Annotated in this window: 54 protein-coding genes (2 of these 54 only partly in view); 24 read left to right on the forward strand and 30 right to left on the reverse strand. The window is 64.4% G+C overall.

Going from position 1 to position 55296, the window contains the following annotated elements; genetic code table 11:
- The 13 genes from AB1Z25_RS00280 to AB1Z25_RS00340 all read right to left on the reverse strand — a co-directional run.
- A protein-coding gene (locus AB1Z25_RS00280; RefSeq protein WP_486636365.1) for an acyltransferase family protein crosses the window boundary here: on the reverse strand, positions 1–1886 show its 5' portion. Its footprint begins 205 nt before the window's first position; 1886 of the gene's 2091 nt are visible here — the first part of the coding sequence; the start codon lies at positions 1884–1886; its stop codon lies off the left edge, out of view.
- Positions 1887–1956: 70 nt separating this feature from the next.
- The gene (locus tag AB1Z25_RS00285; protein ID WP_486636366.1) at positions 1957–2427 is read right to left on the reverse strand and encodes a DUF2269 family protein; all 471 of its coding nucleotides are present in this window, start codon (positions 2425–2427) and stop codon (positions 1957–1959) included.
- Complete coding sequence (locus AB1Z25_RS00290) at positions 2424–2792, reverse strand: DoxX-like family protein (RefSeq protein ID WP_474455394.1); 369 nt, start codon at positions 2790–2792, stop codon at positions 2424–2426. The genes AB1Z25_RS00285 and AB1Z25_RS00290 overlap by 4 nt, the downstream gene beginning before the upstream one ends.
- Positions 2789–3628, reverse strand: a complete 840-nt coding sequence (locus AB1Z25_RS00295; RefSeq protein ID WP_486636367.1) for an NAD-dependent epimerase/dehydratase family protein — start codon at positions 3626–3628, stop codon at positions 2789–2791. Before AB1Z25_RS00295 ends, AB1Z25_RS00290 begins: the two co-directional genes overlap by 4 nt.
- Positions 3625–3996, reverse strand: coding sequence for a hypothetical protein (locus AB1Z25_RS00300; RefSeq protein WP_486636368.1), 372 nt, complete (start codon positions 3994–3996; stop codon positions 3625–3627). Before AB1Z25_RS00300 ends, AB1Z25_RS00295 begins: the two co-directional genes overlap by 4 nt.
- Positions 3997–4110: 114 nt before the next feature.
- Positions 4111–4638, reverse strand: coding sequence for a GbsR/MarR family transcriptional regulator (locus AB1Z25_RS00305; RefSeq protein ID WP_107797769.1), 528 nt, complete (start codon positions 4636–4638; stop codon positions 4111–4113).
- Between the two features lie 118 nt (positions 4639–4756).
- Entirely contained in the window at positions 4757–4987 is a 231-nt protein-coding gene (locus tag AB1Z25_RS00310; RefSeq protein ID WP_019102374.1) for a DUF2061 domain-containing protein, read from the reverse strand.
- A 277-nt stretch (positions 4988–5264) separates the two neighbouring features.
- A complete protein-coding gene (locus tag AB1Z25_RS00315; protein ID WP_107797770.1) occupies positions 5265–6107 on the reverse strand; it encodes an isopenicillin N synthase family dioxygenase in 843 nt (280 codons plus the stop codon).
- 134 nt (positions 6108–6241) lie between these two features.
- Positions 6242–7045, reverse strand: coding sequence for a DUF3658 domain-containing protein (locus AB1Z25_RS00320; protein ID WP_486636369.1), 804 nt, complete (start codon positions 7043–7045; stop codon positions 6242–6244).
- A complete protein-coding gene (cysE, locus tag AB1Z25_RS00325) occupies positions 7042–7821 on the reverse strand; it encodes a serine O-acetyltransferase (RefSeq protein ID WP_107797772.1) in 780 nt (259 codons plus the stop codon). Before cysE ends, AB1Z25_RS00320 begins: the two co-directional genes overlap by 4 nt.
- A 34-nt stretch (positions 7822–7855) precedes the next feature.
- On the reverse strand, positions 7856–8566 hold the full coding sequence (locus AB1Z25_RS00330) for a TIGR02117 family protein (RefSeq protein WP_486636370.1): 711 nt from the start codon (positions 8564–8566) through the stop codon (positions 7856–7858).
- Between the two features lie 7 nt (positions 8567–8573).
- Complete coding sequence (gene rng / locus AB1Z25_RS00335) at positions 8574–10070, reverse strand: ribonuclease G (RefSeq protein ID WP_048413615.1); 1497 nt, start codon at positions 10068–10070, stop codon at positions 8574–8576.
- Between the two features lie 17 nt (positions 10071–10087).
- Entirely contained in the window at positions 10088–10684 is a 597-nt protein-coding gene (locus AB1Z25_RS00340; protein WP_107797774.1) for a Maf family protein, read from the reverse strand.
- Between the two features lie 248 nt (positions 10685–10932).
- Between AB1Z25_RS00340 and AB1Z25_RS00345 the strand changes: the two genes are divergently transcribed.
- The 6 genes from AB1Z25_RS00345 (at position 10933) to AB1Z25_RS00370 (ending at position 16431) form a co-directional block, all read left to right on the forward strand.
- The gene (locus AB1Z25_RS00345) at positions 10933–12111 is read left to right on the forward strand and encodes a multidrug effflux MFS transporter (RefSeq protein WP_253313540.1); all 1179 of its coding nucleotides are present in this window, start codon (positions 10933–10935) and stop codon (positions 12109–12111) included.
- A 176-nt stretch (positions 12112–12287) separates the two neighbouring features.
- Positions 12288–13085 (forward strand): 16S rRNA (adenine(1518)-N(6)/adenine(1519)-N(6))-dimethyltransferase RsmA, encoded by a 798-nt coding sequence (gene rsmA, locus AB1Z25_RS00350; protein ID WP_227106436.1) that lies wholly within the window; start codon positions 12288–12290, stop codon positions 13083–13085.
- 126 nt (positions 13086–13211) lie between these two features.
- Positions 13212–14117, forward strand: a complete 906-nt coding sequence (locus tag AB1Z25_RS00355) for a glutamate/aspartate ABC transporter substrate-binding protein (protein ID WP_019102383.1) — start codon at positions 13212–13214, stop codon at positions 14115–14117.
- A gap of 162 nt (positions 14118–14279) precedes the next feature.
- On the forward strand, positions 14280–15020 hold the full coding sequence (locus tag AB1Z25_RS00360) for an amino acid ABC transporter permease (protein WP_227106438.1): 741 nt from the start codon (positions 14280–14282) through the stop codon (positions 15018–15020).
- Positions 15017–15691, forward strand: coding sequence for an amino acid ABC transporter permease (locus AB1Z25_RS00365; protein WP_107797779.1), 675 nt, complete (start codon positions 15017–15019; stop codon positions 15689–15691). The genes AB1Z25_RS00360 and AB1Z25_RS00365 overlap by 4 nt, the downstream gene beginning before the upstream one ends.
- Positions 15692–15696: 5 nt before the next feature.
- The gene (locus tag AB1Z25_RS00370; protein ID WP_107797780.1) at positions 15697–16431 is read left to right on the forward strand and encodes an amino acid ABC transporter ATP-binding protein; all 735 of its coding nucleotides are present in this window, start codon (positions 15697–15699) and stop codon (positions 16429–16431) included.
- 202 nt (positions 16432–16633) lie between these two features.
- Here AB1Z25_RS00370 and AB1Z25_RS00375 read toward each other — a convergent pair whose 3' ends face one another.
- The 6 genes from AB1Z25_RS00375 to AB1Z25_RS00400 form a co-directional block, all read right to left on the reverse strand.
- Positions 16634–16975 carry a hypothetical protein gene (locus AB1Z25_RS00375; protein ID WP_199225780.1) on the reverse strand — a complete coding sequence of 114 codons (342 nt, stop codon included), beginning with the start codon at positions 16973–16975 and terminating at the stop codon, positions 16634–16636.
- Positions 16976–17050: 75 nt separating this feature from the next.
- A complete protein-coding gene (locus tag AB1Z25_RS00380; protein WP_227106440.1) occupies positions 17051–17410 on the reverse strand; it encodes a GIY-YIG nuclease family protein in 360 nt (119 codons plus the stop codon).
- Positions 17397–18977, reverse strand: coding sequence for a TerC family protein (locus AB1Z25_RS00385; RefSeq protein WP_227106442.1), 1581 nt, complete (start codon positions 18975–18977; stop codon positions 17397–17399). Before AB1Z25_RS00385 ends, AB1Z25_RS00380 begins: the two co-directional genes overlap by 14 nt.
- Before the next feature lie 136 nt (positions 18978–19113).
- Entirely contained in the window at positions 19114–20259 is a 1146-nt protein-coding gene (gene ccsB, locus AB1Z25_RS00390) for a c-type cytochrome biogenesis protein CcsB (RefSeq protein ID WP_486636371.1), read from the reverse strand.
- Complete coding sequence (locus tag AB1Z25_RS00395; RefSeq protein ID WP_107797783.1) at positions 20259–22277, reverse strand: cytochrome c biogenesis protein ResB; 2019 nt, start codon at positions 22275–22277, stop codon at positions 20259–20261. Before AB1Z25_RS00395 ends, ccsB begins: the two co-directional genes overlap by 1 nt.
- Before the next feature lie 167 nt (positions 22278–22444).
- Entirely contained in the window at positions 22445–23062 is a 618-nt protein-coding gene (locus AB1Z25_RS00400; protein WP_107797784.1) for a c-type cytochrome, read from the reverse strand.
- Between the two features lie 91 nt (positions 23063–23153).
- On the opposite strand from AB1Z25_RS00400, the gene yihA reads away from it, so the two are divergent.
- Positions 23154–23786: a ribosome biogenesis GTP-binding protein YihA/YsxC gene (gene yihA / locus AB1Z25_RS00405; protein ID WP_107797785.1), complete on the forward strand. Its 633-nt coding sequence runs from the start codon at positions 23154–23156 to the stop codon at positions 23784–23786.
- Positions 23787–23965: 179 nt separating this feature from the next.
- Here yihA and AB1Z25_RS00410 read toward each other — a convergent pair whose 3' ends face one another.
- The 3 genes from AB1Z25_RS00410 to AB1Z25_RS00420 form a co-directional block, all read right to left on the reverse strand.
- Entirely contained in the window at positions 23966–24772 is an 807-nt protein-coding gene (locus AB1Z25_RS00410) for a septal ring lytic transglycosylase RlpA family protein (RefSeq protein ID WP_486636372.1), read from the reverse strand.
- A gap of 198 nt (positions 24773–24970) precedes the next feature.
- The gene (locus AB1Z25_RS00415) at positions 24971–25435 is read right to left on the reverse strand and encodes a tRNA (cytidine(34)-2'-O)-methyltransferase (protein WP_081555202.1); all 465 of its coding nucleotides are present in this window, start codon (positions 25433–25435) and stop codon (positions 24971–24973) included.
- A gap of 40 nt (positions 25436–25475) precedes the next feature.
- Entirely contained in the window at positions 25476–26186 is a 711-nt protein-coding gene (locus AB1Z25_RS00420; protein WP_486636373.1) for a ComFC family protein, read from the reverse strand.
- Between the two features lie 144 nt (positions 26187–26330).
- Here AB1Z25_RS00420 and bioB point away from each other — a divergent pair, with 144 nt between their 5' ends.
- The 10 genes from bioB (at position 26331) to AB1Z25_RS00470 (ending at position 37003) form a co-directional block, all read left to right on the forward strand.
- Positions 26331–27314: a biotin synthase BioB gene (bioB, locus tag AB1Z25_RS00425; RefSeq protein WP_107797787.1), complete on the forward strand. Its 984-nt coding sequence runs from the start codon at positions 26331–26333 to the stop codon at positions 27312–27314.
- Between the two features lie 116 nt (positions 27315–27430).
- Positions 27431–28585, forward strand: coding sequence for an 8-amino-7-oxononanoate synthase (gene bioF / locus AB1Z25_RS00430; RefSeq protein ID WP_486636374.1), 1155 nt, complete (start codon positions 27431–27433; stop codon positions 28583–28585).
- A 72-nt stretch (positions 28586–28657) separates the two neighbouring features.
- On the forward strand, positions 28658–31507 hold the full coding sequence (locus AB1Z25_RS00435) for a bifunctional diguanylate cyclase/phosphodiesterase (protein ID WP_486636375.1): 2850 nt from the start codon (positions 28658–28660) through the stop codon (positions 31505–31507).
- Complete coding sequence (locus AB1Z25_RS00440) at positions 31497–32126, forward strand: class I SAM-dependent methyltransferase (protein WP_107797790.1); 630 nt, start codon at positions 31497–31499, stop codon at positions 32124–32126. Before AB1Z25_RS00435 ends, AB1Z25_RS00440 begins: the two co-directional genes overlap by 11 nt.
- 24 nt (positions 32127–32150) lie before the next feature.
- A complete protein-coding gene (gene bioH, locus AB1Z25_RS00445; RefSeq protein ID WP_227106447.1) occupies positions 32151–32915 on the forward strand; it encodes a pimeloyl-ACP methyl ester esterase BioH in 765 nt (254 codons plus the stop codon).
- Positions 32912–33814: a malonyl-ACP O-methyltransferase BioC gene (bioC, locus tag AB1Z25_RS00450; RefSeq protein WP_107797792.1), complete on the forward strand. Its 903-nt coding sequence runs from the start codon at positions 32912–32914 to the stop codon at positions 33812–33814. The genes bioH and bioC overlap by 4 nt, the downstream gene beginning before the upstream one ends.
- 4 nt (positions 33815–33818) lie before the next feature.
- A complete protein-coding gene (locus AB1Z25_RS00455; RefSeq protein ID WP_486636376.1) occupies positions 33819–34364 on the forward strand; it encodes a GNAT family N-acetyltransferase in 546 nt (181 codons plus the stop codon).
- 15 nt (positions 34365–34379) lie between these two features.
- Entirely contained in the window at positions 34380–35279 is a 900-nt protein-coding gene (locus tag AB1Z25_RS00460; protein WP_486636377.1) for a patatin-like phospholipase family protein, read from the forward strand.
- 90 nt (positions 35280–35369) lie between these two features.
- A complete protein-coding gene (locus AB1Z25_RS00465; protein ID WP_107797795.1) occupies positions 35370–36023 on the forward strand; it encodes a glutathione S-transferase family protein in 654 nt (217 codons plus the stop codon).
- Positions 36024–36145: 122 nt separating this feature from the next.
- Positions 36146–37003, forward strand: a complete 858-nt coding sequence (locus AB1Z25_RS00470) for a sterol desaturase family protein (RefSeq protein WP_235084995.1) — start codon at positions 36146–36148, stop codon at positions 37001–37003.
- Between the two features lie 119 nt (positions 37004–37122).
- Here the strand turns inward: AB1Z25_RS00470 and AB1Z25_RS00475 are convergent, their stop codons facing one another.
- A complete protein-coding gene (locus AB1Z25_RS00475) occupies positions 37123–37851 on the reverse strand; it encodes a glycine zipper 2TM domain-containing protein (RefSeq protein ID WP_227106455.1) in 729 nt (242 codons plus the stop codon).
- Between the two features lie 513 nt (positions 37852–38364).
- Here AB1Z25_RS00475 and AB1Z25_RS00480 point away from each other — a divergent pair.
- The 4 genes from AB1Z25_RS00480 (at position 38365) to map (ending at position 43978) form a co-directional block, all read left to right on the forward strand.
- On the forward strand, positions 38365–39747 hold the full coding sequence (locus tag AB1Z25_RS00480) for an amino acid permease (RefSeq protein ID WP_235084993.1): 1383 nt from the start codon (positions 38365–38367) through the stop codon (positions 39745–39747).
- Between the two features lie 493 nt (positions 39748–40240).
- Positions 40241–41617: an amino acid permease gene (locus AB1Z25_RS00485; protein ID WP_233246631.1), complete on the forward strand. Its 1377-nt coding sequence runs from the start codon at positions 40241–40243 to the stop codon at positions 41615–41617.
- 216 nt (positions 41618–41833) lie between these two features.
- On the forward strand, positions 41834–43147 hold the full coding sequence (locus AB1Z25_RS00490; RefSeq protein ID WP_486636378.1) for a sodium-dependent transporter: 1314 nt from the start codon (positions 41834–41836) through the stop codon (positions 43145–43147).
- Positions 43148–43186: 39 nt separating this feature from the next.
- Entirely contained in the window at positions 43187–43978 is a 792-nt protein-coding gene (gene map, locus AB1Z25_RS00495; RefSeq protein WP_107797799.1) for a type I methionyl aminopeptidase, read from the forward strand.
- Between the two features lie 162 nt (positions 43979–44140).
- Here map and AB1Z25_RS00500 read toward each other — a convergent pair whose 3' ends face one another.
- The 4 genes from AB1Z25_RS00500 to AB1Z25_RS00515 form a co-directional block, all read right to left on the reverse strand.
- On the reverse strand, positions 44141–44452 hold the full coding sequence (locus AB1Z25_RS00500) for an AzlD domain-containing protein (RefSeq protein WP_486636379.1): 312 nt from the start codon (positions 44450–44452) through the stop codon (positions 44141–44143).
- Entirely contained in the window at positions 44449–45153 is a 705-nt protein-coding gene (locus AB1Z25_RS00505) for an AzlC family ABC transporter permease (protein WP_486636380.1), read from the reverse strand. Before AB1Z25_RS00505 ends, AB1Z25_RS00500 begins: the two co-directional genes overlap by 4 nt.
- Before the next feature lie 248 nt (positions 45154–45401).
- Positions 45402–46235 (reverse strand): AraC family transcriptional regulator, encoded by an 834-nt coding sequence (locus AB1Z25_RS00510; protein ID WP_107797802.1) that lies wholly within the window; start codon positions 46233–46235, stop codon positions 45402–45404.
- 21 nt (positions 46236–46256) lie between these two features.
- The gene (locus AB1Z25_RS00515) at positions 46257–46901 is read right to left on the reverse strand and encodes a MarC family NAAT transporter (RefSeq protein WP_048408368.1); all 645 of its coding nucleotides are present in this window, start codon (positions 46899–46901) and stop codon (positions 46257–46259) included.
- A gap of 188 nt (positions 46902–47089) precedes the next feature.
- Here AB1Z25_RS00515 and AB1Z25_RS00520 point away from each other — a divergent pair, with 188 nt between their 5' ends.
- The 3 genes from AB1Z25_RS00520 to dinB all read left to right on the forward strand — a co-directional run bounded on the left by AB1Z25_RS00520 (position 47090) and on the right by dinB (position 49360).
- Complete coding sequence (locus AB1Z25_RS00520) at positions 47090–47563, forward strand: copper chaperone PCu(A)C (RefSeq protein WP_107797803.1); 474 nt, start codon at positions 47090–47092, stop codon at positions 47561–47563.
- Between the two features lie 320 nt (positions 47564–47883).
- Entirely contained in the window at positions 47884–48189 is a 306-nt protein-coding gene (locus AB1Z25_RS00525; protein WP_107801578.1) for an Rdx family protein, read from the forward strand.
- 13 nt (positions 48190–48202) lie between these two features.
- Positions 48203–49360, forward strand: a complete 1158-nt coding sequence (gene dinB, locus AB1Z25_RS00530) for a DNA polymerase IV (RefSeq protein WP_107797804.1) — start codon at positions 48203–48205, stop codon at positions 49358–49360.
- 22 nt (positions 49361–49382) lie between these two features.
- Here dinB and AB1Z25_RS00535 read toward each other — a convergent pair whose 3' ends face one another.
- From AB1Z25_RS00535 to mrdA, 3 genes are all read right to left on the reverse strand, one after another.
- Positions 49383–52118 (reverse strand): M16 family metallopeptidase, encoded by a 2736-nt coding sequence (locus tag AB1Z25_RS00535; protein ID WP_486636381.1) that lies wholly within the window; start codon positions 52116–52118, stop codon positions 49383–49385.
- Between the two features lie 318 nt (positions 52119–52436).
- On the reverse strand, positions 52437–53531 hold the full coding sequence (rodA, locus tag AB1Z25_RS00540) for a rod shape-determining protein RodA (RefSeq protein ID WP_107797806.1): 1095 nt from the start codon (positions 53529–53531) through the stop codon (positions 52437–52439).
- Positions 53512–55296, reverse strand: partial view of a penicillin-binding protein 2 gene (mrdA, locus tag AB1Z25_RS00545; RefSeq protein ID WP_107797807.1) — the 3' portion only. Its footprint extends 156 nt past the window's final position; the window shows 1785 of its 1941 coding nt (coding positions 157–1941); its start codon lies beyond the right edge, outside the window — the gene reads right to left on this strand; its stop codon occupies positions 53512–53514. Before mrdA ends, rodA begins: the two co-directional genes overlap by 20 nt.

Here is a 55296-nt window from a genome sequence, read left to right on the forward strand (position 1 = left end):
TGAACAATCTGCAGGCGATGTCGCTCAACGTCCGCGCGCGGCGCGTTGCAGGCCGCCGCGCCCAAGCGGGCCACGCATTCCGGCGGCGACTTGCTCATCTCCGCCTCCGGCAGCACCAGGACGATTTTCAGTCCCAGGCCGGCCATGTCTTGCGCGCTGCGGTCCAGCGATTGCTCCAGGACCTGCAGCGAGGAGGCGCGGTCCAGCGGAGGGACGCCGGCCTTCATGCCGCCGGATACGCTGGGGACGCCTTCGAGACCGGCGGCCACCAGACCGGTCATGGCCGGTCTGCCCGGCAGATCTTGGGCGGTATAGCTGTTCCAGCGTGCGTTGAGCAGCACGCCGGTGACGCCTTGGGCCGCCAGCTGCGGCAATTCCGCGCGCACGGCCCGCGCGAAGCTGGGGCACCAACTGCGTTTTTTGCCTTCGCCCACCGGCATGGCGTCGGCCAGCGGCGGGCAACCGTGGTAGACCCGGCGCAGGATGGCGATGCCGCGCTCCTTGGCCAGCGCGTCGTACAGCGGCATCAGATGGTCGGTGTGGGAGTCGCCCCAGGCCAGCAGTTTAAGCGGCGCGCTGGGCGCGCCGATCAGGCATTGGGCGCGCGGGGACAAGGGGACGCCGGCGGCCGGCATGCCGCAATCGCCGACAAAATGGAAAGCGTCGCGCTTGGCCTGCAGAATGCTTTGCTGTCCCGGCCAAGGAAAGTGCTTGGGCAAATACATGGCGACCGTGCCCAGCAGCCATAGGCCGAGGGTGATGCCCAGGCCGGTTCGCAGCGTGGACCGGGTGTCGCTCAGCTTCCGCCATTGTCCCCGGCGCAGCGGTTGTTCCACATAGCGGTAACTCAGCCAGGCCAGCGCCAGCGCCAAGACGCCGCCCAGAAGCGCGTCGCGGCCCAGATCGCGTTCGCCCAGGCCCCAATAGCGGCCCAGCGCCAGCAAGGGCCAGTGCCACAGATAAAAGCCGTAGGACAGAAGGCCGATGCTGGTCCAGGGACGGGAGCCGATACAGCGGCTTATCGGATTGGACGGGTCCAGCATGCCGGCCAGAATGAACAGCACGCTGCCGATGACCGGCAGCAACACGATGACGCCGGGAAAGACCATGCGTTCATTCAGCAGCGCGATGGACGCCAGCAGCAGCGCCAGACCCAGCGCGGCGATGGGCAAGGCCAGGCGCCGGCCTCCGCGCGGGGGCGGCAGCAAGGCCAGCAGAGCGCCGGCGGCGAATTCCCAGGCGCGGGCGGGCATCAGGTAAAAGGCTTGCGGCGTATCGCGATAGCTTAGCCATAAGCTCAAGCCCAGCGATCCGAGCAAGACCGCGCCCAGGGCCAGACGCATGCGCAGGTCGGTGACATGGCGATCCCCCTTGCTCAGGCGGAAGACGCCCCATAGCAGCAAGGGCCAGACCAGATAATATTGCTCCTCCACCGCCAGCGACCAAGTGTGCAGCAAGACTTTTAGGTCGGCGTCGGAGTCGAAATAATCAAAAGCGTGCTTGAGAAAGTGATGGTTGGCGGACAGCGTGGCGACCGCGCGGACTTCCCGTCCCAGCTTGATCTGGTCGTCCGGCAGCATCACGAAGTAGGCCAGCGCCAGACTGACGGCCAGCACCAGCGCCAGCGCGGGCGCAAGCCTGCGGATGCGGCGAGCGTAGAAAGCCTTGAAGTCGATGCGGCCTTGCGCAAGCAATTCCTGCCGCAGCAGGCCGCTGATCAGGAAGCCGGAAATGACGAAGAATATATCTACGCCGACAAAGCCGCCGCCGAATCCGGGCAGGCCGATGTGGAAAGCGACCACGCTGAGCACGGCCAGCGCGCGCAGGCCGTCGATGTCCGGCCGATAAGCTTTGGCGTCGATACAGGAGTGGGGAGTGAGCGACATAGTGCGGAAGGCTCAAGCCATGATTCTGGCTTGAATAATAAAAAACCAAACATTCTATCCTTATTCCTGCTCAAGCTCCCGGTTTTATCACCATTAGAAAGTATGTCGTAAGCATGACCAGGAAGGCCGGATAGCCCAGGCATTCCCAGTAGCGGGCGTAGCGCCAGTAGCGCGCGGGCAGCGGCTGGCCGGCGGCGACGGCGGCGCGCGCCATCGCCGCCATGCGGGTTTGCAGCCGCAGCACCGGCAGCCAGCACAGGCCGGCGAACAGGAACAGGCCGATGGAGGCGAGCAGCCAGCCGCTGGCGAGCGGCCAGCCGGCCTGCCGCGCCAGCCACAGGCCGGATAGCGGTTGAAAGATCACCGCCGGCGTGGTGAACCACCAGTCGGCGCGCACCACCAGCCGCGCCACTTCGGCCTGGGCCGCGGTCTGGCGGCCGCGGTTGGCGAAGAACAGGTAGAAGGCGGAGCCGAAGCCGGTGCCCACCATCAGGGTGGCGGACAGGATGTGCAGGGTTTTGACCACGAGATAGGCGTTCATGCGGAAGTCTCCCGGCGGGCGCCCAGCCACAGCAGCATGGCCAGGATGGGCAGGTTTTTCACTAAGGGGGCGAACGGATGCAGCCAGTTCTCCGGCAGCCAGAGTGCCAGCGTCAGGCTGTAACCGGCGACGACGGCGGCTTGGGCCCGCCACAAGGCGCGGCAGGGGCGTCCCAGCGTCAGCAGGCCGAAGACGAGGTCCAGGCCGCAGGCGGCGAGGAAGAGCGGCGCGGCCCAGTCGGCGGGCAAGGGCAGCCGCTGCAGCATGGCGACGGACGCGTCCCAGGCGCTGAGCGGCGGCTGTAGGCCGCTCCACAGCCACAGCGCCGCCAACGCGTATTCGATGTTGCGTGTGGAGGGCGTCATGGCGCTTCCCGGAATTGGCCGCTGGCCAGCGGCGCGCGTTGCAGCAGCGCGCCGAGGGCGGACGGGTCGCCGCAGCTGCCGTGGTTCAGCATCTCCAGGGTGTCGCGGCTGATCAGGCTGGACGGCCAGCGTTCGGCCAAGGCCGCCAGCGTCCGGCTGGCCTGGGGCGGCAGGTTGAGGATGTAGGCCGGGGCGTTCAGTCCTTGCAATCGACGCAGCTGGCGCAGGTAGTCGGCCAGGGTCAGCGCCTCGGCGCCGACGAACTCGACGACGCCTTCCGGCGCGTCGTCGGCCAAGGCCAGCCGCGCCAGCCCCTCCACCGCGTCGTCCAGCGCCAGCGGCTGGATGCGCTGATTGCCGCCGTCGGGCAGCAGCCACAGGGGCAGCCGCGCCAGTTGCAGCAATAGCCGGCTGCTGGCGCCTTGCGGGCCGTAGATCAGCGAGGGCCGCGCGATGCGGGCTTCCAGGCCGCTGGCCAGCAGGGCGGCGTCGCCGCTGCCCTTGCCGGCCAGGAACGGGGTGGCGGCCTGCGGATCCGCGCCCAGCGCCGACAGTTGCACCCAGCGGCGCACATCGGCTTGATAGGCCATGCTGGCCAACTGCAGCGGTCCCAGATGATGAACGGCTTCCAGCGCGCCGGCTGGGCGGTCCAGCAACTGGCCGGCGGCGTTGACCACCGTGTCGACGCCTTCCAGCCATTGACGCCAGTCGGCGCGCGGCTGGCGCAGGTCCAGCTGCCGGCGCGAGGGCGCGCTGACTTGGTGCCCGTCCCGTTCCAGCCGCTGGCGCAGCGGCCGTCCGATGAAGCCGCCGCCGCCCAAGAGCAGTATCTTCATTGCGCGGTCTCCTGAGGCGCGGCGGGCAGGGGCTGGGCCTGACGCGGGACGGGGCGCGGCGCCACCTGTCGCCAGACCAGGCGCAGCAGCACCAGCAACTGCGCTACCACGCCCAGCAGCGCCCACATCAGGATGGCGCGGATGTCCAGCCATAGAGAGGCGGAAGGGGCGTCCGGCGCGAACAGCAGCACGGCCAGCAGCGGTCCGGCCAGGATCAGGATCAAGAAGGCGCGCTGCCAGAACGGGCCGCCCGCGCCGTGCTCGCACAGGGCCTGGGTCACTTGCCGCAAGGGGCCGGCCAGCAGCCACCAGCACAGCAGGCTGCACAGCAGGGGGACGATGATCATGCTGGTGATGAATCCGCTCATGGTGTTCTCCTTTGTTTCTGAAATTTCTGTCAAAACAGAAATGTGATGACAAAAAAATGCGCGGGGTTTCCGGCGGCGCAAGGCCGCCCGGCGCCGCCCGCGTGCGCGGCGAACTTATTTATCCCGTCCCAGCAGTTTCTGAATGCTGGCGCCCATCTTCAGCACCCGGCTCAGCGTGGCGGTGGACAGGCGCAGCATTTCCCGAGTCCAGGAGGTGAGAGTGTCCATGAACTGCCAGGTGTTGCGGATGCGTTCCTGCGCCAGCGGGCTCTCCTGCTGGAAGTCCGGGCTGTCCATGCATTCCTTCAGCACCAGCAGGGTGGGCTCGATTTCACGGCGCTGCCGCTCCGCCACGATGATGCGGAACAGTTCCCAAACGTCGCCCGAAGTTTCAAAGTGGTCGCGGCGGTCGCCCAGCACGTGCACGATGCGGATCAGCTGCCAGTTCTGCAGCTCTTTCAGGCTGTTGCTGATGTTGGAGCGAGCCACGTTGAGGGTGTCGGCCAGTTCTTCGGCGTTCAGCGGGCGGCCGGTGATGAAGAGCAGCGCGTGTATTTGAGCGACGGTGCGGTTCACGCCCCAGCGGGTGCCCATTTCGCCCCAGTGCAGCACGAAGCGTTGGGATACGGGTGTCAGTTCCATGGTGCTTACGATAGTTGTTTCCGAAATTTCTGTCAATACAGAAATTAATTGGCATGGAGCGGGACGAAGCGCCGTGAGAGCAAGGCCGCGCCCGGACAGAGGCGCGGCGCCGTTGGCGTCAGTGCTGATGGAACAGGGCGTTGTGTCCGGCGGCGCCAGTTTCGGCGGCTTGGGCCTTGCGGCCGCGGATGCGGTCCCACACCTTCTCGTGGAAGTAATAGGCTACGGTGTTGACCAGCGGTTCCACCAGGGCCAGCAGGCTGGAGACGCCGATATTGCCGGTCAGCAGATAAGCCACGCTGAAGGCGACGGTGAAGTGGCAGATGGCGAAAGTAATGGTCTTGAGCATGGCAGGGCTCCACGTTGAGTATTTATTGAATGATAGTCATTATCATTTGAGTGGGCCAGTTGAATATTTTGCTCAGAGCGATAGCATTTTACTAATGAATTTTTGGATTTGATTGCGGATGGCCGCCAGCGGCGGTGGGAAGCCGCCGCTGCGAGGGGTTTGCCGTCAGTTCACGATCGCGCGAGCGCAGACGAGACAAGGCGTTGCGGCAAGGGGACGATGGATGAGGCTGCGAAGCCGCACCCACCGGGTTACGCCGCGCGACGCGCGGCGGTTCTTACATCTTGACGCCCAGTTCGCGCAGGCGCTCGTTCAGATAGCTGTCCGCGGTATAGCGTTCGGACAGCACCACTTCCGGACGCGGGTGCAGGAAGAGCGGCAGCGAGATGCGGCTCTTGGTCGCGCCTTCGCCGCTGGGGTTGACCACGCGGTGTTGGGTGGACGGATAGTAGCCGCCGGAAGCCTCTTGCAGCATGTCGCCGATATTGACCACCAGGGTGCCGAAATCACAGGGCACATCCAGCCATTCGCCTTGCTTGTCCTGCACTTGCAGGCCGGGCTCGTTGGCGGCGGGCAGGATGGTCAGCAGATTGATGTCGCCGTGGGCGGCGGCGCGCAGCGAGCCGGCCGGCTCCTGGCCGGTGAGCGGCGGATAGCGCAGCACGCGCAGCAGGGTTTTCTGGCTGTCGGCGATCATGTGGGACAGCGGCTCGGTGTAGCTGGCGGCGATATGGGCCGGGGTGTATTGCTGCACCCAGGACAGCAGCTCCTGCGCCAGCTGGTTGGCGACGGCGTAGTAGTGGTCGGCGTCGGCCTTGAGTTCCGGCGGCACGCGGCCCCAGGGGTAGATGTGGAAGTATTCCTTGATGTCTTTCAGGCTTGCGCCCTTGGCGGTTTCCGATACCTCCGGGGAGAACCAGCCGTCCTGACGTTCCATGGAAAAGGCGTAGTCGTATTTGGTCTGGCTGTTGAAGAAGGCCAGCCAGTCGGCGTAGATCTTTTCCACCAGGCTTTGCGGGATCGGATGGTTGACCAGCACGCCGAAGCCGGTTTCGTGCAGGGAGCGGGTGAATTGTTCCGCCGCGTCCGGCGCGTGGTAGTCGACAACTCTGACATTCATGGGGTGGGGTTCCTGAGGATTGCAGGACGCTGCCATTCAATGGCGGGGCAGGCGCCGAGGGCTGGGATTTTACCCGCGGCTCCCGGCATCACCAAGCGCGGGCCGCGGGGGTGTCGCGTCGCGGCAACGTCGGTTCAGCCGCCGGCGCGGATGAAGGGCGAGGAGCCGCCGCCGGCCGTGGTGTCGGCGCGGAGCCGGCCCGCGCGCAGCAACTGCTGGACGCGCCAGAACAGGATGTCGGAGGACAGCAGCGCTTCCCGGATGTGGACGAGGGCGTCGCCGACCAGGCGGGACACCGCGCGCGGCTGCTCGCCGCTCAGTTCCAGCAGCAGCGCGTCGTAGCGGTCCAGCGGCGCTTCGACGACGTCATCGTCTTGCAGGCGGCGCAGGCCTTGGCCGTGTTCGCGCCAGCGGCGCCATTGCGAGGCCAGCGCCTGGCGTTCGTCGGCCGCCAGCGGGCGCTCCCGCCGCCGGCAATCCGCCAGCCGTTCCAGCGGCAGCATGGCCATGCTCCATTCCGCCATCTCGTCGCCGGCCTGCCAGACGGGCTCCGGCGCGGCGCAGACGGTCAACGGGCAGTCCGCCGGCAGTTGCTCGGCCAGCAGCGCCAGCGCCAGGCGGTCGCCGGCGTTGCGGCCTTGCCAGACGGTGAGCGGCCGCGGCCGCTCCAGCAGCCGCAGCAGCGCTTTGCGGCCGGCTTGATGCCGGCGCAGCCAATCGTCCTCGTATTCCGGCAGCCAGGGCTGGGCCTGCAGCAGTTGCTGATGCCAGGCCAGGCGCAGGCCTTGATCGATGGCGTCGGCGTCCAGCAGCGGCCCGGCGCTCAGGTCTTCGATGAAGGGCAGGACCTCGCCGTCCAGCAGGCCGTCGCGCCGCAGCGCGTTCAGCATGCCGGCGGCGGAGTCGCCGACGGCGAGGTGAACCCGCTCCGCGTTCATACGCGCTGGTCCATGTCCAGCGCCGGGGTGCCTTCGGCGCGGGCCACCACGCGGGCGGGCACGCCGACCACGGTGGTGTGGGCCGGCACGTCTTCCAGCACCACGCTGCCGGCGCCTATCTTGGCGCAGGCGCCCACCAGGATGTTGCCGAGAATGGAGGTGTTGGCGCCGATCAGCACGCCGTCGGCGATCTTGGGATGGCGGTCGCCGTGTTCCTTGCCGGTGCCGCCCAGGGTCACGCCCTGCAGCAGCGAGACGTTGTCGCCGATGACGGCGGTTTCGCCCACCACCACGCCGGTGCCGTGGTCCAGCATCACGCCCTGGCCGATGCGCGCGGCCGGGTGGATGTCGGCGCCGGTGACTTCGGAGATGCGGTTCTGCAGAAAGAGCGCCAGGGTTTTGCGCTCCTCCCGCCACAGCCAGTGGGTGATGCGCTGGCACTGGATGGCGTGGAAGCCCTTGAAGTAAAGCAGCGGGGTGGAGTAGTTGTCGCAGGCCGGGTCGCGGTCGAAACAGGCGCTGATGTCGGCGCGGGCGGCGGCGCTGATGGCCGGATCGGCGTCCAGCGCCTCGCGGAACAATTCCATCAGCGCGCGGGCGTCCATCACCGGGCTGGCGAGCTTGCTGGACAGGTGGAAGGCCAGCACGTCTTCCAGGGTGGTGTGGCGCAGCACGGTCATGTGCAGGAAACTGGCCAGCATGGGCTCGTCTTGCGCGGCTTGTTCGGCTTCCCGCCGGATGGCGGACCAGAGCGGGTCGCCGTTTGCTTCGTTCATTTTGCGAAACTCCCTTGCGCTGGGGCGGCGCGCCTCAGCGGTCTTTCAATTGCCAGAATAGTGCGCGGTCGAACGGGGACCACCAGGCGGTGCGCGCGCCGCTGGCGGCCAGCGCGTCGCGCACCCACTGGTTGCAGGTGGTCAACGGGCTGTAGCGGCCGTTGGCCAGGTAAAACGCGTCCTGATCATGATAATGATAGCCCGGCATCCACAGGGCCTGGCCGGCCGCGTCGCGGGCGACGGCGGCCTGGATGAAGCCGGTCAGCCGCCGGTATTGTTCCGGCGCGAGCAGCAGGCGCCGGGTGGCGGCGCCTTCGCGCGGCGTCGGCAGGTATTCCACGTGCAGCACGGCGCCGTCCAGCCCGGACAGCGCGTAGAGCGCCTTGCCTGGGGTGAGGTCGGACCAGTTCCGCGTTTCCAGGTAAAAGCTGCGGCTGCCCCAGCCTATGCCCACATAGGGCAGTTTGTCCAGATTGGCCCCGGTCCGCGGATGGCGCGGGGAAAAGGTCTCGTCCCAGTCCATGCCCGGGGCGCGGCGGGGCAGCAGCAGGCCGGCGTGCACGCCGTTGCTGTCCAGGTAGACCGGTATGCCGGACTCGGCCGGCCGCCAGTCCCGGTTGACCGGCAACAGGCCCAGGGTCAGCGCGGCGAGCAGATAGAGGGCGATCAGGGCCAGCAGGCCCAGCGCCGCGCGGGACAACTGGCGCGGCAGCCGGGCCGCCGGACGGGGCGGGCGGGATGGCATGCGCGGCTTACAACAGGACGACGTCGAATTGTTCCTGGGTGTAAGTGGCTTCCACCGACAGCGAGATCGGCTTGCCGATGAAGTCGATCAGCATCGCCAGGCTTTGCGATTCCTCGTCTATGAACATGTCGATCACCGATTGCGCGGCCAGGATGCGGTAGCCTTTGGCGTCGAACTGGCGCGCCTCGCGCACGATCTCGCGCTGGATCTCGTAGCACACGGTTTGCGCGGTCTTGATCTCGCCGCGGCCCTGGCAGGTGGGGCAGGGTTCGCACAACACGTGGGCCAGGCTTTCGCGGGTGCGCTTGCGGGTGATTTCCACCAGGCCCAGGCTGGTGAAGCCGTTGAGGGTGACGCGGGTGCGGTCGCGCGCCATCGCCTTGGCCAGCTCCGCCAGCACCGCGGACTGGTGCTCGTCGTTGTCCATGTCGATGAAGTCGACGATGATGATGCCGCCCAGATTGCGCAGCCGCAGTTGCCGGGCGATGGTCTGGGTGGCCTCCAGATTGGTCTTGAAGATGGTTTCGTCGAAATTGCGGTTGCCGACGAAGCCGCCGGTGTTGACGTCTATCGTGGTCATCGCTTCGGTCTGGTCGATGATCAGATAGCCGCCGAACTTGAGGTTGACGCGGCGCGCCAGCGCCTTGTCGATCTCGGCTTCGATGCCGTGCAGCTCGAACAGCGGGCGTTCGCCGCTGTAGCGCTCGATCTTGTCCACGGCGATCTGCACGTATTGCTCGGCGAACTCCACCATGCGGCTGTAGTTCTCGGTGGAATCCACCACCACCTTGTCGGTGAAGTCGCTGACCATGTCGCGCAGCACGCGCACCGCCAGCGGCAGGTCCTCGTAGAGCAGGCTTTGCGCCGGCAGGTGCTGGGACTTGTGGCGGATGTCGGACCACAGCTTGGACAGGTAGTCGATGTCGGCGGCCAGTTCGTCGTCGCGCGCGGTCTCGGCGCTGGTGCGGATGATGTAGCCGCGCGGGCTATTGGCCGGCAACAGCTTTTCCAGCCGGGACTTCAGATTGTGGCGCTCGCTTTCGCTGTCTATCTTCTGCGAGACGCCGATGTGCTCTTCCTGAGGCAGGTGCACCAGGAAGCGACCGGCCAGAGAGATCTGAGTGGACAGGCGCGCGCCCTTGGTGCCGATCGGGTCCTTGATCACCTGCACCAGCACTGTCTGGCCTTCGAACAGCATTTTTTCGATGCGTTGCGGCTCGGTCGGGTGCTGGCGTTGTTCCAGCACGTCGGCGATGTGCAGGAAGGCCGCGCGCTCCAGGCCGATTTCAATGAAGGCGCTCTGCATGCCGGGCAGCACGCGCTTGACCTGGCCCAGGTAGATGTTGCCGACGATGCCGCGGCTGGCGGCGCGCTCCACGTGCAGTTCCTGGACGACGGCGTCTTCCAACACCGCGACCCGGGTTTCCTGCGGGGTGATGTTGACCAGGATTTGTTCTTTGGGGCGCGGCAGATCGCGCGGCAGGGGTATCGATTGATGCAGCATGGTGGTTCCCCGCGCGCTCATGGAAACTGAAAGCCGAATTCGCTCAGCAGCGCCGCGGTTTCGAAGATAGGCAGGCCCATCACGCCGCTGTGGCTGCCGTGGATGCGCTCTACGAAGACGCCGGCCTTGCCCTGGATGCCGTAAGCGCCGGCCTTGTCGAAAGGCTCGCCGCTGTCCAGATAGCGCTCGATGTCCTGCTCGCTGAGCGGACGGAAGAACACCTCGGTCACCGAGGTCTTGAGTCTGACTTGTTCGCCTTCGCGCACCGCCACGCTGGTGATGGCCTGATGGCCGCGGCCGGAGAAGGCACGCAACATGCGGCGGGCGTCGTCGGCGTTTTCCGGCTTGCCGAAGATTTCTCCGTCCATCGCCACCGTGGTGTCGGCGGCCAGCAAGGGCCGGGACGGCAGTCCGCAAGACTCCACCACCTGCCAGCCGGCCTCGGCCTTGGACAGCGCCAGCCGTTCGGTATAGGCGACGGCGGACTCGCCGGGCCGCACCGATTCGTCGATGTCGGCGTGGATGCGCTCCAGGTGCATGCCCAACTGTTCCAGAATTTCGCGGCGGCGCGGGCTGCCGGAAGACAGGTAAATCCGGGTGTCATTTGCGGTCATGATAGTCTGCTCATTTGTTCTTTCGGTCGTCGTCTAGGTTACCAGACGCGTGATGCCGCAACCATCGAATCCATCAGACGCCGGGCGTTTTCAGGCCGGCAAGTTTCCATTCAAATGGCGTCAATTTCCTGTTTTTAAAGGCGTGGAAGCGGCGTGCGGACGGGTTTTTTTCCGGCGGCCTGCTGCGGCGGAGCGCGCTGCCCGGTATCATGGCAGCTTGCTTCCCCATCTCCTGTCGTCATACCCCGATGCCCAAGTCCAGCGTTTCCCCGTTTGCCCGCGCCGCCACTTTGGCGGCCATTCTGTTGATCCTGTTCAATCCCTTGGGCATCGATCTTTACCTGTCGGCGATGCCGGCGATGCAGCGGCATTTCCAGGCCGACGTCGCGATCAGCCTCAGCGTGTTCATCTTCAGCCTGGGGCTGGGGCAGTTGCTGTTCGGCCCGCTGGCGGACCGGATCGGCCGCAAGCCGGTGGCTCTGGGCGGCCTGCTGCTGTATGCGGCGGCGGCCTATCTGGCCAGCCGCAGCGACAGCCTGGGCGGTTTCCTGGGCCTGCGCGCGCTGCAAGGCCTGGGCGCCAGCGCCAGCTCGGTGTGCGCGTTCACCCTGGTGCGCGATTGCTTCTCCGGCAACGCGGCGGCCCAGCGCTACAGCCTGCTCAACGCCGCGCTGAACGTGGTGCCGGCGATGGCACCCTTGCTGGGCGGCTGGCTGACCGCGCGCTGGGGCTGGCAGTCCTGCTTTCTGGCGCTGGCCGGCAGCGCGGTGCTGGCGGCGGCGTGGCTGGCCTGGAAAATGCCGGAAACCCGGCCCGCGGCTTCCAGCGCCGCCGGGCCGGCGATGGGCATGCGCCAGGTGCTGGCGACGCCGGCGCTGCGCCGTTACGGCGCTTGCTGCTGCGCGGCGCTGGCCTTGATCGTCAGCTATGTGACGCTGGCGCCGGCGGTGCTGATCGAGCGCGGCGGGGTGGACAGCACCACCTTCGGCCTGCTGTTCGGCGGCAACGCTCTCTTGGTGATGGCGGCCAGCTTCCTGGGTCTGAAGCTGATCGGCCGCTTCGGCCAGAAGGCGATGTTGCGTTACGGCCTCAACATCATGTTGCTGGCCGGCGTATTGCTGCTGGCGCTGTCCGGCCAGCCGGGCGCTTGGCATTATATGTTGCCGATCGGCGTGCTGAGCGTGGGCTTCGCCTGGACGCTGGGGCCGGCCAGCGGCATGGCCATGGCGCCGTTTTCCCAGGGCGCCGGCCGCGCCGCCGCCTTGCTGGGCTGCGGTCAGATGCTGTTCGCCGCCGGCGTGTCGGCGGGGCTCGCGGCGCTGCCCTTGCCGGGCGAATGGGCGCTGGGCGCGACGGTCCTGCTGCTGGCCGGCCTGTGCCGCTGGCTGACCCGGCCCGCGGCGGCGATTCGGGAAAATCCTCACTGATTTTCAAGCGTTTGGCATGTATTGTGAGATTTGTGGCGCGGGTCCGGCTTTAGCTCTTGTCGGGCAGCCTACAATCGGCAGACAATTGGCCCAAATTTGAGAGTTGACTTCGACAATGAGGCGCGGCGGCAAATCACCCGGCGCTTCTCCGTTCTTTGCACTGATTAGCAGATTTCATGAACAAACATATTCCGCGCAAGCGTTTCGGCCAGAATTTCCTGCAAGACGCCAGCGTCATCGCCAACATCGTGCATGCGGTGAACCCGCAGCCGGACGACGTCGTCATTGAAATCGGTCCCGGCCTGGGCGCGATCACCAAGCCGCTGCTGGCGGCGCTCAAGCACTTGCACGTGGTGGAGATCGACCGCGACATCATCAGCCGCCTGCAAAAGGAGTTTCCGGCCGAGCGTCTGAGCATCCACGCCGGCGACGCGCTGGCCTTCGACTTCGCCTCCGTGGCGGAGGGCAAGCTGAAGATCGTCGGCAATCTGCCCTACAATATTTCCACGCCCTTGCTGTTCCATCTGGCCACTTACGGCCAGAAAGTCACCGACATGCATTTCATGTTGCAAAAAGAGGTGATTGAACGCATGGTGGCGGAGCCGTCCACCGCCGATTACGGCCGGCTGACGGTGATGTTGCAGTACCGTTTTGAAATGGAGAATATCCTGCACGTGCCGCCGGAAGCGTTCTGGCCGCCGCCGAAGGTGGATTCCGCCGTGGTGCGGATGATTCCGGCGCCGGGCCGCTGCGGCGTGGCCAGCGACGAGCTTCTGCTGGAGCAGGTGGTGACCACGGCGTTCTCGCAGCGGCGCAAGACGCTGAAGAACAATCTGAAGGGCCTGCTGGACGCGGACGGTTTCGCCGCGCTGGAAATGGACCCCGGATTGCGGCCGGAGAATCTGCCGGTGGAGGATTACGTCCGCCTGGCCAATTATCTGAGCGCGAAAGGCCACAAGGCCAAACGTCAGTAACGGGGCTTTGGCAACGTAAAAAAATACGAGCGGGCGTTCAGCGCCCGCCGCACTACAAAGAGTCGTCCGTCCCCGTCCTTGTCGGCGGGGGCTGTCTATCACAGGAAGTGAAAAAGGAGAAACTTCATGCGTATTCGCTCCACCCTGATCTGTGCCGCCACTCTGGGCGCCTTCTGCGCCGCTCCGGCCATGGCAGCCGAACTGACCGGCACCCTGAAGAAGATCAAGGATTCCGGCGTGATCGTCCTGGGCAACCGCGACGCGTCCATTCCGTTTTCCTACTACGACAACAACCAGAAGCCGGTGGGCTACTCGGTGGACTTGGCCAACAAAGTGGTCGAGCAGGTGAAAAAAGAGCTGAAAATGCCCAACCTGCAGGTCAAGTACAATCTGGTGACCTCGCAGACCCGCATCCCGTTGGTGCAGAACGGCACCGTGGACCTGGAGTGCGGCTCCACCACCAATAATGTGGAGCGTCAGAAGCAAGTGGCGTTCTCGGTGGGCATCTTCGAGATCGGCACCCGTTTGCTGACCGCCAAGACCTCGGGCATCAAGGACTTTCCGGATCTGAAGGGCAAGAACGTGGTGACCACCGCCGGCACCACCTCCGAGCGCCTGATCAAGGCGATGAACGCCGACAAGAAGCTGGGCATGAACATCATCTCGGCCAAGGATCACGGCGAATCCTTCCTGATGCTGGAGTCCGGCCGCGCCGCGGCGTTCATGATGGACGACGCGCTGCTCTACGGCGAGATGGCCAAGGCCAAGAGCCCGGCCAACTGGGTGGTGACCGGTAAGGCCCAGTCCTACGAGATCTACGGCTGCATGATGCGCAAGGAAGACCCCGCCTTCAAGAAGGTGGTGGACGCCGCGCTGAGCAACACCTTCAAGTCCGGCGAGGTCAACAAGATCTACGCCAAGTGGTTCACCAGCCCGGTGCCGCCCAAGGGCCTGAACCTGAACTTCCCGATGTCCGATGAGTTCAAGGAGCTGATCGCCAAGCCGACCGACAAGTCTGCCGAGCAGATGTAAGTCGCGGTTGGCGCGCCGCCGCCCCGTCCTCCCCGCTGTCTGGCGCGGAGCCCGGGGCGCGCGGCCGTACCCGCTTTCTTTGTGTGTGGCCGGGCGTTTGCGCCGGCCGCGGCCCGCCTGCGCATGAGCGCGCCCGGCGGGCTGGCGTTGTGGGAGTGAAGCATGAATTACCACTGGGACTGGATGGTGTTTTTCAAGTCCACCGGGGTGGGTAGCGAGATCTATCTGAACTGGTTCGTCACCGGCCTGGGCTGGACCATCGCCGTGGCGCTGGCCGGCTGGGCGATCGCCCTGGCCTTGGGCTCGGTGCTGGGCGTGATGCGCACGGTGCCGAATCGCTGGGTGGCCGGCATCGCCGCCGCCTATGTCGAGTTGTTCCGCAATGTGCCCTTGCTGGTGCAATTATTCGTCTGGTACTTCCTGATCCCGGACCTGCTGCCCGAGGGCGCGCAGACCTGGTTCAAGCAGGACCTGGCGCCGGCCACATCCGCCTTCTTGTCGGTGGTGGTGTGTCTGGGCCTGTTCACCGCGGCGCGGGTGTGCGAACAGGTGCGCACCGGCATCGAAGCTTTGCCGCTGGGGCAGCGCAACGCTTCGCTGGCCATGGGTTTCTCCCTGGCGCAAACCTATCGCCACGTGTTGCTGCCGCAGGCTTTCCGCATCATCATTCCGCCGCTGACCAGCGAGTTTCTGAATATTTTCAAGAACTCCTCGGTGGCCTCGCTGATCGGCCTGATGGAACTGCTGGCGCAGACCAAGCAGACCGCGGAGTTCTCCGCCAACATCTTCGAGGCCTTTACCTTGGCCACCATCATCTATTTTGTGCTCAATATGAGCCTGATGACGCTGATGGCCTGGATTGAACAGCGGGTGCGCATTCCCGGCATGATGGGGGGCAAATGATGGATTTCGATTTCAGCCAGATCGGCCCGGCCTTGCCGGGACTGTGGCAGGGCATGCAGCTGACGCTGAAGCTGCTGGTGATGGCGGTGGTGGGCGGCGTGGTGCTGGGCACTCTGCTGGCGCTGGCCAGGCTGTCCGACAACCGGGTGCTGGCGCCGTTGGCCAAGTTCTACGTCAATTACTTCCGTTCGATTCCGCTATTGCTGGTGATCTCCTGGTTCTACCTGGTGGTGCCGCTGTTGCTGAACTGGATCACCGGCAATTTCGAGCCGGTGGGGGCGTTCACTTCCTGCTTGGTGGCTTTCGTGATGTTCGAGGCGGCGTATTTCTCCGAGATCGTCCGCGCCGGCATCCAGGCCATTCCCAAGGGACAGGCCGGCGCCGCCTACGCGCTGGGCATGAATTACGGCCAGGTGATGCGTCTGGTGATTCTGCCGCAGGCCTTTCGCAAGATGACGCCGCTCTTGCTGCAACAGTCCATCATCCTGTTCCAGGACACTTCGCTGGTGTACGCTGTCGGCTTGATGGATTTTCTCAACACCGCCCGCTCCAAGGGCGACGTCGTCGGCTTGCCGCATGAGTTCCTGCTGTTTGCCGGCGCAGTCTATTTCGTGATCAGTTTCGGCGCTTCGCGGCTGGTGAAGCGTATGCAAAAGAGGTTGGCTGTATGAGCGCAATGATTTCCCTGAAGCAAGTCAGCAAATGGTATGGCCAGTTCCAGGTCCTGACCGATTGCACCACCCAGGTCGCCAAGGGCGAGGTGGTGGTGGTGTGCGGGCCGTCCGGCTCCGGCAAATCCACCCTGATCAAGTGCGTGAACGCGCTGGAGCCGTTCCAGAAGGGCGAGATCATCGTCGACGGCATTTCGGTGGGGGCGCCCAAGACCGATCTGCCCAAGCTGCGCAGCCGCGTGGGCATGGTGTTCCAGCACTTCGAACTGTTCCCGCATCTGTCCATTACCGAGAATCTGGCCATCGCCCAGGTCAAGGTGCTGGGCCGCAGCCAGGACGAGGCGCGCGACAAGGGCTTGAAATTGCTGGACCGGGTGGGACTGAAGGCGCATGCCGACAAGTTTCCCAGCCAGCTGTCCGGCGGCCAGCAGCAGCGGGTGGCGATTGCGCGTGCGCTGGCGATGGATCCGATCGCGATGCTGTTCGACGAGCCCACCAGCGCGCTGGACCCGGAGATGATCAACGAAGTGCTGGACGTGATGACCGAACTGGCGCACGAGGGCATGACCATGATGTGCGTGACTCACGAGATGGGCTTTGCCCGCCGCGTGGCCAATCGCGTGATCTTCATGGACCAGGGCCATATCGTGGAGGATTGCGACAAGGACGAGTTCTTCGGCAATCTGGACGGCCGTTCCGAGCGCGCCCGTCACTTCCTGTCCAAGATCCTGCAGCACTAAGAACCTATTCACGATCTCGCGAGCTAAGGCGAGACAAGGCGAAAACGAGAGAAAAAGCGGAATGTACAGGTGGTACATGAGCATTTTGAGCTCGGTCAACGCTGTATCGCCGACGCGCAGCAGATCGTAGACAGGTTCTAAGTCAGGTTCTGGTCAAAGTAAAAGCCCGCCGTTTGGCGGGCTTTTCGTTTGGACGGCGCGATCAGTTGCCGTTCTTGATCTGTTGGCTGACCTGGTTCTCCTCCTGATTCAGCGTTTTTTGCTCCTGCTTGGTGATGTGGCCGTGATCGAGTTTGGCCATGTCCTGCTCCTGCTGGCGGATGTCGCGGTCTTCGCCGTGCAGCTTGCGCGCTTCGTCGCGGCTGATCTTGCCTTCCTTCAGTTCGCGGTGAATGCGGCGGTCCTGATGATGCAGGCGCTGATTGACTTCCTCGCGGCGCGGATGCTCCTTTTGCCATTCGGATTCGGCCCGGGCCTGGGCGGCGAGCAATAGGCTGGCGGCGAGCAGGCCGGTCAGCAGCAGGGGGCGAGCGTTCGTTTTCATCTTGATCTCCTGGGATGGCAATGATTGCCAGATGTCATCCTAGAAGGGGGCAGGGCAAGTGTTTGTTAAGGCTGTTTAATCTGTGTTGCCCGCGGCGGGCTTAGACATGAAAACTAAGAAATCTCCGTCCGCGGGCGCATGGCGGTTCAGAAAATCCAGTTTGGCGGCGCGGTCCAGCCGCTTGAACGCGTATTCGGCCTTCAGCGCCTCGGAGCGGCCTGCGCAGACCAGCACCAGGGCCAGCGCCTGCGGCGGGTTGAGCCGGGTGTAGCGCGCGCCCTTGCCGGCGGCGTGCTGGGCGTAGCGGCGCGCCACATCGGTGGTGACGCCGGTGTAGAGCGCGCCGTCGCGGCAGCGCAGCACATATAAAAACCAGGGCCGGGGGGAAGCCCGGCCCTGCGTGTCCCGCGCGTCGGCGGATTTAGATGCTGGCATCCAGATTGGCCAGCGGACTGATCAGCACCCGTTCAGTGCGGTTGCCCTTTTGCACGGTGACGCGCAGCTTCCATTCGCCGACGGTGATTTCATCGCCCTCGCGCGGAATGCGCTCCAGGCAGTCCATCAGTAGGCCGGCCACGGTGTGGAAGTCTTCGTCTTCGAAGTCGCCCAGCACGATGTGCTGCTCCAGCGTCACCAGTTCCAGGCTGCCTTCCACGTCGAAGCTGCCGTCGGCCTGCGGCACGATGGCAGGCAGTTCGTGACGCTCGTGTTCCTCCGGAAACTCGCCGGCGATCGCCTCCATCAAGTCCTTCTGGGTGACGATGCCTTCCAGGCTGCCGAACTCGTTGACCACGAAGGCCATGTCCGCCGAGTGCTGGCGGAAGCTCTCCAGCGCCTTGAGCACGGTGACGGTTTCCGGCAGCACCAGCGGCTGGCGCAGCGCGGCGTCGATATTCATTTCGCCGCCGTCCAGCAACTGGGTCAGCAAGTCCTTGCGCGCGACGATGCCTTGAGGCTCGTCGATGCTGCCGTCCTTGATCACCACCAGCCGCGAGTAAGGACTGTCGCGCAGCACTTTGCGCTGCGCGTCCTGGCTCTGGCTCAGGTCCAGGCGGTGAACGTCGGCGCGCGGCGTGGCGATCACGCGGATCGGCCGCTCGGCCAGGGTCAGCACGCTGTGTATCATCGCGCGTTCGTTCTGGGCGAAAGCTTCCTGCGGCTCGGCGTCCTTGCTGTCCTCCACCTTGCCTTCGTCGGCGCTGGGGCTGGTCAGCTTGCTGCCCATCAGGCTGAGCACCGCGTTGGCGGTGCGTTCGCGCAAGGACTGGTTGCGGTTCAGGTAGCGGATGCGATTGGCCTGCGACACCTGGTTGAAGGCTTCGATCAGCACCGAGAAGCCGATGGCCGCGTACAGATAGCCCTTGGGAATATGGAAGCCGAAGCCTTCCGCCACCAGGCTGAAGCCGATCATCAGCAGGAAGCCCAGACACAGCATCACCACGGTGGGGTGGGCGTTGACGAAGGCGGTCAGCGGTTTGCTGGCGGCGATCATCATCAGCATGGCGACGATGACGGCCAGCATCATCACCGGCAGGTGTTCGGCCATGCCGATGGCGGTGACCACCGAGTCGATGGAGAATACCGCGTCCAGCACCAGAATCTGGGCGACGACGGTGCCGAAGGCGGCGTAAGCCTTCTGGCCGTTGCTCTTCACTTCATCCACGCCTTCCAGGCGTTCGTGCAGTTCCGTGGTGGCTTTGAACAACAGGAATACACCGCCGCCCAGCATGATGAGATCGCGCCCGGAGAAGGGCTGGCTGAGCACGTGGAACAGCGGCGAGGTCAGCGTCACCAGCCAGGAGATGCTGGCCAGCAGCACGAGACGCATAATCAGGGCGAGCGACAGGCCGGTGATGCGGGCGCGGTCGCGTTGGTGCGGGGGGAGCTTTTCCGCCAGGATGGCGACGAAGATCAGGTTGTCAACGCCCAGCACCACCTCCAGGATGATCAGCGTGAGGAGGCCAAGCCAGGCGGAAGGGTCAGACAGCCACGAAACGTCCATGATGAAAACGAAGATTCCTTATAGATAAAAACGGGGTAAAAATAGCACAGTCGGGGCGCGATTAACAAAAATCCATTGCGCCCGGCCGCGGCGGCAAGAAAAAACCCCGCCGAGGCGGGGTGGCTCGGGAGGCGGTTTACAAGCCGCCGTAGGAATGCAGGCCGGCCAGGAACATATTGACGCCGAGGAAGGCGAAGCTGGTGACGAACAAGCCCACCACCGCCCACCATGCCAGCGGCGCGCCGCGCCAGCCCTTGACCAGGCGGATGTGCAGCCAGGCGGCGTAGTTCAGCCACACGATCAAGGCCCAGGTTTCCTTCGGGTCCCAGCTCCAGTAACCGCCCCAGGCGTCGGCGGCCCACATCGCGCCCAGAATGGTGGCGATGGTGAAGAACAGGAAGCCGACGGCGATGGCCTTGTACATCACCTCGTCCAGCACTTCGGCCGGCGGCAGCTTGTCCTTGAGCCAGCCCTTCAGCGCCAGCAGTTCGGCGATGCCGAGCATGGCGGCGATGGCGAAGGCGCCGTAGCCGACGAAGTTGGCCGGCACGTGTATCTTCATCCACCAGGATTGCAGCGCCGGGATCAGCGGCTGGATCTCATGGGCCTGGCGGTCGAAGGTGTACCACAGGATGAAGCCGACCGAGGCGCAGATCACCAGCAGCACGAAGGCGCCCATCTGGCGCGCCGCGTACTTGGCCTCGTAGTACAGATACATCAGCGCGGTGATCAGCGTGAACAGCACGAAGACTTCGTAGAGGTTGGAGACCGGGATGTGGCCGATGTCCGAGCTGATCAGATAGCTTTCGTACCAGCGGGTGAACAGGCCGGCGAGGCCCATGACCGACGCGGCCCAGGTCAGGCCGCTGCCCATGCGGTTCAGCGTGTCGGAGCGGGTCAGCAAGCCGGCCCAATACGAGAAGGCGGCCAGGAAGAACAGCGTGCACATCCACATGATGGAGGATTGGCTGGACAGCATGTATTTGAGCAGGAAGGCGGTCTGGCCGCGCGCCAGCTCATGCTGATACACCTGGATCGCCAGCAGCGAGATACAGCCGGCCAGCGGGAAGAACCAGCGCCAGGCTTTCCAGAACCAGCCCAGGCCGATCAGTCCCAGCGCGGAGCCGGCCAGGATGGCCTGTTCGTAGCCGTCCATGTAATGGTTGTACAGCGCGTAGCTGTAGCCGGCGGCGGCCAGCACCAGCAGCGCGTAAAGCCAGTCGGCCGGGGTCAGCCGTTTCAGCAGCGGCTGCCGCGAGAAAGAAGCGTGAGCCAGTTCCATCATGCACCTCGTACCAGCTGTTTGATAAGTTGAGTATGGCGCGCAAAGTCGCCGTCCAGATCGCGATTATGCCGGTTTGACGTCATCGCGACCCGTACTTTGGAACCGTTGACGCGCACCCACAGGCGCAGCTCGCGCACATAGAACATCAGGATGATGCCGAAAACCAGCAGCACCGAGCCCAGATAGACCAAGGTCTTGCCGGGCGAGCGGGTCAGTTGCAGTCCGGAGGCCTGCACTTGCTCGAAGCCTTCCAGCTGCAGGAAGACCGGCGCGCCGTAGTCGTGCAGCGAGCTGGCCGCCACCAGGCTGTCCAGCAAGAAGCGGTAATGCTCGCTGTCCAGCTTCATCGGCGGCAGGCCGGCTTTTTCGTCGGCCACCGACATCACGTCCACCACCGCGCCTTGCAGGATCTTGATATAGGTTTGCGCCACCGCCTGGCGCTTGTCCTGCGGCACGCGGTCGTCCAGGAATTTCTCCAGGCCGACGAAGCCGCTGTCGCCAAAGCGCGCCAGCACCCATTTGACGCTGTCGGTGAACTGCTGCTGCATCGCCGGGCTGATGGCGTCGCCTTTCAGCGCCTTGTGCGCGGCGCGGCGGGCGATCTCGTCGTAACGCGCCGGGTCCAGCAAGGCGGCGCGCAGGCGCATGAAGCGCTCCACGCTCATCTCCTCGTCCAAGGGGATGCGCACGTACTGGAACGGTTCGGCCACGGTCTTGCGCACGCCGGCCATCATATAGCTGGCGCCGTCCTGCTGGATGGGCGCCATATAATGCATGAACTCCACCGCCTGGCCCTGGGCGTCGCGCAGCTTGAAGCTGATCGACGGGCCCTGGTTTTTCAGCTGCTTGTCCTGTTTGACCTCGCGCGCGTCGTGCATGCGCTGCGACAGCGTGCGCTGGCCTTCCTGCGGCTTGCCGATGTTTTCGATATTGAAGACGCGCAGCTCGCCCACTTCCAGCGTGTAGTCCTTGCCGTTGGCTTTCAGCGGCTGGCTGGACATCGACACCGCCGGAATCTCGGTCGGACGCGCTTGCGGCGCGGCCAGATTCCAGGCCTTGAACTTGAGCGGGGACGCGCCGTCGCCGAAGCTGGACTGGTAGATGGCGATGCCGTCGACGATCAGCGGGTGGTTGACCTTGACCGTGGCCTCGGTGGTTTTGCCGCTGGCCTTGTCGGTGACCACGATGTCGCTGGCGAACAGCTTGGGCATGCCGTTGCTGTAGTAATCGACGTGGAACTTCTTCAGGGTGATGATGAAGGGCAGTTCCTGCACCAGATAGCCGTTGCCGGCGTTGAGGAAGGTGACGTCGGCGCTCTTGTTCTCCGCGATGGTGACGTTGCCGCGGAAGGACAGATTGTTCGAGCCCAGCCGGCTGGCCGCCGGAATCTGGTTTTGCGGCACGTCGCGGGTCTCCGGCACCACGCGGCCGGTGAGCTCGCCGATTTTCAGCGGCAGGTTGCCGTCCAGCAGGCCGCCGATGCAGATCACCACCAGCGCGATGTGGGCGAAGAAATAACCGAGCTTGCCGGCCGCGCCCTTCTTGGCCGCCAGCACCAGGCCGCCGTCGGCGCGAGGCTGCTCCTTGAGGCGGAAGCCTTGCGCCTGCAAATAGGCGCGCGCGGCGTCGGCGTCGAAGCCTTCGGCCTGGAAGCTGACGCTGTGCTTCATCGCCGCCAGGGAGTTGTCGGAGGCTTTTTCGCGGTAGGCGCGCATGTCCTTGATGAAGCCGGGACCGTTGCGCAGAATGCACAAGCTGGTGGACAGCACCAGGAAGGTGAGGATGGTGAGGAACCACGCCGAATGGTAGACGTCGTACAAGCCTAGCCATTCAAACGCTTGAAACCAGAATTGCCCGAACTCGAAAGCGTAGTTGGGATAGGGTTCGTTCTGTTTCAGAACCGTCCCGATCACCGAGGCGATGGCCAAGATGGTCAGCAGGCCGATGGCGAATCGCATCGAACTGAGCAACTCATACCAGGCGTGAGCCAGGCTGTTGCGGCTAGTTTTTTTCATAGTGGCGTAAAGTGCAAAAAGGAAAGCCCGTGGACGGGTCTTCCCTTTTGAGCCGGCGTGCCGGGCAAAGTTGCCGGCGCGCCCCGGAGCGCGGGCGGCGGAGCCCCCGCAGGGGCGGCCCCTGAGGGGCCGTCAGGCTCGGCCGGTGCGGCCGGGCTGCTCAACGCTTAGCGCAAGCCGGAAATGTATTCGGCCACCGCTTTCATTTCGGCGTCGCTCATGCGATTGGCGATGTCCTGCATCGGGCCGTTCTTGCGGTTCGCGCCGCCCTTGAATTCGTTCAGCTGCTTGACGATGTAGCCGGCGTGCTGGCTGCCCAGACGCGGATACTGGTCGGGCAGGCCCTTGCCGGCGGGACCGTGGCAGGACATACAGGCGGGAACCTGAGTGCCGGCGTTGCCGACGCGGTAAATCTTGGCGCCCAGCGGCATTTGCGCCTTGTCGGAGGCTTCGCGGTCCTTCGGCTTTTGCTCGCTGTAGTAGGCGGCGACATTGCGCATATCGTCCTCGGACAACATGGAGGCCATGCCCAGCATGGTCGGGTCCTTGCGCACGCCGGCCTTGAACGCCTTTAACTGGGTGTACAGATAGTGCGCGTTCTGACCCGCCAGCGTGGGGTTGGCCGCGGCTACGCTGTTGCCGTCAGTGCCGTGGCAAGCCGCGCAAACCGTTTCTACGATCTGTTTGGCCTTCACCGGGTCCGCCTTGACGGCTACCGGCGCAGCCGCCAACGCGTTTCCGGCCAGGGTTGCAGCCGCCATCGCCAACAGCATCATACGTTTCATGGTCGCTCCTTTAGGGGCTATCCCTAAATATCTGTAAAAGTGGCAATTTCAAACCTGCTATTCTATACCAACTGATTTCACCCTTACTACTATGTCGACTTTTCAAAACGCCCGATTTTATACCACCGTCAACCACATGAAGGACTTGCCGCCTACCCGAGCGGAGGTCGCTTTCGTGGGGCGCTCCAATGCCGGCAAGTCCAGCGCCATCAACACATTGGCCAATCATGGCCGCCTGGCGCGGGTGTCCAAGACGCCGGGCCGCACCCAGCACATCAATTTTTTTGAGCTGGGTAACGAATGTTTTCTAGTCGATTTGCCCGGTTATGGCTATGCCGAGGTGCCTGAAGCGGTTCGCGCGCACTGGGTGGAACTGCTGGGACGCTATCTGCAGTCGCGCCAGAGCCTGATCGGTCTGCTGTTGATCATGGACGCGCGCCATCCTTTGAAAGAGCTGGACCGCAAGATGCTGGAGTTCTTCCGGGTGAACCGGCGACCGGTGCATATCCTGTTGTCCAAAGCCGACAAACTGTCGCGCCAGGAGCAATCCAAGGTGCTGGCCCTGGTCAAGAGCGAGCTGAAAGACTATCCGGACGTCAGCGTGCAGATGTTCTCCAGCCTGAAGAAAAGCGGGGTAGAGGACGTGGAGCGGGTGGTGAACGGCTGGTTCGAGCAGTACATGGGACAGCCGGCCGCGGACGAAGCCGCGCCGCCGGAACTTTAGGAACAGGCCCGCACCTAAACAAGCAGGTGGCCAACACCTCCCGCTTGCCTCCCTGAGCGGGGCCTGGATTGATCAGGCTTACCCCGGCAGCAGCTTGCCGGGGTTTTTTATCGGCGGCGGAAACGAAAAAGGCGAAGGAGATTTCTCCTTCGCCTTTGTCATGAACCCGGCTTGATGGCTTACAAGCTGGTGACTACGGTCTCCACGTGCAGGTTCTCGGCGGCGTTGCGCACCGCGTCGCTGGAGCGGAAAGGCCCCAGGCGCACTTTGTAGACGCCTTCCTGATTCACGATGCCAAGCTTGGACTCGTACTTGTCGTCCATCTCGCCCAGCATTTTCTGCACCATCGCCTCGGCGTTGGACAGTTTGGAGAAGCTGCCCAGTTGCAGATACTTGGGCGTGTCTTCTACGCGTCGCGCGGTGTTGACGGGACGGGTGCTGGCGATGTTCTCGCCGCCGGCGTCCGGCCATACGCGTTCGATGGCGATCTTGGCGCTGCCTTGCTTGATGAAGCCCAGGCGGTAGGCCGCTGCGTAGGACAGGTCCATCAGGCGGCTCTTGTGGAAGGGGCCGCGGTCATTGACGCGCACCACCACGGATTTGCCGTTGTTCAGATTGGTGACCCGGGCGTAGCTCGGGATCGGCAGCGTAGGATGGGCGGCGGTCATGGCGAACATATCGTATTTCTCGCCGGAGGACGTCTTGCGGCCGTGGAACTGCTTGCCGTACCAGGAGGCGCGGCCCGTGGCTTGATAGGGCTTTTCGCGCGTGTCGGGACGGAAGCTCATCCCCAGCGCCGTGTAGGGCAGATTGGCCGACTTGATCAGCGGCTCTTCCTGCGGCACGGCGTCCGGCACCAGGTTCAGGTTGACCGGGATATGGTCCGCGGGACCATCGTTCTGGAAATAAGCTCCATTCTTGGCAACGGTTTTCTTGTTGCCGGTCGACGAGGACGCCGACTGGTTGGTGGCGCTGGCCGTCTTCACGGTGGAACAGGCCACGAGTACGAGACTGACGAACACAAGCCACAGCCATCGGAGTACTGATTGCATAGATCTCCCTTATGCTGTCGGAACCACTGCAAAACCTTGGCGCGCCGTTTCAACGTCGGCGCTTCGCGCTTGCTTGCAAGCGCCAAGTCCAGGCTTTCCAGAGTCCCTTGTTGGGCCGATCTGCGAACCGCTTCAGCTTCCCCCTGCGAAATCGAGCTGTCGCCAAGCCTCGAACACCGTCACCGCGACCGCGTTCGAAAGATTGAGACTTCTTGATTCTGGACGCATCGGCAAACGAATCCTCTGCTGGGGAGGCAAAGACTCCAGCACTTCAGGCGGCAGACCGCGGGATTCGGGACCGAACAAAAAAACGTCCCCAGGTTGATAGGATATCCGGTCATGGCGCTCGGAGCCCTTGGTGGTGGCGGCGAAAATACGCCGTCCGCGCAAAGTCTCTTGACAAGCCGCCCAATCCTCATGAACCACTACGCGAGCGTACTCGTGGTAATCGAGTCCCGCGCGTCGCAGCTTGGCGTCCTCCAAAGGGAAGCCCATGGGTTTGACCAGATGCAGTTCACAGCCGGTGTTGGCACATAAACGAATCACATTGCCCGTGTTGGGCGGTATTTCCGGCTGAAAAAGAATTACAGTGAACATCGTTGGCAGCCTGGATTGTTCCAAAGAATCAAAATCTTGGTCAAGTTTTAGGAGAAAAGGCCCTGGCGAGCACCCAGCCATCGACCCGTTTTGCCCCCTGTTTTTTCAAAATTTCGGCCAGCGCCGACAGGGTGGCGCCGCTGGTGGCGACGTCATCGACAATGGCGATGGAAAGCCCGTCACAGCGGCAATTTACGCCGAAAGCATGGCGGAGGTTTTTCCGGCGTTCGGCGCGCCCGAGCGAGGCCTGGGACGGAGTGTTGTATTTTCGCCAACAAACCTCGGCGCTCAAACGGCTCGCCATTGTAGCAGCGAATGCTTTTGCCAACTCATGACTTTGATTGAAACCGCGCTCGGCAAGTCGTTCTTTTGCCAGTGGAACGGGAATGACAAGGTGATAGTCTTGGCGGCGCGGACGGGCGAAATCGGCGAGCAGGCCGCTAAGCGCCGCGCCCATTTGCAGCTGTTTTCCGTATTTGAAGGCGTGGATCAGCGCGGCGAGCGGGTAGTCGAAGCAGTAGGGCGCGTACAGCGCGTCGAAGGCGGGCGGGAAGCGTTGGCATTGGCCGCACAGGCCGGAAACCGGCAGGGGTTCGGCGCAGCGCGCGCATTGCGCGGGCGGCAGCGCCGGCAGCCGGCGGCGGCAGTCGGCGCAGAAACCCCGGCTTGCCCGCCAATCCCCGCAGAGCCAGCAGGGTTGATTAAATATTGTGCACTTGTCAATTATGAGGCTTGTCAGGTTTGACAGCATGGCGCCCTCCCCAGCAAGATGCGCTGATTCGCCCCACGCCCGGCCGGGCGTGGCACTCTGACGGTCCTGACGGCGCAAGCCGGAATTATCCTTGCCTGATCAAGGTCTTCCATCGCCGGACAGCGACCACAGCCAGGATAGACCATGCATTCTTCCGCTATTGAATTCAAGCCTTCCGCCACCCCGCACCCTGAGTCACCCAGCTGGACTGTGGCGGAAATCGAAACCCTGCTGGCGCTGCCCTTCATGGAGCTGGTGTTTCGCGCGGCCGAGATTCATCGTCAGTTTTTCGACCCCGCCAAAGTGCAGCTGTCCACGCTGATTTCCATCAAGACCGGCGGCTGTCCGGAGGACTGCGGCTACTGTCCGCAATCGGCGCATCACGACACCCCGGTGCCCAATCAGCCGATGCTGACGGTTGATGAAGTTTTGAGCGCCGCGCGCGCGGCCAAGGCCAACGGCGCCAGCCGCTTTTGCATGGGCGCGGCCTGGCGTGGCCCCAAGGACGCGGACTTGGAGAAAACTTTGGAAATGGTCAAGGAAGTCAAAGCCTTGGGTCTGGAAACCTGCGCCACTTTCGGTTTGTTGAAGGGAGGCCAGGCGGAAAAACTGAAGGCGGCGGGCCTGGATTATTACAATCACAATCTGGACACCTCGCCGGATAAATATTCCGATATCATTGCCACGCGCGACTACGAAGACCGCCTCGACACTTTGGGAAAAGTACGCAGCGCCGGTCTGTCGGTGTGCTGCGGTGGTATTGTTGGCATGAATGAAACCCGCAACGATCGCGCAGGTCTGATTGCACAGCTAGCGAATCTTGAGCCGCAACCGGAATCGGTGCCTATCAACAAGCTGGTCAAGGTGGAGGGCACGCCGCTGGAAGGCGCCGCGCCGCTGGACTGGACCGAGTTTGTGCGCACCATCGCGGTGGCCCGCATCGTGATGCCCAAAACCTATGTGCGATTGTCCGCCGGACGCCGTGAAATGGATGAGTCCACGCAGGCTTTGTGCTTCCTGGCCGGGGCCAATTCCATCTTCTACGGGGACAAGCTGCTGACCACCGGCAACCCCGAGGTGGACGCCGACCGGCTCTTGCTGGAAAAGCTTGATCTGACGCCGCTTTGAGCGGTTTGGGCGGCGGATTCGCGGGCGATGTAAAAAATGTATATATAAGGAATAGCTTGGGCGGACGGCGAGGCCGGTTTCCGCCAAGCCCTTTACACGGGATATTTCGAGCCGATATGCGCCTTCAAGACCTGCCTGCCGCCCTGATGGATCTTTCCGCCACCCACCGCCGCCGCCAACGCGCGATCGTCGACAGCCCGCAGGGGGTTGAAGTGGTGGTGGACGGACGTTCCTATGTTTCTTTCGCCAGCAACGATTACCTCGGGCTGGCCGATCACCCGGCCCTGGTGCGCGCCGCGCAGCAGGGTCTCGAGCGTTGGGGAGTGGGCGGCGGTTCATCGCATCTGCTGGCCGGCCACTTCAGCGTGCAGCAAGAAGCCGAGGAGGCGCTAGCGGAATTCGTCGGCCAGCCGGCTGCATTATTGTTCGGCTCCGGCTACGCGGCCAATCTGGCGATTGTCAGCAGCTTGCTGGATCGCGGCGACGCGGTGTTCGCCGACCGGCTGAACCACGCCTCGCTGAACGACGCCTGTAGGCTGAGCCGCGCCGAGTTCAAACGCTTCCATCACAACGATTTGACGCAGCTGGAGCGCTTGCTGGCCGAGTCCGACGCCAAAACCAAGCTGATCGCGGTGGAGTCGGTGTACAGCATGGACGGCGACGAAGCGCCGCTGCCCGCGCTCTTGGCGCTGGCCGAGCGTTACGAGGCCTGGCTGTACGTGGACGACGCCCATGGTTTCGGCGTGCTGGGCGAGGGCCGCGGCGCGCTGGCCGAGCACGGCCTGTCCAGCCCGCGGCTGATTTACATGGCGACCCTGGGTAAGGCCGCCGGCGTAGCCGGCGCCTTCATCGCCGGCGGCGCTGATCTGGTGGAATGGCTGATCAATGCGGCCCGCAGCTATATCTACACCACTTCCCAGCCGCCGGCGCTGGCCTGTGCGATCTTGGCCAGCCTGCGCCTGATCGCCGAGGCCGGCGAGCGGCGCGCGTGCTTGCGCGAATCGATAGCAATCATCAAATCCGGACTATCCGAGTCCAAATACTCCGCAGGGGCTTCCCGAACGCCGATTCAGCCACTTATCATAGGCAGCGATGAACAGGCGTTGGCCTTGGCCGCCCGTCTGCGCGACCAAGGTTTGTGGGTGCCGGCGATCCGCCCGCCCACGGTGGCCGCAGGGACGGCGCGCTTGCGTTTGTCCTTGTCGGCCATGCACCAGCCGGAACACTTGCAGCGCCTGCTGTCCTGTATTCAGCACGCCGCGGCGTCCTGAGCCGACGCGCCCATGGGGAGGGGCGCGCCGGCATGGCCGGATTTTCCAGCTAACTCATACTACGATAATCACATGAAGAGCATGGCTGAATATCTGGCGACGCCAGAGCAGGCCGCCGCTATGGCGCTGTCTCTGCTGCAAGAGCAGGGAGGGGTGCGCGTTGCCGCGGTCTGGCGGCAGCTGGGGGCGGCTTGGCAGCTTTTGGCCGCGCTGGGCGACGCCGACGCCTTGCCCGGCGCGGAGGCGCTGGCGAGCGGGGACAGGCTGGACGCCGGCTGCGAGGCGATGCCTTTGCGCGCCGGCGAGCAAGTGCTGGGTTGGCTGGTGTGGCGCGGCGACGCCGGTCCGGCGTTGAATCCGTCCGCCGCCTTGCTGTGCGCCCATCTGTTGTGCGCGCGGCTGGGCGCGGAGCAGGTGGCCTCGCGCGAGGCCAACGAGGCCTTGTTCGATATTTCTCAGCTGGCCGAAGAGTGCGGCACCATCGATCAGGTATTGCCCGGCCTGCACCGGCAGATGATGCGGCTGATGGACGCCAGCAACTTCTACATCGCCCTGTACGACGATGAAGCCCAGGTCATCCACTTTCCCTTCTACATCGACCAGCGCGATCCCGCACCGCCCGCCAGCGACGCCATTTTCCCGCTGAGCGGCCACGCCCAGTCCCTGACCGCCTGGTTGATACGCGGCGGCAAGCCGGTGGTGCTGAGCCGGGAGCGCCTGTTGGAAGTGTGCCAGCAGGAGGGCCTGAGCCGGCAGGGGCTGTTGCCGGCCAGCTGGATGGGCGCGCCGCTGGCCAATGCCGGCGGCCATGTCATCGGCGCGGTGGTGCTGCAGCTGTACGAGGATCAAACGCCGCTGACCTCGGCCGAGCAGCAGTTGTTTCTGTTCGCCGCCCGCCATGTCGGCTTCGTGCTGGAGCGAGTCTTGCACCGCAGCCAGCTGGAGCGTCAGGTCTGGCTGCGCACCAGCGAGCTGGAGGGCGCCAACGCGAGGCTGCGCGCCGAAGTGGCCGAGCGCAAGCGCGCCGAGCGTTTCCAGGGCGCCTTGTTCCGGATCGCGGAACTGTCCAATACCAGCTTGTCGCTGGAGGCCTTTCTCGGCGGCCTGCACCGCTTGCTGGCCGAGATGGTGCCGGCGCGCAATTGCCTGGTGGCCTTGTACGACCAGACCGAGGATTGCATCAGCTTCCCCTATTGCGCAGACGAATACGCGCCGCCGCTCAAGCCGCACCGGCCGGGCAAGGGCTTCGTCGAACAGGTGCTGCACAGCGGCCGGCCCTTGTTGATCGACCCCTATTCGCAACAGAACCGCCAGCCGGACGCCGACGAAGAACTGCCCCGGCCCAAGAGCTGGCTGGGCGTGCCCCTGTATTGCGGCACCGATCTTCTGGGCGTGCTGGCGGTGCAAAGCTATGAAGACGACGTGGTCTACAACTTCCGCGACCAAGAAGTGCTGGAGTTCGTCGCCAACCACATCGGCGCGGCGCTGACCCGGGTCAAGGCGCTGGAGAGCCTGCAAACCGCTTATGTGGAACTGGAGCAGCGGGTGCGCGAGCGCACCAGCGAGCTGGACGCGGTCAACGCCCAGCTGGAGTTCGACAGCCTGCACGATCCGCTGACCAAGCTGCCCAACCGCAGCTATTTTTCCAAGGCTTTGCGCCGGGCCTGGGAGGCGTACGCGAATGGCGGCGGCGAACGCTTCGCGGTGCTGTTCATCGATCTGGACCGCTTCAAGCTGGTCAACGACACCCTGGGCCATCTGGCCGGCGACCACCTCTTGTTCGAGGCCGGCGCGCGCATCCGCTCCTGCCTGCGTCATTACGATTTCCTGGCGCGGCTGGGCGGCGACGAATTCGCGGTGCTGATGTTCGGCATGGACGGAGGCGGCGACTGCGAGCGCATCGCCCAGCGCATCGTCAGCGAGTTCGAACGGCCGGTGATCCTGGCGGGGCGGGAGGTGTTCTCCACCGCCAGCGTCGGCGTGGTGCTGGCGGACCATGAGCATTACCACAAGGCCGACGATCTGCTGCGCGACGCCGACCACGCGATGTATTGCACCAAACAGCAAGGGCGGCAGGGCTATACCCTGTTCAACCACGAGTTGCGCATCAATCAGGCGGACCAGCTGGCGATGGAGAGCGAACTGCGGCGCGCGCTGGAGGAGGAGGGGCAGCTGCAGCCGTATTTCCAGCCCTTCATCGACGGCGACAGCGGCGAGCTGGTGGGCTTCGAGGCCTTGGCCCGCTGGCAGCACCCGCAGCGCGGCCTGATTTCGCCCGGCCTGTTTTTACCCATCGCCGAGGAAAGCGGGCTGATCACCCGGCTGGACCGCTATATGCTGAACGCGGCCTGCGCCCAATTGAGCGCGTGGCGCGTTCAGGGCCGGGTGGGGCCGGAGGTGGCCTTGCACATCAATCTGTCCTCGGCCCATTTCCACGATCCGGAACTGGCGGCCTGGATAGGAGAGCGCATCCGGCATTACCGGCTGCCGCCGGCGACGCTGCACCTGGAAATCACCGAGAGCGCGCTGATCGATCAGCCGGAAATCGCCGCCACCGTGATGCACGCGCTGCATGAACTGGGCGTGAGGCTGGCGCTGGACGACTTCGGCACCGGCTATTCGGCGCTGTCCTATCTGCACCGCTATCGTTTCGACGTGCTGAAGATAGACCAGTCCTTCGTCTTCGATCTTGACCGCACCCAGGAGTCGGCGGCCATTGTGCGCGCCATCCTGGCGTTGGCCAAGGCGCTGGATCTGGAGGTGGTGGCCGAGGGCGTGGAAACCGCCGCCCAACTGGCCATGCTCAAAAAAATGGGCTGCGGCAAACTGCAGGGTTTCTACTTCGCCGCCCCGGCGCCGGCGGAGGGCGTGGACTGGGAGCGGCTGGCCCGCTTCCGGCAGGAGTTCCAGAGTGAGTGCTAGCGGATGGCGGCGTTGGCCGCTGGCGTTCAACCGCTGGCGCTACAATCTGTACGCGCCGGTCTACGACCGGGTGGCGCAGGCCTTCGCCGCGCGCCGGCGCCGCTCCATCGCCCTGCTCAACCCGCAGCCGGAGGAGCGCATCCTGCTGGTGGCGGCCGGCACCGGCCTGGATCTGGATTTCATGGTGCGTTGCCGACATGTGGCCGCCATCGACATCTCGGACGGCATGCTGGAGCGGCTGAGCGCCCACGCCGCGGCGCTGGGCATGGCGGTGGACGCCAGGGTGATGGACGCGCAGGCGCTGGATTTTCCCGACGCCAGCTTCGACGCGGTGGTCTTGCATCTGGCGCTGGCGGTGGTGCCGGACCCGCAAGCCTGCATCCGCGAAGTGGAGCGCGTGCTCAAGCCCGGCGGCCGGGCGGCGGTGTTCGACAAATTCCTGCCCGACGGCCGGCGGCCGTCCTTATTGCGCAGCGCCGGCAATCTGCTGTCGCGGGCGATCGCCACCGATATCAACCGCCGGCTGGAAGATATCCTGGCGGCTTGTCGTTTGAGCAAGGTTCATGACGAAGATGCCGGACTAGGTGGTTTCTTTCGCATTGCGATCTTGCGAAAATGAAGGTTTCACCCCATCTGGTCGTCCATGAGTCTGTTTGTTGAAACGCTGGGCCAAGGCCCGGACGTGGTCCTGTTGCACGGCTGGGGCCTGCATGGCGGCGTGTTCAGCCGCGTGGCGGCGCGCTTGGCCGCCAGTCATTGCGTGCATCTGGTCGACCTTCCCGGTCACGGCGCTTCCGCTCCGCTGGCCTCCTTCGACGCCGACGCGGTGGCCGATCTGCTGGACCAGGCCTTTCCTTTGCCGCTGCAATTGGTGGGCTGGTCGCTGGGCGGTTTGATCGCCCAGCACTGGGCCGCTCGCCATCCGGACAAGATCAAGAGCCTGGCCTTGGTGGCGACCAGCCCGCGCTTCGTGCGCGACGATAGCTGGCCGCACGCGCAGGAGCGCAAGTCCATCGAAGCGGTGGCCGCCAGCCTGGACGGCGCCTTCGAGCAGACGCTGGAGCGTTTTCTCGCCTTGCAGATGATGGGCGCGCCGTCGGCGCGCGACACCCTGAAGGCCTTGCGCGCGGACTTGTTCGCCCACGGCAGGCCGCAAGGCCTGTTGCCGGCGCTGGAGCTGCTGCTGACGGCGGACGCGCGCGCGCTGGCCGGACGCATTCAATGCCCGGCGGGCCTGTTCTACGGCGCTCGCGACGCCATCACCCCGATAGGCGCCGGCCGTTGGCTGGCCGACGCGCTGGGCGACGCCCGGCTTTATGAATTTCCGCAAGCGTCGCACGCGCCGTTTCTGTCGCACGAAGCCGAATTCGTCGCCGCGCTTGCCCAGCATTTGGAAGCCCATGCATGACTGAAGCGTTTTACACCGACAAGGCGCGAGTGCGCGCCTCGTTCGAAAAGGCCGCCGCCAGTTACGACTCCGCCGCGGTCTTGCAGCGCGAAGTCTCCGACCGGATGTCCGAGCGGCTGGACTACATCAAGTTTCAGCCGCAAGTGGTGCTGGACGCCGGCGCCGGCACCGGCTACGGCTCGGCCCAGCTGCGCGCCCGCTACCCGGACGCGCGCGTGGTGGAGCTGGATCTGGCGCAGGCGATGCTGCAAGCCTCGCGCGCCAAGCAGCAAAGCGGCGACGGCCTGTTGAAGAAACTGTTCCGCCCCAGCCTGCCGTGGCAGGTGGTGGCCGACGTCGAGCGCCTGCCGCTGGCCGACGCCAGCGTGGACATGATTTGGTCCAGCCTCACCATCCAGTGGGTCAATGTGCCGGACAGCGTGTTCGCCGAATTCCGCCGCGTGTTGAAGCCCGAAGGCATGCTGATGTTTTCCACCCTGGGCCCGGACACCCTGCATGAGCTGCGCGGCGCTTTCGCCGGCGTGGACCGCGCCACCCACGTCAACCAGTTCATCGACATGCATGATCTGGGCGACGCGCTGATGCGGGCCGGTTTCGCCGAGCCGGTGATGGACATGGAAAAAATCGTGCTGACCTACGGCCGCGCCCGCGAGGTGATGGCGGATCTGAAGGCCATAGGCGCGCACAACGCCACCAGCGGCCGCGGCCGCGGCCTGATGGGCAAGCACGCCTGGCAGCGGGTGGAGGCGGCCTACGAGAGCCTGCGCCGCGACGGCAAGCTGCCGGCCACCTACGAGGTGGTGTACGGCCACGCCTGGAAGGGCGGCGACAAGAAGCTGGCCAAATTCAGCGAGGACGGCCGCCAGGTGATCGAGTTCGTCAAGAAGCGGCCGGACTAAGGCGATGCTGACCATCCGCCTGGCCGCGCCCAAGGATGCCGGCTGCCTGGCCGCCTTGTCGATTCAAGTGTGGCTGAGCACCTACGTCACCGACGGCGTCCGCCGGGACATGGCCGACTATGTGCTGAGCGAATTCACGCCGGCCAATTTCGAGGCGCTGATCGCCAGCCCCTCGCATCATCTGCTGGCGATGGAGCAAGACGGCTTTCTGCTCGGCTACGCGCTGATGAAGCTGGACAGCCCCTGCCAAGGCTGCGACTTCCCCACCGTGGAAGTGTGCAGGATCTACCTGGTGGAAAGCCGCACCGGAGAGGGCCTGGGCCGGCGTTTGCTGGAAGCGGCGCGGCAATGGGCGCTCGCCCTTCCCGAACCCGCGCGTTTGTGGCTGACGGTGTGGCACCGCAACGAGCGCGCGATCGCCTTCTACCGCCGGCTGGGCATGACCGTCCACGGCGAATGCCATTTCGAATTGGAGGGCGCGCGGCATCTGAATTACGTGATGCTGGACTGCGCGCCCGTTGGGGCGGTTCCAACCACCGCCGATGCCTGAAAGCCCGATGAAATCATGATGAGCAAACACACACTCCGCCCCTGGCTGTTGGCGGGCATGGCCGCGCTGTTGTCGGCTTGTTCCACCTTGTCCTCCCCTCCCGCGGCGCAGCCGCCGAAGCCGGTGCTTAAGCCCAAGATCGGCTTGGCGCTGGGCGGCGGCGCGGCCAAGGGCTTTGCCCACGTCGGCGTGATCAAGGTGCTGGAAGCCGCCGGCCTCACGCCTGATCTGGTGACCGGTACCAGCGCCGGCAGCGTGGTCGGCAGTCTGTACGCCTCCGGCCTCAGCGGCATGCAGCTGCAAAGCAGGGCGATTCAACTGGACGAATCCAATCTGACCGATTGGACCTTGTCGAGCAAGGGCGTGATCAAGGGCGAGAAACTGCAGAACTGGATCAACGCTCAGGTGGCCAACAAGACCATGGAGCAATTGCCGCGGCCGTTCGGCGCGGTGGCCACCGAACTGGACAGCGGCCGCAAGGTGGTGTTCCGCCTGGGCAACACCGGCCAGGCCGTGCGCGCCTCGGCCAGCATTCCCAACGTCTTCCTGCCGGTGAAGATAGGAAACAAGAGCTATGTGGACGGCGGCCTGGTCAGCCCGGTGCCGGTCAGCGCCGCGCGCGAGATGGGCGCGGACTTCGTCATCGCCGTCGATATCTCGGCGCGGCCGCGCAAGGGCGCCGCCACCGGCTTTCTGTCCATGCTGGATCAGAGCCTGAACATCATGAACGGGCCGGCGCTGGCGCAAGAACTGAGGCAGGCCGACGTGGTGATCCGCCCGCAAGTGCAGAATATCGGATCCGCTCAATTCGACGCGCGTCATCAGGCTATTCTGGAAGGAGAGCGCGCCGCGCAGGCGGCGCTGCCGCAGATCAGGCAATTGCTGCAGCAAAAAGCCGTTGCCATGAATAAGTAATGGCATAATGCTGCCGGGCTGGCCCTGCATTGCAGCATGGCCGGCCGCCTTCCATCAGCAACCGCAGGCCCGGCCTGCCTGGAGACCTGAATGATCAAGCTTTACGGCGCTGCGCTGTCCCCTTATTACAACAAGGTCAAAATCGCCTTGCTGGAAAAGGGCGTCAACTTCCAAGAAATCCTCACCGCCCCTTCGCAGCAGGAAGAACTGCTGGCGAAGAGCCCGATGGGCAAGATTCCTTTTGTCGAAGTGGGCGGCCACGCCATGGCGGAGTCATCGGTGATCCTGGAATGGCTGGAGGACGCCTATCCCACCGCTTCCTTGCTGCCGCCGACGCCGAACGGCCGCGCCCACGCGCGCCAGCTGAGCGCGATGCTGGATTTGTACGTGTTGATGCCGGCGCTGCCCTTATACCGCCATTGGCTGTTCGGCAGCCCGCTGGAAGCGGGCGCGATCGACGCCGCGCGTCAGCAGATCGCCCGCGGCGTGGCCGCCTGCGCCCAGTTGCTGGATTACGGCCCTTGGGCCTGTGGCGAGGATTTCAGCAGCGCCGACATCGGCGCCGCCTGCGTCCTGCCGGCGCTGGAGCAGATGAGCAAGGCCTTGCTGGGCGAAGACCTGACCGCCGGCTTCCCCGATCGCGACGCCTATCTGCAGCGCCTGTCCGCCCGCAAGAGCGTGAGCCGGACCTGGAGCGAGCGTGAGGCGTCCTTGACCGCGTTCCGCGCGCGTCAGCAGCAATAGGGTAAACCGCAGGACAGGACCGACCCGCTTGCCGGCATTCGGCGTTTGAGTAATTATAGAGCTCAAACTCCAATCAAGTGTTTGCCCCTGACGCAAACGCCTTGCCCAAGCGGGAGGCCGTGATGAAGTTCGATATTCAGCTGCTGTTGTTGGCGATGGCGCCGGTGTTCCTGGCCTTCGTCGCCGGCGAGTTGTGGCATTTGCGCCGGCAGGGCCGGCTCAGTCTGTACGATTGGCGCGATTCAGTGTGCAGCGCCTGTCTGGGCTTGCTGCACCAGGGGGCGGACAAGTTGGCCTGGGTGCTGGCGCTGCCCTTGTACGCGTGGATTTACCAAGAACACCGGCTGTTTCAATTTTCCGACTCCTGGCTCAGCTTCTTGCTGTTGTTCATCGGCCAGGATTTCCTCTATTACTGGTTCCATCGCGTCAGCCACCGCGTGCGTTGGCTGTGGGCGGCGCACAGCGTGCATCACAGTTCCACCCGGATGAACTTCACCACCGCCTTCCGCCAGAGCCTGATGTATCCGCTGGCCGGCATGTGGGCGTTCTGGCTGCCGCTGGCCTGGCTGGGCTTTCCGCCGGAGCAGGTGGTCGGCGTGGTGTTGCTGAACCTGGCCTTCCAGTTCTTCGTGCATACCCAGGCCTGCCCCAAGCTGGGTTGGCTGGAATACGTTCTTAACACCCCGTCCATCCATCGCGGCCACCATGCCAAGAATCCGCGCTACATCGATCACAACTACGCCGGCGTGCTGGTGGTCTGGGACCGCCTGTTCGGCACCTATGTGGAGGAAAGCGCCGACGATCCCTGCGACTACGGCACGGTCAAGCCGGTGAACAGCTTCAATCCGCTATGGGTCAGCGTGGTGGAATGGCGCGATATGTTGCGGGAAGCCTGGCGCGCGCCCAACTGGAAGGACCGCTGGACGGTCTTGTTCGGCCCGCCGGAAGAGGCGGAGGCGGCCGCGGCGCGCTGGCGCTGAGGGCATGAAAAAAGCGGACCGGGAGGTCCGCTTTTGCGTGGCATGGTCTTGCCAGCCTGCGTGGCTAGCAAGCATCAGCGTCAGCGCTGAGCCAGTCGGCGCAACGCTACAGCAGGATGCTAAACCAGCACCTTGCCGTTTTTGGCCGGCAAGGTCTTGCCCTTGGGCTTGCGGTCCATGCGCACGGTGCCGGTCTTGCCGTCCAGCGAGTACTTGACGTCGTAGCCGACCACCTTCTCGCTGCTTTCGTTCACTTCATTGCAAATGGTCTGGGTGCTGTTGACCTGATCGCGTTGCTGCATGCCTTCCTGCACCTTGTTGCCGGCCAGGCCTCCCGCCAGCGCGCCGATCACGGTGGCGGCCTTCTTGCCGTTGCCGCCGCCCACCTGATTGCCCAGCACGCCGCCGATCACGCCGCCTATCACCGAGCCGGCGATGCGGTTTTGATCCTGGACCGGCGCCTGATGGGTGACCTGCTCCTGATGGCAGACCTGCTTGGGTGCGTTGACGGTTTCCTTGATCGGCGTCACCGCCAGGATGCGGGCATGGGTGGCGTGGACCGGAGCGGCTGGCTTGGCCGGCGCGCTGGGTTCGGCGGTTTTCTCCGCCGGCTTGGCCGCTTGGGCGGCTGCGACGGGCGCGGCCGCGGCGACGACCGCCGGGGCGGAGGCCACGGCGGGCGGCAGCACCGCCACTGGGGCGGATGCGGCTGCCGGCGCGCTGGCGGTTTGCTGCGGCGCGGCCGCGGTCTGAGGATTGGATTTCACGGCTTGATAGCCGGCCACGCCCAGGCCGCCGAGCGCGATGCCGCCGCCCAGCACGCTGGCGATCAACAAGGATTGTTTCATGGTTCGTCTCCAAAAGCGGGCCGTCTATGCGGCCGTAATCATGATGAGTGAGATGAAATTCAGACACTTCATGGTGGCAGACAGTTGCAAATCAAATGTTTTCCATTTGTTACTAAAAGTGGCGAATCGTTAGCGTTTGCGGCGGCGGCTCCGGTGTTGCAGCGACGCTAGCAATTTGATTTAAATCAATATATCAGCGAGTGAACGCTTGCTTATATGCGAAATGGCATGCTGGGCCCCGCGATGGGGGGCGTGGCAGAAATTTGCAGTAGTCTGCAGGTAATTGAGCAATTAGAGCAAAGTTTTTGTTTAAATAATCGAATTTAATTTCATTGTATCCAATATATGACGCTATTAAGGCATAAAAATCCAATGTCTTCATTTGACGCGAGGCGAGCATGAGTGCTTAATGTCCAGCTTGTTGATGTTTGCAACAGAAACGAAGCGGCTTGCCTGAATTGTCATGCTGTTGGTATTAATGTTGCTGGAAAATGATGATTTTAGGGGGCAGCCTTGACTGATATCTCCACCGAAGCCGGTTTGAAGCGCGGTTTGAAAAACCGCCACATCCAATTGATCGCCTTGGGCGGCGCGGTCGGTACCGGCCTGTTCTTGGGCTCGGCCAGCGTGCTGAAGGCCGCCGGTCCGTCCATGATTCTGGGTTATGCCGTCGCCGGCCTGATCGCCTTCATGATCATGCGCCAGTTGGGCGAAATGGTGGCCCAGGAGCCGGTGGCCGGCTCGTTCAGCCACTTCGCCTACCGTTACTGGGGCGATTTCGCCGGCTTCCTGTCCGGCTGGAACTACTGGGTGCTGTACATCCTGGTCAGCATGGCGGAACTCACCGCCGTCGGCGCCTATGTCCAGTACTGGTGGCCGCATGTCCCCGCCTGGGTGTCGGCGCTGGTGTTCTTCGTCTGTATCAACGGCATCAATCTGGCCAACGTCAAGGTTTACGGCGAGGCGGAGTTCTGGTTCGCGCTGATCAAGGTGGTGGCGGTGATTGCCATGATTCTGTTCGGCGGCTACCTGCTGCTGACCGGCACCGGCGGTCCGCAAGCCTCGTTCAGCAATCTGTGGAGCGATGGCGGCTTCTTCCCGCATGGTTTCAGCGGCCTGTTCATGATGATGGCGGTGATCATGTTCTCCTTCGGCGGCCTGGAACTGATTGGCCTGACCGCGGCCGAGGCGGATAACCCGCGCACCACCATTCCCAAGGCGGTGAACCAGGTGATCTACCGCATCCTGATCTTCTACATCGGTTCGCTGGTGGTGCTGCTGTCGTTGTACCCGTGGAGCAAGGTGGCGTCCGGCGGCAGCCCCTTCGTGATGATCTTCCAGCAAATCGGCTCCGGGCTGACCGCCAATCTGCTCAACTTCGTGGTGCTGACCGCGGCGCTGTCGGTGTACAACAGCAGCGTTTACGCCAATAGCCGCATGCTGTATGGCTTGGCCAGACAGGGCAACGCGCCCAAGGCCTTGATGCAGGTGGACCAGCGCGGCGTGCCGGTGCCGGCGATCCTGGTGTCGGCGTTGGCCACTTTCGCCTGCGTGATCCTGAACTATGTGCTGCCGGGCGAGGCCTTGGGCATTTTGATGTCGCTGGTGGTGGCCGCGCTGGTGACCAACTGGGCGATGATCAGCCTGACGCATTTGAAGTTCCGCCGCGCCAAGGTCGAAGCCGGCGAGCAACTGGTGTTCAAGTCCTTCTGGTTCCCGCTGACCAATTGGATCTGCCTGGCTTTCATGGCGATGATTCTGTTGATCCTGCTGCTGACCCCGGGCGCCGCGGTATCGGTCTATGTGTTGCCGATATGGCTGGGGCTGCTGTGGGTGGGCTATCGCGCCAAAGCCAAGGGCGCGCCGGCGGCGGAGCCCGTGCGCCAGACCTCCTGAGTGTTTTCACGACGCTCGCGCAGCGAGCGTATCGGCGGGCCGCCTCATCCGGGCGGCCCTGCTTTTTGCCCCGCGCGGTCCGCCGCCTCGATTCGCATTTAATTAGACTTATTGTCTAATTTACTTGGTGTTGATGATGGTCTTATGAATCATCACCAGATGTTTTGAAAAATGTTTTTGACCTTTTGTCTTATTTTGTTTAGTCTGAACGTGGTTTGTTTGAAGTTGATGTATGTAATAAGGATGTCTTGCTTGCTTTTTGGACTTTTTGTCTGATTGACGGATGGTGAGGGCCTTGCTGCATTGATGAAGCAATACCGTCCCATTCACAAGAGAGCCTGCTTACGATGGCGCGAGCTGGGGCGAGACAAGGTTTTGCGGCTGAGAAAGCGGAATGCGCGCATGGCGCACGAGCAATGCCAAGCCGGATTCAAAGCCGTATCGCCGCGCGCCGCTGATCGTAAACAGCTTTCCATCAGCAGGAGGCGCCAAGGTGAGCGTTACCCCCACTTCCACCGGTTTGAAGCGCGAGCTGAAAAACCGCCATATCCAATTGATCGCGCTGGGCGGCGCGATCGGCACCGGTCTGTTCCTGGGGTCGGCCAGCGTGTTGAAAGCGGCCGGACCGGCGATGATTCTCGGCTACGCCGTCGCCGGCTTCATCATTTTCCTGATCATGCGCCAATTGGGCGAGATGCTGGCCGAAGAGCCGGTGGCCGGCTCGCTCAGCCATTTCGCCGGCCGTTACTGGGGCAAGTTTCCGGCCTTCCTGTCCGGTTGGAATTACTGGGCGCTGTATGTGCTGGCCGGCATGGCCGAACTGACGGCCGCAGGCGAGTACGTGCGCTATTGGTGGCCGGATGTGCCCACCTGGGTCACCGCGCTGGTCTTCTTCACTGCGATCACCGGCGTCAATCTGAGCAGCGTCAAATACTATGGCGAGACGGAGTTCTGGTTCGCGCTGATCAAGGTGGGCGCGGTCATCGCGATGATCGTGTTCGGCGGCTATCTGCTCTTGTCCGGCAAGGGCGGCCCGCAGGCTTCGGTGAGCAATCTGTGGAGCGACGGCGGCTTCTTTCCGCATGGCGTAGGCGGCCTGTTCATGACGATGGCGGTGATCATGTTCTCCTTCGGCGGCTTGGAGCTGATCGGCATGGCGGCGGCGGAGACCCAGGACCCGCAGAAAACCATTCCCAGAGCGGTGAATCAGGTGATCTACCGCGTGCTGATTTTCTACATCGGCTCGCTGCTGGTGCTGTTGTCCCTGTATCCGTGGAGCAAGGTGGCCGCCGGCGGCAGCCCCTTCGTGATGATTTTCGAGCAGATCGGCGCCGGCTTCGCCGCTCACGGGCTTAATTTCGTGGTGTTGACCGCGGCCTTGTCGGTGTACAACGGCGGCGTCTACGCCACCAGCCGCATGCTGTTCAGCCTGGCGCAACAGGGCAATGCGCCCAAGAGCATGGCCAGGCTGGACAAGCGCGGGGTGCCGGTCAACGCCACCTTGTTGTCGGCGTTGGCGACCTTCGCCGGCGTGGTGCTCAATTACCTGCTGCCCAGCGGCGCGCTGGCCTTATTGATGTCGCTGGTGGTCACCGCCCTGGTGATCAACTGGGCGCTGATCAGCCTGACTCACATGAAGTTCCGCCGCGCCCAGGGCGGCCGCAAGCTGGTGTTCGCCTCGCTGTGGCATCCGTTCTCCAATTGGCTGTGCCTGGCCTTCATGTTGATGATCCTGGGAGTGATGCTGTTCACGCCGGGGGTGGCGGTGTCGGTGTACGTTTTGCCGGCCTGGCTGCTGGTCCTGTGGCTGGGTTTCCGGCTGAAGCGGCCGGGGGCGGACGCGGCCGGTCTGGCCGTCGACAAGGCGTGAATCCGCATGCCGGGCTTGACGTACTGGGGCGTAAACCGGCATGCTTCCACGCTTATGAAGCAAACGATCCCATTCCAGACCAAAACGTGGTGGTGGCGCAGCTAATCGGCGCGCCAGGGATGTTCGCATCTGTTTTCCGGGCCGCCGTCATGGGCGGCCTTGTTGTATCCAGCGTTACCCCGTGCGGCGGCAAATTGTTCTGACTCAGGAGTTGTCATGTCTCGCACACAATGGGGTTCCCGCCTCGGTTTCATTCTGGCTTCGGCCGGCGCCACGGTCGGCCTGGGCTCCATCTGGAAGTTTCCCTACGTCACCGCGATGAACGGCGGCGGCGCGTTTCTGCTGATCTATCTATTGCTGACCTTCACGCTGGGCATCGCCTTGCTGCTGGCCGAGATCGCCATCGGCCGCGCGGCGGCCTGCGGCGCGGTGAGCGCCTTCGCGCGGCTGGGTTCGCGCCGCTGGAAGCTGGTGGGCTATGCCGGCGTGCTGTGCGGTTTCCTGGTGTTTTCCTTCTACAGCGTGGTGGGCGGCTGGACGCTGGGCTATCTGCTGCGCGCGGTGGACGGCCGGGTGATGAGCAACGACCCGGCGGCGCTGGCGCGCTTGTTCGGCGATTACGTGTCCGATCCCTTCGAATCCCTGCTGACTCACGCCCTGTTCACCGGCCTGACGTTGCTGGTGGTGATGTGCGGGGTGCAGAAGGGGATTGAGCGCGCCGGCAAGGTGTTGATGCCGCTGCTGTTCCTGCTGATGCTGGGCCTGATCGCCCGCTCGCTGACCTTGCCGGGCGCAGGGGCCGGCGTGGCGGCCTTGCTGACGCCGGATTTCACCAAGGTGACGCCGGGCATGCTGGTGGAAGCGCTGGGCCTGGCCTTCTTTTCCTTGTCGGTGGGCGCCGGTTGCATGATCGCCTACGGTTCCTATCTGGGCCGGGACGCGAAACTGGCGGGCGCCGCGCTGTGGGTGACCGGCCTGACCACGCTGACCTCGGTCTTGGCCGGCCTGATGATCTTTCCTGCGATCTACGCCTTTGGGCTGGATCCTCAGGCCGGACCGGGCCTGACCTATATGACCATGCCGGTGGTGTTCAACCACCTGCCTTTCGGCCAAGCCCTGGCGGCGGCCTTCTTTCTGCTGCTGCTGATGGCGGCGCTGACCTCCTCGGTGTCCCTGCTGGAACTGGTGGCGGTGTTTCCCATCGACGAGTGGGGCGTAGGCCGGCGCAGGGCGACGCTGCTGATCTGCCTGCTGGTGTTTTGCGCCGGCATTCCGGCGGCGCTGTCCTTCGGGCCCTTGGCGGACTGGAAGCTGTTCGACCGCAATGTGTTCGAGCTGATGGACTACACCGCGTCCAACATCCTGCTGCCGCTGGGCGGCATCGGCACCGCCTGCTTCGCCGGCTGGGTGATCTGGCCGACCATGCGCGCCGAGCTGCAATTGCCCGCGGCGCTGAGCGCCGGCGTGCGCTTCATCTATTGCTGGGCGGCGCCCATTCTGATCAGCCTGGTGCTGGTATACAATATCTGATTCGCTTTGCCGTTGGCATGGGCAAGAAAGGGGGGCGCCATGATTAAAACCGAGTCCGACATCCAGGGCATGATCTTGGCCGGCGCCCTGACCGCGCAAGTGCTGCAGGCGGTGGAGGAGAAGATCCGGCCCGGGGTCAGCACGCTGGAGATCGACGCCTTTTGCGAGCGTTACATCGTCGAGCGATTGGGCGCGCGGCCGGGCAGCAAGGGGCAGTACGGCTTCCCGTTCAGCGTCAACACCTCGGTCAATCAGGTGGTGTGCCACGGCTGGCCGTCCGAGCGGCAGCGTCTGAAGCGCGGCGACATCGTCAACGTCGACGTCACGGTGCTGAAGGACGGCTATTACGGCGACAGCAGCAAGACCTTCGCCGTCGGCGAGATCAGCCCGTACGCCCAGCGCCTGGTGGACGTCACCCAGCGCTGCCTGTATCTGGCCATCGCCAAGGTCCGCCCGGGCGCGACGCTGGGCGACATCGGCCACGCAATCCAGCAGCACGCCGAGGCGCAGGGCTATAGCGTGGTGCGCGAGTATTGCGGCCACGGCATCGGCGCCGCCATGCACGAGGAGCCGCAAGTGCTGCATTACGGCCGGCCCGGCCAAGGGCTCAAGCTGGAGGCCGGCATGACCTTCACCATCGAGCCGATGATCAATCAGGGCGGCAAGGACGTGAAGGTGTTGCCGGACGGCTGGACGGTGGTGACGCGGGACCGCAGCCTGTCGGCTCAGTTCGAGCACACCCTCCTGGTCACCGCCGACGGCTGCCGCATCCTGACCTTGCGCGAAGAGGAAAAAGCGGGCCTGGCGGCGCTGGGTCTGTTGGCGGCTTAGACCCGCCAAGCAAACTCCTGATCCTGCTTGCGCCTCCTGGCCGCACCCCTTGTACGGCCTGCGCCGGCGCGCCTTGGCTCGGCTTCTCCGCGAGGCGTTGCGAGCGGCTCTTAAGCCCGTTCCGTCCATCTCGCCGAAGCGCAGCAGATCGTAAACAGATTCTTAGAGCCAGCGCAGCAAGCCATAGACGATAAAGCTGACCACAATGGCGAGCAGGGTCTTGCCGTTCTTCCACGCCACCGCGATGGCGACCAGAGTGCCGATCAGATAGGCGTTGCCCAGCGACAGATCAATGCGCCCGGCCGGGGCCAGCGCCATTGGCGCCACCAGCGCCGACAGCACCGCCGCCGGCACATAGTGCAGCGCGCGGTTCAGCCAGTCCGGGAAGGCCAGCCGCTGGCCGAACACCAGAAAGCTGGCGCGGATCAGCAAGGTGGCCGCCAGCATGCCGAAAATCATCCACCAATGGTTCATGCCGCCTCCTTTCGCTTGCCTTCCAGCAAGAGTCCGGAGCCGACGCCGAGCAGCGCCGCCAGCATCAGGTCCAGCTTGTAGGGCAGGCCGCGCGCCAGCAGCGCGGTCAGGCCGGCCACCGCCGCGGCCGCCAGCGTGGGCCGTTTTTTCAATTGCGGCGCGACGATGGCGGCGAAAGTGGCCACCATGGCGAAGTCCAGGCCCAGCTGCGCCAGCCCCGGCACCGAGCGCCCCAGCAGCACGCCGGCCAGCGTCCACGCCTGCCAATTGCCGTACATCGCCAGCGAGGAGCCCAGCCAATACCACTGGCCGCCGGCCGCGGCCTGGGTGCGGAAACGGTGTTCGACCACGGCGAAGGTTTCGTCGGTGAGCCAGAACGCCAGCGGCCAGCGCCAGGCCAGCGGCCATTGCCGCGCATAGGGCAGCAGGGTGGCGCTGTACAGCGCGTGACGCAGATTGACCACGAAAGTGGTCAGCCAGATCACCGGCAGCGCGGCGCCGGCGGCCACCAGGCTGACGGCGATGAATTGCGAGGAGCCGGCGAACACCAGCAAGGACATGGCTTGGGTGCTCAGCGGGCTGAGCCCGGCGGCGATGGCCAAGGTGCCGAAAATCACGCCGAAGGGCGCGGCGCCTATCAGCATGGGCAGGCTGTCGCGCGCGCCTTGCAAGGCCCAGGCGGCGGGGGTGGGGCGGGTCATCGGGGCGTATCCTTGCGGCAATGAGATGGATTCATCATGCCGCCGAAACCGGCCGCCGTCTTGAACGATTTTGCGGGGGATGGCCGCGTGGCTTTGAGCTGCTTCTCAGGGCCTGTTCAAAGTCTCGCGAGCAAGGGCGAGACAAGGCGAAAACGAGCGAAAAAGCGGAATGTACAGGTGGTACATGAGCATTTTGAGCTTGTTTTTAACGCCGTATCGCTGAAGCGCAGCAGACTTTGAACAGGTTCTCAGCGGCGCAGGCCCAGCGCGCGTTGATAGGCCGCCGGCGCCAGGCCCACGGTGTGGCGGAAGGCGCGGGTCAGATGGGCCTGGTCGGCGAAACCCAGGCTGAGCGCCACCGCGCCGGGCGTTTGTCCCTGCGCCAGCAATTGGCGCGCGCGATTGACGCGCAGCTGATTGCGCCAAGCCACCGGCGGCAGGCCGAAGTGCTGGCGAAACTGGCGGCACAGCTGCCAGGGCGAGAGCTGGGCCGCTTCCGCCAGCGTCTGCAGCGACAGATTGTCGCTGACGGCGTCGGCCAGCATCTGCCGCGCCAGCTCCACCGCGCGCGGGGCGGCCGCCTGCGTCTGGCCGCGCACCTGCATATGGCGTTGCAGCACCGCGCCGAACATGCGCTGCAACGCAGATTCGCGCAGCAGCCGGTCCCGGCTGTCGCGCAGCAGGCGATGCAGCTGGTCCATGCCGGCGGCCAGCGGCGCGTCCAGCACCACGGTGTCGCGAAAATAAGGCCGGGCGTGGGCGTCGCCGCTGATGTCGGCGGCCAGCTTTTGGAGGAAGTCCGCGGACGGATAGAAGCCGCGATAGGCCCAGCCGCGCGCGTCGGCGGTTTCGCCGGTATGCACTTCGCCGGGATTGATCAGCACCAGCGCGCCGACGCCGGCGCGGTGGGTGCCGCCGCGGTGGCGGTAGGACTGCGCGCCCAGGGTCAGCGCGTTGACCACGTATTCTTCATGAAAATGCGGCGGAAACACCCGCTGGGCATAGCTGGCGTCCAGGCATTCCAAGGCGCCGATGTCGTCGGCGCGGAAGAAATCGGAACGATCGGACGCCGGGCGGGACATGGCGGGGCGTCGCGGCCGGCCTCAGGAGCCGGCCATGAAGGTGCGGATGCCGGAACCGACGAACTGCACGCCGATGCAGATCAGCAAAAAGCCCATCAGCCGCGTCATCACTTCGCGGCCGCCGCGGCCCAGACGCTGGGCGATCAGCTGCGAGGATTTCAGCGTCAGCCACATGCCGAAGCAGGTGCCGCCGATGGCGGCGAAGGTCATCGCGAAGGCCAGCGCCTTGGCCGGCAGCGTGGTCAGTTCGGCGATCTCGGTGGAAATGCCGATGACCACGGCGATGGTGCCGGGGCCGCTGATGCCGGGCATGGCCAGCGGGAAGAAGGCGTAGTCCTCGCGTTCGCCGGTCTTGGGCGCGTTGCCCGGATCCTGAGACAGGAACAGCATGCGGTAGCCGAGCACGGCGACGACGAAGCCGCCGGAAATGCGCAGCGCGCCGTAGGAAATGCCGAAGGCGGACATGATCACGTTGCCGGCCAGCAGGCTGACCACCATGATGGCGGCTGCGAACACGCAGGCGCGGCGCGCCTGATTGTCGCGCGCAGAGTCGCTCATCTCGCGGGTCAGGGTGATGAACAGCGGAATCTTGGATAGCGGGTTGGTGATGGTGATCAGGCTGAGCAGCCCGCCGAACAGGAATTGGAGCGACAACGTCTTGAGCATGGCACTACGCTGATGAAGCGAACATTACATGGAATGGACGCAGTCTGCCTGAGGCCGCGGGCAAGTGACAAGGGAAATTCTGCGGCCGGCGGCGCGAAGCGCGCGCGGCATGACATTGGCTGTGGCATTATGCCGCACAGCTGCCTGCGGCGGCTGTGCTAGAGTGCGGAAAACCCGAGGAATCCATTATGCAAAAGACATTGAGCGCCCTGTTGGGCCTGTGCCTGCTGAGCGCCGGCGCGATGGCGCACGAATTCAAGCTGGGCGATATGAAGATCGGCCATCCATGGAGCCGGGCGATGCCGGAAAGCAGCCCCACCGGCGGCGTTTACCTGTCGCTGAGCAATCGCGGCAAGGCCGCGGACAAACTGTTGTCCGCCAGCACGCCGCGCGCGGACAAGGCCGAACTGCACACCCACATCAACGACAAGGGCGTGATGCGCATGCGCGAAGTGGCCGGTGGCGTGGCCGTGGCCGCAGGCCAGGAAGTCAAGTTCGCACCCGGCAGCTATCACGTGATGCTGATGGGCCTGAAGCAGCCGCTGCGCGTGGGCGACCGCTTTCCGCTGACATTGCGATTCGAGAAAGCGGGCAGCGTGACCGTGGAAGTGGTGGTGGAAGACGGCGTGGCCGCCGCCGCGCCGGCCGAGCACGCGCATTGAACGGCAAGGCGCGATGCTACCGGTAACGTTGCGCCGAAGTTACATCGTGCAGTGCAGCAATCGGCGCGGGCTGGAGTAAATGCTTTACCCCGCGCCGGCGACTGGGCAGACTTGGCCTCGGGAATGTGTTGAGAACAAGACGTCATTGCCACTGCCGGCGCCCTGAACAAGGTCAAAACGCCAAGTCTGCACAAAGAGAGAAACGATGGAGGAGCGAGCGCTTGCGCCCGCACACAACAAAATCCAGGGACGCCGGCAGTTCCTTTCCCCTCCCATGATGTATGCTGTCAGCCATCTTCTTGCCGACCGCGTTTTCCCGCATGACACCCTCTATCCCCCCCGCCAAATCTCCGCGCCTGAGCATTGAATACTGCACCGGCTGCCGCTGGCTGCTGCGCGCCGCCTGGATGGCGCAGGAGCTACTGACCACCTTCGAGAAGGAATTGGCGGAAGTGGCCTTGCAGCCCGGCAGCGGCGGCGTGTTCCGCGTCGAACTGGACGGCGAGCTGCTGTGGGACCGCAAGGCCGACGGCGGTTTCCCCGACATCAAGCTGCTGAAGCAGCGGGTGCGCGACCGGGTGGCGCCGCAGCGTTCGCTGGGCCATAGCGACGGCGCCGTTTCCTGACCCGGCCGTCGCCATGAGCGAGCCGCTGCGCAAAATCATCCACGTCGATTGCGATTGTTTCTACGCCGCCATCGAGATGCGCGACGATCCCGCCTTGCGGCCTTTGCCGCTGGCGGTGGGCGGGCGGCCGGAAAGCCGCGGCGTGATCGCCACCTGCAATTACATCGCGCGCCGCTACGGCGTGCGCTCGGCGATGTCGTCGGCGCGCGCGCTGCGCCTGTGCCCCGATCTGCTGATTCTGCCGCCCGATATGGCGCGCTACCGCGAAGCCAGCCAGAAGATCATGCGCATCTACGAGCGCTACACGCCCTTGATCGAGCCCTTGTCGCTGGACGAGGCCTATCTGGATGTGACGGGTCAGCCGCATGAGCAGGGCAGCGCCACGCGGATGGCGGAGGCGATACGCCGCCAGATCCGCGAGGAGGTGGGCATCACCGCCTCGGCCGGCATCGCGCCCAACAAATTCCTGGCCAAGGTGGCCAGCGACTGGAACAAGCCGGACGGGCAATTCCTGATCCGGCCTCAAGACGTGGCCGGCTTCGTCGCCGCGCTGCCGGTGGAGAAGATACATGGCGTGGGCCGGGTCACCGCACAGCGGCTGAACGAGCTGGGCATTCGGCGCTGCGGCGATATGCTGGCCTGGGAGCTGGCCGATCTGCTGCGCCATTTCGGCCGTTTCGGCGAGCGCCTCCACGAGCTGGCGCGCGGCGTGGATCCGCGGCCGGTGTCCACCGACCGCAGCCGCAAATCGATCAGCGTTGAGGAGACCTACGCGGTGGACCTGCCCGACGTCGCTGCCTGTCTGTCCAAGCTGCCGGAGCTGATAGACCGCTTGAGCGCGCGCATCGCGCGCAGCGGCAATCCCGCGTTCAAGGGCTTGTCGGTCAAGCTCAAGTTCGACGATTTCAACCAGACCACGGTGGAACACGCCGGCGGACAACTGTCGTCGGCGCGTTTCGGGGAACTGCTGCGAGTGGGATTCGAGCGCGGGCGGCGGCCGGTGCGTCTGGTCGGCGTCGGCGTTAAGCTGGCGGACGAGCATGACCTGCCGCGTCAGTTGCGCCTGTTCGGCAGGGACGGCCGGCCCTTGCCGGACCTGCCGGCGGCGGACGCCGCCGCGGGCGAGGCGGAACCGCCAGCGCGAGACGCCGACCCGCCCCCGAACGGCTGAGGCGGGTCGGCGCAAGGCCGGATCAGGGGGTTTTGAAGTCGCCGGCGTAGACCTGGAACAACTGGGCCGGGTCTATATGCTTGCGCAGCGCGGCGTTGACTTGCTCCACCGTCAGCGCGGCGATGGCGGCGTCCACCTTGGCGTTGAAGTCCATGCCGCGGCCGATCTGCAACTGGCCGTCCAGAGCGCCGCTCAGCGCGCCGTCCTGGGCGCGGGCGATCTCCCTTTCCTGCTGCAGCGCTTTTTGGGCGTCGGCCAGCTCGGTGGCGTTGACGCCGTCGCGGATGAAGTGGGCCAATTCCTCGGTCACCCCCTGTTTCAGCTTGTCCAGATTCTGCGGCGCGTAAATGGCCACCAGGCTCAGGCTGGCCACCGGCTCGAAGCTGCCGGCCTTGAACTGGCTGCCGGCGTAGTAGCTGATGCCGTCCTTCTGACGCAGGCGGTCCAATAGCCGCGATTTGACGCCGCCGCCCAGAATCTTGTTGGCGACCAGCATCGCCGGGTAGTCCGCGTCGCTGTCACGCATCGCCAGCGGCGCGGTGGCCAGGTAGAAGGCGTTGGCCTTGTCCTTGGCCAGCAGTTGCCGCTGGCCCGGTTTGGCCGGCGGCAGCTGGCTGGGCGCGCGGCTGTACGCCACGGGGCTGTTCCAGCCGCCGAACAGCTTTTGCAGCTGGCTTTGCGCCGCCTTGGCGTCGAAGTCGCCGACCAGGGCGAAGCGGGCGTGGTTGGCGCCGTAGAACTGGCGGTGGAAGCGCTTCAGATCGTCCAGCTTGGCGGCTTTCAATTCGGCGGCGGCCTCGTCCAGCGTCGGACGGTAGCGCAGATCGCCCTTGCGATAGATATTGAGCGCCTGGCCCACGGCCTGGGTGGCCATGGCCTGCGGCTCGTTGCGCTGGGCGTCGATGGCGGTCAGTTCCTCCTTGCGCAGCAGTTCGAACTCCCGTTCCGGGAAGCTGGGCTGCTTGAGCAGGCCGGCGATCAGGTCCAGCAAGGCCGGCAGATGCGTGCGGGTGGTTTCAAAGTCCACGCTGACTTCTTGGCCGGAGCCGGAGATGCTGAGCTTGGCTTTCAATTGGTCCAGGCGATTGCTGATTTCGGCGCGGCTGAGTTTGCCGCTGCCGCGCTCCAGCATGTCGGCGGCGAGGCCGGGAACGGCGCCGCGGCCGAACAGGCTTTTCTCGTCGCCGAAGGCGAGGCTGAAGCTGCCGTTGACGGTTTCGCCGCGGGTCTTCTTGGCCAGCAAGGCCAGCTTGGCGCCGTTGGCGAGCGTGGTTTTCTCGGTGCGGGCGTCGATATTGGCCGGGCTGGGGTCGAAGGCTTCGCCCTGGCTGATCGCGGCGCGGCCCTTGTAGCCGTCCACCAGCTTGGCCACGTCCGGCGTGGCCGGGATCACGCTGCGTTCCGGTTTGGCGGTGGGCACGAACTGGCCGTAGGTGCGGTTGGACGGCTTGAAGTAGTTCTCGGCCGCCCGTTCCACGTCCTTGACGCTCAGCGCCTCGATGCGGTCGCGGGTCAGGAAGAACAATCGCCAGTCGCCCTTGGCGATGGCTTCGGACATTTCCACCGCCAACTGCTGCGGATCGTTCAAGGTCTTGTCGATCTCATTGAGCAGGCTGGCCTTGGCGCGCTTGAGTTCGGCCTCGGTCACCGGCTTGCTCTTGAAGCCTTCGATGGCGGCGAGCAGGGCCTGGCGCGCGTCGGCCAGCTTCTGTCCCTTGTTCAACTCCGCCCAGAAAATGATGTAGCCGGGTTCGGCCAGCGCAAAGGGCCAGGCCTCGACGCCTACGGCTTTCTTGCCGCCCACCAGCGCCTGGTACAGCCGGCCGTTGGGCGTGCTGGCCAGGATGTCGGCCAGCGCGAGGACGGCGGCCGCGTCCGGGTGGCTGCCGGCGGAGATCGGATAGAGCACCGCGGCCAGCTGGGTGTCGCCGACTCGCTCCACGGTCAGCTCGCGCGCGCCGTCGCGCTGCGGTTCTTCGGTCCAGGTCGGCGTCAGCTGGCGCTGCGGCTTGGCGATCTTGCCGAAGGCCTGCTGGACGACGGCCAGCGTCGCCGCCGGGTCGAACTTGCCGCTGATCATCAGCACCGCGTTGTCCGGCTGGTAGTACTTGCGGTAGAAGGCCTGCAGATTGTCGATGCGGACCTTTTCCACGTCCGAGCGCGCGCCTATGGTGTTGTGGCCGTAGTTGTGCCAGTCGTAACTGACCGCGGTCATCTGCTTCCACAGCACGCGGCGGGGATTGTTCTCCCCCATCTCCATTTCATTGCGCACCACCGAGAACTCGGTGTCCAGATCGCTCCTGGCGATCTTGCTGTTGACCATGCGGTCCGCTTCCATCTCCAGCGCCCAGCGCAGATTGGCGTCGCTGGCGGGGAAGGTTTCGTAGTAGTTGGTGCGGTCCAGGAAGGTGGTGCCGTTGAACTGCATGCCGCGCTTGCCCAGCTCCTGCATCAGATTGCCGCTGCTGGGCGTGCCCTTGAACAGCATGTGCTCCAGCAAGTGGGCCATGCCGGTTTCGCCGTAGCTTTCGTGGCGGCTGCCCACCAGATAGGTGATGTTGACGGTGGTGGTGGGCTTGGAGGCGTCCGGCGCCAGCAGGACGCGCAGGCCGTTGGGCAGCCGGTATTCGGTGACGCCTTCCACGCTGGTGTAGGCTTGCAGCTGGCTTTGGCTGGCGGCGGCGGGTTCGGCGGCGATGGCCGGCAGGGTGTGGCCCAGGGACAGGGCGAGCAGCAGGCTCAGGGTTTTGATGCGCATGCGGTGGCGTTTCCTCTGGCATGAATGCGGGATGGCGGCGTGCGATGGCGCCGGAATGCTATAGGCTTGCGATTTTGCTTGCCTTCGTCAAGTCGGAAACCTTCCGGGCATGACGTAAGTCTGGGGCAAACAGGGGTAGGCCGCCGCGGCGGGGCATTGGTTCCCGCCATGGAACTTAGAGCCTGTTTACGATCTCGCGAGCAAGAGCGAGACAAGGCGGAAATGACCGAAGAAGCGGAATGTACATACGGTACATGAGCATTCTGAGGTCATTTCCAACGCCGTATCGCCGAAGCGCAGCAGATCGTAAACAGGCTCTCAGCGTTTTAGATTGCTGATGCTCATCAGCATGCCCATGCCGACGAACAGGGTGACGGTGGCGGTGCCGCCGTAGGACATGAAGGGCAGCGGCACGCCCACCACCGGCAGGATGCCGGACACCATGCCCATATTGACGAAGGCGTAGACGAAGAAGGACAGGGTGATGGAGCCGGCCATCAGCCGGCCGTACAGCGTTTGCGCGCTGGCGGTGATCATCATCGCGCGGCTGAGCACCAGCAGGTAGAGCGTCAGCAGCAGCACATTGCCGGCCAGGCCGAATTCCTCTGAATACACGGCGAAGATGAAGTCGGTGGTGCGTTCCGGGATGTAATCGAGGTGGGTCTGGGTGCCGTTGAGCCAGCCCTTGCCCCAGGGGCCGCCGGAGCCGATGGCGATCATGGACTGGATGATGTGGTAGCCGTCGCCCAGCGGGTCGGTGGTGGGGTCTATCATGGTCAGCACCCGGCGGCGCTGGTAGTCGTGCAGCAGGTTCCAGACGATGGGCAGGCTGGCCGCGCCCAGGCCGATGCCGGCGAAGATCACTTTCCACGGCAGGCCGGCGAAGAACAGCACGAAGAGGCCGGCGGCGGCGATCAGCAGGGTGGTGCCCAGGTCCGGCTGCTTCAGCACCAGCGCGCTGGGCACGGCCATCAGCAAGGCGGCCACCAGATAGTGCCACCAGCGCATCGACAGCTCGTATTTCTGGAAGAACCAGGCCAGCATCATCGGCAGCGCGATCTTCATGATCTCGGACGGCTGGATGCGGGTAATGCCCAGCTCCAGCCAGCGGGTGGAGCCGTTGACGGTGACGCCCTTGAAGTGGACGGCCAGCAGCAAGAGCACGCCCAGGCCGTAGATGGGCGGCGCGAAGTTCATGATGCTTTGCGGCCGCATGCGGGCGATGATCCACATGATGATCAGCGACAGGCTGGTGTAGATCAGCTTATTGTCTATCTTGTCGAAGGACTGGTTGTTGGCCGAGTACAGCAGCACCATGCTGACCACGAAGATCATGCCCAGGAACAGCATCAGCCAGCCGTCCAGCGGCTCTTTGACCTGTTCCCAGACGCGTTTAATTAGAGAGGTCTGCATTGTCGTTGGCGGTGTCGGTGGGCATGGTCTTCAGCGTGCCTTCGATGTCTTTCGGCACTTTGCCCAGCAAGTAGTAATCGAACAGCGCGCGCACGATAGGCGCGGCGGCGGCGGCGCCGAAGCCGGCGTTCTCCACGATCACCGCCACGGCGATGCGAGGCTTGTCCACCGGGGCGAAGGCGATGAACCAACTGTGGTCGCGGTATTGCTCGGCCAGCGCGGAGGCGTTGTACTTAGCGCCCTGTTTGATCTGCACCACCTGGGCGGTGCCGGTCTTGCCGGCCATGGAATATTGCAGGCCCACGCCCAGCCGCGCGCCGGTGCCGCGCGTCATCACGCCTTCCATGCCGCGCTTCACGTATTCGAAGTTTTCCGGTTTGAACGGGATCTGGCGGGTGGGCATCGGTTCAATGATGCGCGCTTTGCCGCTGCGGGTGTCCACCACTTGCTGGACCAGGTGCGGTTTGAACACCTGGCCGTCGTTGGCCATGATGGCGGTGGCGTTGGCCATTTGCAGCGGCGTATAGGCGTTGAAGCCCTGTCCGATGCCGATGCTGACCACGTCGGCCGGATACCAGCGGCGGAACTCTTCCTTGTAGCGGGAAAAGCGGCGGGCCTTCCACTCCTTGGACGGCAGCACGCCTATGGATTCGCCATCCAGATCAATGCCGCTCTTGCTGCCCAGACCGAATTGCGCCAGCGCCGGGTGGATCTTGTCTATGCCCATGTCCCAGGCCAGCTTGTAGAAGAAGGTGTCGCTGGAGACTTCGATCGCGCGCTGCAGATTGATCATGCCGTTGCCGGCCTTCTTGCTGTCGCGGAACTGGTGGCTGGAGCCGGGCAGGGTGAAGTAGCCGGGCGCCGGGCGGATGTCGCGCATGCCGATGGCGTGGTTTTCCAATGCCGCCATCGCCATGAAGGGCTTGAAGGTGGAGCCGGGCGGGTAGGTGCCGCGCAGAGCGCGGTTGATCATCGGCTTCTGCCAGTCGCTGTTCAGATTGGTCCAGGTCTGGGTGTCGATGCCGTCGATGAAGAGATTGGGGTCGAAGCCCGGCTTGGACAGGAAGGCGAGCACGCCGCCGGTGGACGGTTCTATCGCCACCAGCGCGCCGCGGCGGCTGCCGAACAGTTTGTCCGCCATTTCCTGCAAGCGGATGTCCAGCGCCAGCTTCAAGGTGTTGCCGTTGACCGGCGGCGTGCGTCGCAGCGAGCGCACCGCGCGGCCGCCGGAGTCGGTTTCCACTTCCTCGAAGCCGACCTTGCCGTGCAGATCGTCCTCGTACACCGCCTCCAGGCCGGTCTTGCCTATGTAGTTGGAGCCCTTGTAATTGGCGGTTTTCTCTTCTTCTTCCAGCCTTTCCTTATCGCGCTGGTTGATGCGGCCGATATAGCCGAGCACATGGCTGGTCATTTCCTTGAACGGATAGTCGCGGAACAGCCGCGCCTTGACCTCCACGCCGGGAAAGCGCCAGGACTGGGCGGCGACGCGCGCGGCCTCTTCCTCGCTGAGCTTGGTTTTCAGCGGGATGGATTCGAAGTTCTTGCTCTCGATCAGCAGGCGCTTGAACTGGCGCTCGTCGCGCGGGGTGATGTCCACCAGCTTGCGCAGTTCGGCCTCGGTGGCGGCCAGGTCCGCGATCTTGCTGGGCGTCAGCTCCAGCGTGTAGGCGGAGTAGTTTTGCGCCAGCACCACGCCGTTGCGGTCCAGGATCAGGCCGCGGTTGGGCAGGATGGGCACCAGCGAGATGCGGTTGTTCTGGGCCAG

This window comes from Chromobacterium sp. HL1 (genome assembly GCF_057418835.1).

Excerpts from the sequence above, each read along its gene's own strand:
- AB1Z25_RS00525 (WP_107801578.1), top strand. The coding sequence starts at position 47,884 with ATGACACCCTCTATCCCCCCCGCCAAATCTCCGCGCCTGAGCATTGAA.
- AB1Z25_RS00330 (WP_486636370.1), bottom strand. The coding sequence starts at position 8,566 with ATGCCATCCCGCCCGCCCCGTCCGGCGGCCCGGCTGCCGCGCCAGTTG.
- ccsB (WP_486636371.1), bottom strand. The coding sequence starts at position 20,259 with ATGGAACTGGCTCACGCTTCTTTCTCGCGGCAGCCGCTGCTGAAACGG.
- AB1Z25_RS00320 (WP_486636369.1), bottom strand. The coding sequence starts at position 7,045 with ATGAACGCGGAGCGGGTTCACCTCGCCGTCGGCGACTCCGCCGCCGGC.
- rodA (WP_107797806.1), bottom strand. The coding sequence starts at position 53,531 with ATGCAGACCTCTCTAATTAAACGCGTCTGGGAACAGGTCAAAGAGCCG.
- AB1Z25_RS00300 (WP_486636368.1), bottom strand. The coding sequence starts at position 3,996 with ATGAGCGGATTCATCACCAGCATGATCATCGTCCCCCTGCTGTGCAGC.
- AB1Z25_RS00340 (WP_107797774.1), bottom strand. The coding sequence starts at position 10,684 with ATGACCGCAAATGACACCCGGATTTACCTGTCTTCCGGCAGCCCGCGC.
- AB1Z25_RS00355 (WP_019102383.1), top strand. The coding sequence starts at position 13,212 with ATGCGTATTCGCTCCACCCTGATCTGTGCCGCCACTCTGGGCGCCTTC.
- bioB (WP_107797787.1), top strand. The coding sequence starts at position 26,331 with ATGCATTCTTCCGCTATTGAATTCAAGCCTTCCGCCACCCCGCACCCT.
- AB1Z25_RS00345 (WP_253313540.1), top strand. The coding sequence starts at position 10,933 with ATGCCCAAGTCCAGCGTTTCCCCGTTTGCCCGCGCCGCCACTTTGGCG.
- bioF (WP_486636374.1), top strand. The coding sequence starts at position 27,431 with ATGCGCCTTCAAGACCTGCCTGCCGCCCTGATGGATCTTTCCGCCACC.
- AB1Z25_RS00535 (WP_486636381.1), bottom strand. The coding sequence starts at position 52,118 with ATGCGCATCAAAACCCTGAGCCTGCTGCTCGCCCTGTCCCTGGGCCAC.
- dinB (WP_107797804.1), top strand. The coding sequence starts at position 48,203 with ATGAGCGAGCCGCTGCGCAAAATCATCCACGTCGATTGCGATTGTTTC.
- AB1Z25_RS00465 (WP_107797795.1), top strand. The coding sequence starts at position 35,370 with ATGATCAAGCTTTACGGCGCTGCGCTGTCCCCTTATTACAACAAGGTC.
- AB1Z25_RS00305 (WP_107797769.1), bottom strand. The coding sequence starts at position 4,638 with ATGGAACTGACACCCGTATCCCAACGCTTCGTGCTGCACTGGGGCGAA.
- AB1Z25_RS00470 (WP_235084995.1), top strand. The coding sequence starts at position 36,146 with ATGAAGTTCGATATTCAGCTGCTGTTGTTGGCGATGGCGCCGGTGTTC.
- yihA (WP_107797785.1), top strand. The coding sequence starts at position 23,154 with ATGTCGACTTTTCAAAACGCCCGATTTTATACCACCGTCAACCACATG.
- AB1Z25_RS00370 (WP_107797780.1), top strand. The coding sequence starts at position 15,697 with ATGATTTCCCTGAAGCAAGTCAGCAAATGGTATGGCCAGTTCCAGGTC.
- AB1Z25_RS00515 (WP_048408368.1), bottom strand. The coding sequence starts at position 46,901 with ATGCTCAAGACGTTGTCGCTCCAATTCCTGTTCGGCGGGCTGCTCAGC.
- rsmA (WP_227106436.1), top strand. The coding sequence starts at position 12,288 with ATGAACAAACATATTCCGCGCAAGCGTTTCGGCCAGAATTTCCTGCAA.
- AB1Z25_RS00505 (WP_486636380.1), bottom strand. The coding sequence starts at position 45,153 with ATGACCCGCCCCACCCCCGCCGCCTGGGCCTTGCAAGGCGCGCGCGAC.
- AB1Z25_RS00500 (WP_486636379.1), bottom strand. The coding sequence starts at position 44,452 with ATGAACCATTGGTGGATGATTTTCGGCATGCTGGCGGCCACCTTGCTG.
- AB1Z25_RS00455 (WP_486636376.1), top strand. The coding sequence starts at position 33,819 with ATGCTGACCATCCGCCTGGCCGCGCCCAAGGATGCCGGCTGCCTGGCC.
- AB1Z25_RS00310 (WP_019102374.1), bottom strand. The coding sequence starts at position 4,987 with ATGCTCAAGACCATTACTTTCGCCATCTGCCACTTCACCGTCGCCTTC.
- AB1Z25_RS00395 (WP_107797783.1), bottom strand. The coding sequence starts at position 22,277 with ATGAAAAAAACTAGCCGCAACAGCCTGGCTCACGCCTGGTATGAGTTG.
- AB1Z25_RS00490 (WP_486636378.1), top strand. The coding sequence starts at position 41,834 with ATGTCTCGCACACAATGGGGTTCCCGCCTCGGTTTCATTCTGGCTTCG.
- AB1Z25_RS00365 (WP_107797779.1), top strand. The coding sequence starts at position 15,017 with ATGATGGATTTCGATTTCAGCCAGATCGGCCCGGCCTTGCCGGGACTG.
- AB1Z25_RS00460 (WP_486636377.1), top strand. The coding sequence starts at position 34,380 with ATGATGAGCAAACACACACTCCGCCCCTGGCTGTTGGCGGGCATGGCC.
- bioH (WP_227106447.1), top strand. The coding sequence starts at position 32,151 with ATGAGTCTGTTTGTTGAAACGCTGGGCCAAGGCCCGGACGTGGTCCTG.
- AB1Z25_RS00285 (WP_486636366.1), bottom strand. The coding sequence starts at position 2,427 with ATGAACGCCTATCTCGTGGTCAAAACCCTGCACATCCTGTCCGCCACC.
- AB1Z25_RS00295 (WP_486636367.1), bottom strand. The coding sequence starts at position 3,628 with ATGAAGATACTGCTCTTGGGCGGCGGCGGCTTCATCGGACGGCCGCTG.
- AB1Z25_RS00475 (WP_227106455.1), bottom strand. The coding sequence starts at position 37,851 with ATGAAACAATCCTTGTTGATCGCCAGCGTGCTGGGCGGCGGCATCGCG.
- bioC (WP_107797792.1), top strand. The coding sequence starts at position 32,912 with ATGACTGAAGCGTTTTACACCGACAAGGCGCGAGTGCGCGCCTCGTTC.
- AB1Z25_RS00380 (WP_227106440.1), bottom strand. The coding sequence starts at position 17,410 with ATGCCAGCATCTAAATCCGCCGACGCGCGGGACACGCAGGGCCGGGCT.
- AB1Z25_RS00375 (WP_199225780.1), bottom strand. The coding sequence starts at position 16,975 with ATGAAAACGAACGCTCGCCCCCTGCTGCTGACCGGCCTGCTCGCCGCC.
- AB1Z25_RS00520 (WP_107797803.1), top strand. The coding sequence starts at position 47,090 with ATGCAAAAGACATTGAGCGCCCTGTTGGGCCTGTGCCTGCTGAGCGCC.
- AB1Z25_RS00290 (WP_474455394.1), bottom strand. The coding sequence starts at position 2,792 with ATGACGCCCTCCACACGCAACATCGAATACGCGTTGGCGGCGCTGTGG.
- AB1Z25_RS00420 (WP_486636373.1), bottom strand. The coding sequence starts at position 26,186 with ATGCTGTCAAACCTGACAAGCCTCATAATTGACAAGTGCACAATATTT.
- map (WP_107797799.1), top strand. The coding sequence starts at position 43,187 with ATGATTAAAACCGAGTCCGACATCCAGGGCATGATCTTGGCCGGCGCC.
- AB1Z25_RS00435 (WP_486636375.1), top strand. The coding sequence starts at position 28,658 with ATGAAGAGCATGGCTGAATATCTGGCGACGCCAGAGCAGGCCGCCGCT.
- AB1Z25_RS00385 (WP_227106442.1), bottom strand. The coding sequence starts at position 18,977 with ATGGACGTTTCGTGGCTGTCTGACCCTTCCGCCTGGCTTGGCCTCCTC.
- AB1Z25_RS00400 (WP_107797784.1), bottom strand. The coding sequence starts at position 23,062 with ATGAAACGTATGATGCTGTTGGCGATGGCGGCTGCAACCCTGGCCGGA.
- AB1Z25_RS00360 (WP_227106438.1), top strand. The coding sequence starts at position 14,280 with ATGAATTACCACTGGGACTGGATGGTGTTTTTCAAGTCCACCGGGGTG.
- AB1Z25_RS00315 (WP_107797770.1), bottom strand. The coding sequence starts at position 6,107 with ATGAATGTCAGAGTTGTCGACTACCACGCGCCGGACGCGGCGGAACAA.
- AB1Z25_RS00510 (WP_107797802.1), bottom strand. The coding sequence starts at position 46,235 with ATGTCCCGCCCGGCGTCCGATCGTTCCGATTTCTTCCGCGCCGACGAC.
- cysE (WP_107797772.1), bottom strand. The coding sequence starts at position 7,821 with ATGAACGAAGCAAACGGCGACCCGCTCTGGTCCGCCATCCGGCGGGAA.
- AB1Z25_RS00415 (WP_081555202.1), bottom strand. The coding sequence starts at position 25,435 with ATGTTCACTGTAATTCTTTTTCAGCCGGAAATACCGCCCAACACGGGC.
- rng (WP_048413615.1), bottom strand. The coding sequence starts at position 10,070 with ATGCTGCATCAATCGATACCCCTGCCGCGCGATCTGCCGCGCCCCAAA.